We start from the raw sequence: 56,240 nt of genomic DNA on the forward strand, positions 1-56,240 counted from the left end.
GCCGTGGCGATAGCCGCGTTCCAGGATCGTGGTCCAGACCGACAGGCCGAAGCGCGCCGGCACGTTGATCTCATAGGCCAGATCGCCGGTGAAGCTGATTCGGAAGACGCGCGCCGGCGCGCCGGCGACCGTCCCTTCCCGGAAGGTCAGGAACGGGAAGGTCGCCGGATCGACGTCGATGTCGTCGGTGAGCTCCGCCATCAGCGCCTTCGCATTCGGCCCTGTGATCGTGCAGACCGCCCACTGCTCGGTGACCGAGGTGCAGTAGACGCGGCGGTCCGGCCATTCGGTCTGCAGCCACTCCTCCAGCCAGCCCATGACGCGCGCGGCGCCGCCGGTGGTGGTGGTCATGTGGAAGTGATCTTCGGCGAGCCGCGTGGTGACGCCGTCGTCGAAGACCATGCCGTGCTCGTTCAGCATCAGCCCGTAGCGCGCGGAGCCGACCTTCAGCTGATCCCACTTGTTGGTGTAGATCATGTTGAGGAACCAGGCGGCGTCCGGCCCCTGGATGTCGATCTTCCCCAGCGTAGAGGCGTCGAGGAGCCCGCAGGTCTCGCGCGCCTGACGGCATTCGCGCTGGACCGCCTCCTCCATGTCCTCGCCGTCCTTCGGAAAGTACCAGGGGCGCTTCCAGTCCCCGACGTCCTCGAACACCGCGCCGTTGGCGACATGGGCGGGGTGCATCGGCGTCGTGCGCTCCTGCAGGAACAGCGCGCGTCGGTTTTGCCCCGTCACCGCGCCGAAGGGGGTGGGAACGTAGGGCGGGCGGAAGGTGGTGGTGCCGACCTCCGGGATCTGCGCGCCGCGGATCTCCGCCATCACGGCGAGAGCGTTGACGTTGGACGTCTTGCCCTGGTCGGTGCCCATGCCGGTCGTGGTGTAGCGCTTCAGATGCTCGACCGAGATGTAGCCTTCTCGTGCGGCAAGATGGATGTCGGCCGCGGTCACGTCGTTCTGGTGGTCGTGGAAGTGCTTCTTGCCGTGGCCGAGGGGCTTGTCGGAGGGCACGATCCAGACCTGACGGGCGGGGCCCTCCTCCTCGATCTCGACGGCCGGCGCTTCCGGCGCGGCGCCGTCGCCGAAGCCCGCGTCCTTGGCCGCCGCGGCCCCTGCCGCCAACCCTTCGGCGAGGCAGCCCGCCAGATCGAAGGTCCCGTTCCCGGCGCCGACGCTGCGGGTCGGCTGCTGGCAGAAATGTGGGACGAAGCACTGCTTGTCGTCGTCCCATTTCAGTTTGCCTCTGGCCTGGCTGAAGAGATGCACCGTCGGGTTCCAGCCGCCGCCGACCGCGATGCAGTCGCAGCCGAGCGAGTAGGGCGCGCCCTTCAGGCTCTTGCCGTCCTCCGACAGCTCGGCCACGTCGCAGCCGTGCAGCGCCTTGGTTCCGCGCGTGCCGGTGATCCCGCAGCCGGCGTGGATTTCGATGCCGGCCGCGCGCGCCTTGTCGATCAGCGGGCCTTTCGGGTCGGGGCGCAAATCGACGATCTCGACCTTCGCGCCGGCGGCCTTGGCGTCCAGCGCGGTCTTGTAGGCGCTGTCATGGCCTGTGAAGACCACGATCTCGCGCCCCGGCAGCACGCCGTAGCGGTTGATGTAGGTGCGCGCGGCGGAGGCCAGCATCACGCCCGGCCGGTCGTTGTCGGCGAACAGCAGCGGTCGCTCGATCGAACCCTGCGCCAGGATCGTCTGGCGGGCGCGGATCTTCCAGAAGCGCTGGCGCGGGACGCCGTCGTCGACCTGAGGGCCCAGATGGTCCGTCACCCGCTCGCAGGCGGTCAGGAAATTGTGGTCGTAATAGGCGGTGACCGTCGTGCGCGGGAGGAGGGTGACCTCCTCCATCGCCTGAAGCTCCGCCACCGTCTTCTCGATCCAGGCGTCGGCCGGCTCGCCGTCGACCTCGAGCACATCGGACAGCAGCGAGCCGCCGAATTCCGGGCCCTCGTCGGCCAGGATCACGCGCGCGCCGGCGCGGCCCGCGGCCAGCGCGGCGGCGAGGCCGGCCGGGCCGCCGCCCGCGATCAGCACGTCGCAATGCTCGAAATGCTGGGCGTAGCTGTCGGGGTCCCACTCCATCGGGCTTTCGCCCATGCCGGCGGCCTTGCGGATCACCTTCTCGTAGACCGGCTCCCACAGCTTCCGCGGCCACATGAAGGTCTTGTAGTAGAAGCCGGCCGGGAAGAAGCGCGAGAGCTTGGAGTTGATCGCGCCGATGTCGAACTCCACCGACGGCCAGCAGTTTTGCGGCCGGGCCGTCAGGCCTTCATAGAGCTCGGTGACCGTGGCGCGCGTGTTTGGCTCGGTCCGCGCGCCTTCTTCGAGTTGCACGACCGCGTTCGGCTCTTCGGAGCCGGCGGTCATGATCCCGCGCGGGCGATGGTACTTGAAACTGCGCCCGACGAGGCGCACGCCGTTCGCCAGCAAGGCGGAGGCGAGCGTGTCGCCCGGGTGGCCCATATAGCGCGCGCCGTTCCAGGTGAAGCTGAGCGTGCGGGAGCGGTCGATCCGCCCTTTGCCCTCGATGCGGTGGCTCTGACTCATTTCTGCTCTCCGCCCTCAGCGGTCTGACCGGCGGTCTTGGCCGTCTCGTACTGCGCGCGCGTCGTGAGGCCGTCCCAGTCTTCCGGGACCCACGGCTTCTCTTCGCCCATTGTGTAGACGTCCCAGAAGACGTCGGTCACCGTGTGGCGCACGGCGTTGAACCACTTGCCGCAGCCGTGGCTGTGGACCCAGCGCTCGAAATGCACGCCCTTGGGGTTGTCGCGGACGTAGATGTAGGCGCCCCACTCCTCGTCGGAGAGCTTGGCGGGGTCTTCCGGCCGGGCGATGTGGGCCTGGCCGCCGGCGGAGAATTCGATCTGCTCGCGCTCGCCGCACCAGGGGCATGTGATCATCAGCATCGAAAATTCCTCCCGGTCAGTGCGCGACGGCGGCGGCGGCCGCTTCGTCGATCAGCGCGCCGGTGTAGAAGCGGTCCATCGAGAAGGGGGCGGCGATGGGATGCATCTCGCCCTTGGCGATGGAGTGCGCGAAGACGTGGCCCGAGCCCGGCGTCGCCTTGAAGCCGCCGGTGCCCCAGCCGCAGTTGAAATAGAGGTTCTCCACCGGCGTCTTGGTGATGATCGGCGAGCGGTCGACGGTCACGTCGGTGATGCCGCCCCATTGGCGCATCATCCGCACGCGGCTGAAGATCGGGTAGAGCTCCACCACCGGGCCGGCGACATGCTCGATCTGATCGAAGCTGCCGCGCTGGGAGTAACTGACATACGGGTCGCCGGAGCCGCCGATCACCAACTCCCCCTTGTCGGACTGGCTGATATAGGCGTGGATCGCGTTCGACATGATGACGCAGTCGATCACCGGCTTCAGCGGCTCGGACACGAAGGCCTGCAGCGGGAAGCTCTCCAGCGGCATGCGGAAGCCCGCCATCTCGGCCATCACCGAGGTGTGGCCGGCGGTCACGACGCCGACCTTCTTGGCGCCGATATAGCCGCGGCTGGTCTCGACGCCCTTCACGACGCCGCCCTCGACCTTGAAGCCGGTCACCTCGCAGTTCTGGATGACGTCGACGCCCATCGCGTCGATCGCGCGGGCGTAGCCCCAGGCGACCGCGTCATGGCGGGCCGTGCCGCCGCGGCGCTGCAGGAGCGCGCCCATCACCGGATAGCGGCACTCCAGATTGATGAAGGGGACCATCTCCTTCACCTGCGCGGGGGAGATGAACTCGCTGTCGATGCCGTTCAGCTTGATGGCGTGGCCGCGCCGGCCGATCTCCTGCATGTCGTGGACGTTGTGCGCCAGATGCAACAGGCCGCGCTGGGAGAACATCACATTGTAGTTCAAATCCTGGCTCATGGTCTCCCAGAGCTTGACCGCGTGATCGTAGAGCGCGGCCGATTCGTCCCACAGATAGTTGGAGCGCACGATGGTCGTGTTGCGGCCGGTGTTGCCGCCGCCGAGCCAGCCCTTCTCGATCACGGCCACGTTGGTGATCCCGCACTCTTTGGCGAGATAGTAGGCCGTCGCCAGCCCGTGACCGCCGCCGCCGACGATGATCACGTCGTATTCCGGCTTAGGATCGGGGCTGCGCCAGGCCTTCTGCCAGTTTTCGTGATAGCTGAGCGCGTTGCGGATCAGCGAGAAGATCGAGTATTTCGTCATCGCGAGAGCGCCACCTGTCGGTCGGGCGCGCCGGTCGGCGGAAGCGTCTCCGCAATTCAGTCGATCGGCGGCGCCGGAGCGGGGCGGGACGCGCGGGCGCGCCCCTCCCATCGGAGCGCGCGTTATAGGACGGGCCGGCCGCTGCGCCTTTATGCGCGGCGACAGATACTCTATCCAGCGCGACATTCGCCCATGTCGCGTCGGCGAGAAGATCAGAAAGAAATCCGCGGGAATCTTGGGGATAGGACCTGTCGCGTCTGCGCAAGCGACCGCAGAGGCACGCGCCCGGCCGCCGCATTTGAAGCGTTTGACAAAGGCGCACGCCCGTCGCATAGAGCCGTGTCGCTTCACGGCTAAAGGCGGCGTGGCGGCGGGGAGGCGTTTAGGCTAACCTCGTCAAGGGGATAGATCGATCAACGACGCCCCGGCCATGTCGCGACCTGACAAAAAGCGACCGGCTTGGTCTGACTGGCGGACGGCGTTCCGTCAGGTCTAGTGGACGGCGGGGTTGGTCGGTATGGTCGAACGGATGTTCAAGAGCGTCGGCGGCGGTCCGGACCGTCTGACGTTGGTTCTCATTCCCAATTTCTCGATGATCGCCTTCACCAGCGTGGTGGAGCCTTTGCGGCTCGCCAACTATGTGAGCGGCAAGACGCTATATGAGTGGGAGATCGCCAGCCGCGACGGCCAGTCGGTGGTCGCCTCCAACGGCATCTCGATCGCGGCGACCAAATCGGTGGCAGACTACGATCGGACGCCGCCCAACGTCATCCTGTGCTCCGGCGTCGACGCGCACGTCTACAAGGACAACGCCGTGTTCGGCTGGCTGCGTCGCTGGGCGCGCGAGGGCGCGCATATCGGCGCGATCTGCACCGGGGCGCATGTGCTGGCGCACGCCGGCCTGCTGACCGGCTATCGCTGCACCTTGCATTGGGAGAATCTCGACAGCTTCCTGGAGGAGTTCCCCGATCTCGACGTGCGCGCCGAACTCTACGAGATCGACCGCGACCGGTTCACCTGCGCGGGCGGCGTCGCCGCGCTCGACATGATGTTGAGCGAGATCGGCGCGGCGCACGGGCCCGAGCTCGCCTCCGCCGTCTCCGAACAGTTCATGCATGAGCGCATGCGCGAGGGCTCCGACGATCAACGCCTGCCGCTGCAGGCGCGCCTGCGCATCAGCCATCCCAAGCTGATCCGCGCCATCGCCGAGATGGAGAAGAATACGGAGGAAGCCCTCTCGCGCGACGACATCGCCGAGCGCGTGGGCCTGTCGCGCCGGCAGTTGGAGCGGCTGTTCCGCCGCTACCTGAACACCAGCCCGGCGCGCTATTACCTCAAGCTCCGCCTCAATCGGGCGCGCACGCTCTTGACCCAGACGACGATGCCGGTGACCGAGGTCGCCTTCGCCAGCGGCTTCACGTCGGCCTCGCACTTCTCGAAATGCTATCGCGACATGTTCGGCCGCACCCCGCGCGCCGAGCGCCGCGGCCCCGGCGTCAGCCCGGAAGTCCGCGCCGCCGGCGAGGCCGACGTCTATGGCGACGTCGCGGAGGAGGCGGAGTAGGGGGCGCTTTCGCCCCAGCGGGCGTCCCCGCGAAGGCGGGGACCTTTCTCGATCCGCTCCTCCGCCTCAGCGGGCCTCTTGAGGCCCCGCCTTCGCGGGAGCGCAAGCCGCGCAAACGCGCCCGCGCAGGCCAGCCCCGTCACCCCAACGCCCGATCCAGATCCGCGATCAGATCCTCCGCCGTCTCCAGCCCGACCGAGAGGCGGATCACCCCGTCGGTGATGCCGAGGCGCGCGCGTTCTTCAGGGGCGAGGCGCTGGTGCGTCGTGGTGGCGGGATGGGTGACGAGGCACTTGGCGTCGCCCAGATTGTTCGAGATGTCGATCAGGCGCAGCCGGTTGAGCGCGCGGAAGGCGGCCTCTTTTCCCCCTGCGACCTCGAACGTGACGAGCGTCCCGAAACCCGACATCTGATGGCGCGCCAGATCGTGCTGCGGGAAGCTTTTCAGCCCCGGATGCCAGACCCGCGTCACCCCGCGCCCCCGCGTCTCCAGGAAACGGGCGATGCGCATGGCGCTTTCGCATTGCCGCTCGACCCTGAGCGGCAGCGTCTCCAGCCCCTTCAGCAGCACCCAGGCGTTGAAGGGCGACAAGGCCGGGCCGGTGTGCCGATAGAAGGGGGTGAAGGTCTCCTCGATGAAACTCTTCGAGCCGAGCACCGCGCCGCCCAGGCAGCGGCCCTGGCCGTCGATATGCTTGGTCGCGGAATAGACGACGACGTCCGCGCCCAGCGTCAGCGGGCGCTGCAGCAGCGGGGTCGCGAAGACGTTGTCGACGACGACGCAGGCCCCCACCGCATGCGCCATCTCGGCTACGGCCGGCAGGTCGACCAGCTCCAGCATCGGGTTCGACGGCGTCTCCAGGAAGACCGCCTTCGCGCCCTTCGCCAGCGCCGCGCGCCAGGCCTCCAGATCCGCGCCGTCGACCAGCTCGCAGGTCACGCCGAAGCGCGGCAGGATTTCCGAGACGACGACCCGGCAGCTGCCGAACAGCGCCCGCGTGGCGACCAGCCGGTCGCCGGCGGAGAGCTGGCAGGCGAGCGCGGCGAAGACGGCCGCCATTCCGCTGGCCGTCGCGCGGCAGGCTTGCGCCCCCTCCAGCTGGGCGAGGCGCTCCTGCAGGATCGAGACGGTCGGATTGCCGTAGCGCGAATAGATATAGGCGTCGTTCTCGCCCTTGAAGGCGGCCTCCGCCTGCTCGGCCGTCTCATAGACGTAGCCGGAGGTGAGGGCGAGCGGCTCCGCCGTCTCGCGGTGCGGCCCGCGCGCGTAGCCGCCGCGCACCAGCAGGGTGTCGCGGCTCCAGCTCTCAGGATCCCGGCCCTCGGCGCCCCGTCCCTCCGGACCGTCGCCCGGTTCCAACTCGACGCTGTCGGTCATCTCCGCTGCGGCCTCACCCCTGAATCCAGGGCAGGCCTGCGACCTTCCAGCCGCCGACGACGCCGCGGTGATGGCGCGCGTCCTTGTCGCCCTCGAAGCCCTCGGCGATGTTGTAGCAGCGTGCGTAGCCGGCCTCCGTCAGCGCGACCGCCGCCGCGCGCGAGCGCACGCCCGACCGGCACAGGAACAAGACCGGCGCCTCCGGATCGGGGGCCGCCTGCTCGGCCTGGGCCGCGAAGTCGGGGTTGGGGGAGCCGTCGGGGAAGCGTTGCCACTCGATGAACTGCGCCCGCCGGCCGAGCGGGGAGAGGTCCGGCACGCCGACATACTGCCACTCCGCCATCGTGCGCACGTCGATCAGAACCGCATTCGGCTCTTTCTCAAGCAGCGCCCACGCCTCGCCCGGGGCCAGATCGCCCGCATAATCCGCCATGTCGCTCACCTCCCGATCATAAGGTCGGCAGGGTGGTACGATAATTCTACACAAAAGAAAAGGGAAAAGCCGCGGGCGCGTTAGTGGGTCACGTTGTGGAGGATCTGAAGCGCTACAATCAGCAGGCCGCCCACCCGGAGCACGGTCATCCACCCGCTGTAGTTCTCCAACGCCTTCTGGTAAGCGCCGTGGGCGGCGTTGAGCTCCACCCGCCGCATCTCCTCCCCGCCGACGGCGTCCCCTCGACTAATTCGTCGACGTCTCAAGCGGTAGTCGATCAAGAGATAGGTCTCTCGAATTGTCGGCACTGCGGCCATGGCGAGCCCTACCAAGAGAAGGAGATCCGGCGTCGTGACCTCCAGCTCCGGAAAGAAGGCGGAATCCGACGGGGCAGGGCCGGCGGCTTCGCCTTGAGCCCCGGCGGCTTCGCCATGGGGGGCGCTCTCCGTCATGGTCAATCATCGTGCGCCAGGGCGCGATTTGCGACGACGGGTTGGGTGATGCCCAGCACGACCCCTTCGCCAAACTTCATATCTTCTGCGCTGTATCGCGCGGCGAGGCCCGCCAGGGCGGACTGCAGGATCTCAACAACCGTCTCGCCGTGCTCCAGCCGATCCCTGATGATCTCGGCCAGTTTCTCGTCCGGGGGGTGCCCCGAGAAATAATTCGATCCGACCAACGGCGTGAACATCCGCATGGAGGCCGGATTATCCTCGACGATCAGATGGTTCCCCGCAATGAGGAAGGTGTCCGGGTCGACGTTCAGACAAACGCTCATCCGTGCGGTCTGCTTCTCACTGACCTTGCGGCGGGCGAGCTGCGCCCTTCTAAGCGCCATCGCCTCTTTCCAGAAGTTCGGGAGCGTGGTCTCCACCTCCAACGGCACCGCCTCCTCGGCAGCCGCCATCTCGTGGACCCTGGCCGCGTCCGCCGAGGCCGCCGGGGGAGAGACCGCCGCCTCTTCCTCCGACGGCGTCGCGGACGCCGGCTCGATCACAAGCGGCACGCCCAAGGCGTCGGCGATGCGGCACAACACCGCCGCGGTAGGCCCGTGGCGACCGCTTCCGCGCTCTATACCGCTGACGGCGGATTGCTTGAGGCCCGCCCTCTCCGCAAGTTGCGCCTGCGTGAGGCCGAGCGCTTTGCGCTGCTCCTGGACGCGCCGGCCGACTCGCATGGCGTATGAGGTCGTCGGCGCGGCGGCGGCGATCTCAGGCTGCTCTGCTTCGAGCCGTTGCAGGACGGTCTCGAAAGACGTCGACAGCTTGTGGTCCGCGCCGAAATTCCAGCGCTTGGTCATCCAGCCTTCAGGCTTCGAACTCATGGGGTGCTCCTCAGTAACCAAAGGAACGCGCCTTGCGCGCTTAGCCGTCCAGAGACGCCTCAAGCGCCGCAAGTCGCGGTTCGATAACGTCGCAAAGCAGGTCGACGCCGGAGACGGCGTCTTCATCCAGCCCGACATGAAGAACCAGGACCGTCATGACCGGGGCGTCGTCCTCGCCGCCGGGCAGCAGCGTCCAGACGACCTCGAGGTCGTCCATGCGCCATTTGTACAGCGGCGCGCCGCCGGTGACGGCGTGGCTCCAACACCAGAAGCTTCTGCGGTTCTCCATCGGATCAGGAGACGGCCTCTCCTTCGGAACATTGATCCTCAACTCCCTCCAGACCAGGTCTAGAAGCGGCGCGGCCGAAACCCGAGAGGGCGAGCGCGCCGCTTCGTTCAACCGCATCAGGACGGAGATGTACTGCGCCCCGACCGACGCGTCTTCCGGCCCCGTCTCGGACGATGACGCCGAGTCCGGACCATAGAACAGAAACTTCCACAGCGTCATGATATAATGAACTCGCTATATTTATCAACCATGTCAGGAATTTCCCCCATTTGAACACTTTTCAGGAGAATTTTAGAGTGTGCGCAATTCATCGAACTCGCCGGCCGTCACTCCGCCGAGAGATAGCCGTCGCCGGCGCGTTCGGCCCGCCCGGTGACGACGAGCGTGCGCAGCACGTCCTCGACCTTGCGCTGGACGCGCCGGCCCTGGCGGAAGCGGCTCGCCACCTCCTCGGGCAGCAGGATGCCGTCGCTGGCGGTCAGCACGCCGCGGATCGCGCGCACCTGGTCGGGCAGATCCGAGGGCAGGCTCGGCTTCTGCGCCTTGGCCTCGGCCGCGACCAGCTCGGCCTCCATCTGGTCGGTCTGCTGCGAAGCGGGCGCCTTGGGGGCCTGGAAGGCGGGGCGCAGCCAGCGGATTTTTCCGCGCCGCTCCTCCGCCGCGCGGGCGGCGTTCAGGTCCACGAGGCGCTGCAGAATCTCCGCCTCCGACAGTTCCAGCGGCCAGCCGTAGGCGTCGGCCACCGCCGCGTCTAGATCGTCATGCAGCGACTGCAGCACGCCGACGAGGCCGGCGTCGTAGACGTCCCGCTCCGCCTCGCCCAGCGTCTCGCCCGCCCGGACCTTCTCCAGCACGTTATAGAGCTTGGTCATGGTCAGCTGCTTGCGCCGATCCAGCACCTGCTTGCGATGCGCGTCCAGCTTCTCCCCCAGATCGCGAATGCGCTCGCGCACCGGCGGCGCGGGGTCGGGGAAGGGGAAGGGGTCGAAGCAGCGGGTCTTGTTGTAGCGTGGATCGTTGCCCACCCCCAGCCGCCCGCCCGCCGCCAACGCCCAGGCCACATGGATGCGCGAGGAGAGGACGCCGAGATGGAAGGCGTCTTCCAAGGCGATGCAGACCAGCATGTTGTCGGGCGCGACCTGCGCATCGAAGAATTGGAAGAAGCGATGCTTAGAGGTTTCGACGGTTGCAATAAATCTGATCAGGCTCGCCATTGCTTTGCGCAATTCGCTTCGCGGCTTGCCAAACTGGTGCCAGCGCCTCGCGTATTCGGTGGCGTCTTTGGTTGCACCAGTTCTTGCCTGTCTGTCGGGGCGCACACGATCATGGAGCCACTGATAAACCTCAGGAAATCTTTCCTGGGTCTGATCTTGCGTTAAACCGAACAGATCAATCACCATCACGCCGCGAGGGCGGCTAGTCAGATCCCGCCCGTTCCGGTAGGGCCTGATGTGCCGCTCCAACCCCGGCGTCGAGCCGAGGCCGAGGCCCTTCGCCTCCTGCGGCGTCACGATGAAGCCGGCGCCGTGCAGCTTCACGCCGGGGGAGCAGAGCCATTCGTTGGCCAGCAGCGGCGTCGCCGCGGTCGTATTGGCCCCCACCGTCAAATTCGACCAGATCTTGCCCTCGGTCGCGTCCAGCATCACCGTCGGCGCGTCGGTGTTGAGGTCGGCCTCATGGATGACGCGGCGCAGGACGCCGTCATGCTCGCCGGCCGCGCCGACGGTCATGGCGATGCGCACGGCCGCGCGGTCCGCCGCCTTCATCCAGGGATGGTCCGGCACGGCGAAAAGGAGAGAGAGCGGCTTCTTCGCGCCCAGGTGCCGTTCGATCACCTTGCGGGAGAACTTCTGGGTGATCGAGTTGGTGGTGATGAAGCCGAAGCGCCGCGCCTTGCCGGCCCGCGCCGTCTCCGCCGCCTTGTCCCAGAAATGCATCACCAGATCGGCGCCGCCCGGCATGTGCGGGCGCGCCTTCCACAAGGCCTCCGCATAGCCGTCGCCGAGCTCGGCGCGCAGATCCTTGCCCCCGATGAACGGCGGATTGCCGACGATGAAGTCCGCCTCCGGCCAGCGGGCGGCCTTGGGGTTCTTGTAGCGTTTCAGTTCGATCCGCGCGGCGTCGTCCGGCACCTCCTCGCCGGTGACGGGGTGGAGCTTCATGGTGCGGCCGTCCCAGCGGCTGACGGGTCGGCCCTGGCCGTCGCGCTGCAATTCCTCTCCGTCGTGGGCGAGGAGCGCGTCGCGGCATTCGATGTTGGCGAAGTTCTTGAGGATCGGCTCCTTCACTTCCGCGCCGCGCCCGCGGGTGCGGAAGTGCCATTGCAGATAGCCGATCCAGAGGACCAGCTCCGCGATCGCGGCGGCGCGGGGGTTTAGCTCGATGCCCAAAAACTGATGCGGGTCGACCGTCATGCGGTCGAGGTCGAAATTGTCCTGCCCGCCCAGGTCCGAGAGCGCCTCAAGCACCTCCCCCTCCAGCCGCTTCATCAACTCCATCGCGACATAGAGGAAGTTGCCGGTCCCGCAGGCGGGGTCGAGGACCCGGATCTCGCAGAGCTTCCGGTGGAAGGCGGCGACCGCCTCCCGGGCGCGCTTGATCTCGCCGTCGTCGCGGTATTGCTGGGCGGCGGCGTGGACGTCGGTCCACTCGTCGCTCAGCGGCTCGATCAGGGTGGCGACCACCAGCCGCTCCACATAGGCGCGCGGCGTGTAGTGGGCGCCGAGCGCGTGGCGCTCCTGCGGGTCGAGGGCGCGCTCAAGCAGCGTTCCGAAGATCGCCGGCTCCACGTCCTTCCAGTCGCGGCGGGCCGCGATGGTGAGCCATTTCAGCTCGTCCGCCGTGATCGGCAGCGCGCTCGCCTCGCGGAAGAGGCCGCCGTTGAACTTCTTCACGTCCTCGCGCAGGGCCGGGGAGAAGCCGCCCTTGTTCATCGTCGACCACATCTCTTCGAGCGCCAGATGCACCCGCTCCGGCCGGTCGGCGTAGTCTTCGAGCAACTGCGTGAAGACGCCCTTGCGCAGCAGGTCGATGTCTTCGGCGAACATGGTGAAAAGGCAGCGCATCAGGAAGGTCGCGACCAGTTCGGCCACCGCGCGGCGGGCCTCCGGCCCTTCCTTCGCACGCTCCTTCAGCAGCCGGGTTTCCAGCGACTTCGAGAGCTCGGCCAGCAGCGCGGCCACGTCGCGCGTCACCTCGGCGCTGCGCCGGGCGGGGTTCAGGCTTTCCGGATCCGTCCAGACCCGGCGCAGGCGCTCCCGCACGGTCTCGTCCGCCAGGTCCTCCATATGGATGCGGAAGGCGGTGCGGTCGGGGAACTGGGCGTAGTGCTTTCCCTGCAGTGAGAAGTCGGCGTAAAGCTCGATCACGTGGCCCACGTCGACCACCACCAGGAAAGGCGGCCAGCCCTCGGCGGCGGGAAGGTTCTTGGCGTAGCGCTCGGCCTGGGCCCGGGCGTTGCGCATCATCACGTCCCACTGCGCGCCGCCGCGTCGGCCGGAGCCGGTGCGCTGCGCCGGCATGTCGATCTCCAGCTGGCGGACTTCACGCAGCTGGTCGACGCGCTTCGCGCTCTGCTTGGCCTCCAGGACGAAGCAGCCGCGCTTATAGAGGTCGATGAAGTTTCGGCTGTCTGGCCCGTCGAGCCTGCGGTTCGGCACCGCGCGCTCGAACACGTAGGCGTTGCGGGACTCGTCGGCGCTCGCGGCCTCCGGCTTCGGCGCGCCGATCAGCGCGCACAGCTCCGTCAGGAAGAGCTGGTAGTTCGACCGCTCGCCCCCGTCGCTCGCCGCCCACTTGTCGATGAACGCCCGCGCCGCCGCGTCGGTATCGGCCCCCGACATCTACCCCCTGCTCACCCTGCGTGCGGGCCTGTCGCCCTGCAGCTTGAGGTAAGTCTAGGCGGCGAAGACTCGTCATGCGAGTCTTTTTGAAAACACACCTATTTTGCGGCGCGCTGCTCCCGCGCTCCGTCGGCTCAATTCAATAATGCGGCGGTTTCTGGTGGACCGGCGTTCCGGCGCGGTCCAGCGCGTCGGCGACGTCGCCGAGCGTGCGGTCGGCCTCGTCGAGGCGGGCCTTGAGGCGCTCGATCTCGCGGGCCTGGCGGGCGGCGACGTCGGAGAGGTCGTCGACCATGCGCTCGAAATGGGCGAGGCGGATCTCGAGATCTTCGAGCTTCGAGGCGTCGCTCACGGCCCGAAGACCTCCTTGAGCAATTCGGTCGTCCGCGCGGTCGGGTTCGCGCGGATCGCCGCCTCCTCGCGCGCGAGGAAGAGGAAGAGAGCGTCCGTCGCCTCGCTCGTCGCGTGCGCCGTCAGGTCGCCCGTGACGTCGGGAACGAGAGGGAGCGTCCGGTAACGCCCGAGCATTCGGTCGAGCGCCGTCAGCGCGCCGACCTGCTCCAGCTCCGCGCGGATGATCGGCTTCAGCGTCGCCTCGATCTCGCCGCCGGCGGTGCGCCGGAAATACTGCGTCGCGGCGTCGTCCGGGCCGTCCAGGATTCCGCGGGCGTCCTCCAGCGTCATCTGCCGGATCGAGGAGGCGAGGATCTGGCCCGCCTCCGGCATCGCGGCCTCGGCCCCGCGATTGAGCCGGCGCTCCACCTCGTCGCCGTAGCCGCCGAGGCCCACGCCTTCCAGCAACTCCTGCGCGCGGCGCAGGTCGTCGGGCAGGGGGATGTGCACTTCCGGATCGTCGAGGAAGCCGCCGTCGGCGCCCAGATCGGCGACGACCCGATCCGCGCCGACCGACAGCGCCTCTTTCAGGCCGTCGATGATGCGCGCCTCGGACAGGCCGGCGTCCCCGCCGCCTTCAGAAGAGGACGAGCCCTGCAGCGTCTTCAGCGCGTCGCCCGCCCGGTCGAGCCAGCTTTGCGCGGCGGCGGGTCCGGCGGTCGCGAGCGCGGCGCTCGCGATCGGGACGGCGGCGAGGAGGGCGGCGGCGAGGAGGCGAGCTGGCTTCATCATGCCGATAGGGTGACGCCGTCCGCCCGGTTTCGCAAGCGGGGCGGGGGCGGGCGCCGACAGGCGGCCCCGCGCCGTCCGCCCGCGCGGCGGGCGTGTAAAATGTACATTAAATTCCGAACGATAAAGGTTGTCGCGGCGCACCGCCGGGCGTTGACTGGAGGCCGGTTCGGGGCCGTTCGGCCCCAATGACGACGCATAGGAGGACGTCATGACGCGCAGTCCCTCTCTTCCCCGTCGCAAGCGCGCCCTGCTCGCCTCGGCGGCGCTCGGTCTCGCGCTTGCGGCCGCTCCGTTCGCGATCGGCGGGTCTTTGTCGATCGACGATGCGAGCGCGTTTGCGCAAGGCGGCGGCAACGGCGGCGGCGGCAACGGCGGCGGCGGCGGCAACGGCGGCGGCGGCGGCAACGGCGGCGGCAACGGCGGCGGCGGCAACGGCGGCGGCAACGGCGGCGGCGGCAACGGCGGCGGCGGCAACGGCGGCGGCGGCAACGGCGGCGGCAACGGCGGCGGCGGCGGGAACGCCGGCGGCGGCAATGCGGGCGGCGCGGCGGCGTCCGGCGAAGCGCCGGGCGCGGCGACCTCCGCCGCCGCCACCTCCTCCGACACCAGCGGCCTCGCCAAGGCCGAGGCGGTCACCGATACGACTCCCGGTCTTGCGAAGGGCCTCTCCAAGGACGGCGAGGACGGCGAGGACGGCGAGGACGGCGAGGACGGCGAGGACGGCGAGGACGGCGATACGGCCGAGGACGACGGCGCCGAGGACGGCGACACCGCCGAGGACGGAGACACGGCCGACGCCGGCGACACCGGCGACACCGGCGACACGGAGGCCGGCGATACGACGAGCGGCGGCGAAGACGGTCTCGAAGGCTAAGCGGTGATCCGAGGGGGTCTGTTCGCGGCGCTGTCCGTCCTCGTGCTGGCGGGCTGCGCCGCGGTCTCCGGCATGCTGCCGGAGGAGGGCGCCGACAGCGGCGCCCCCTACGGCGCGGCGGCCTTCTCGCCGAGCTCGCGGGATTGGGCCCTGGCCACCGACGAGGCCTCGCCCGCCGCCGCGGCCGACACGGCGACGGCCGAGTGCGGCGGCGGCGATTGCGCGGTGATCGTCAGATTCGATCGCGGCCTGCGCTCGGCGCTCGCCCTCGACGTGACGGAAGCCGAACCGGGTCCCTTCGTCGCGGTGTCGAGCGCGACCGAGCGCGGGCGCGCCCAGGCGATGGAAAGCTGCGACGCCGCCGGCGGCGAAGACTGCATGGCGACGCCGGCCGTGTGCAACTGACGCCCGGCTAGCCGCCCCGCCCCTCGGAACGCGCCTCCACCTCGATCGCATCGACGCCGATAAAGCTGTTCAGGCGCGTCAGGCTGATCGTCGCGCGCCCGTCATGCAGGCTGAGCGTCTCGCTCACCGCGAGTTCGTAGACGACCCGGCGACCGTCGATCCGAGGCGTGCGGTCGCTGGTGACGACGCCCGGTCTGGGATCGTCGAGCAGGTGAAAGGTGATCCGCATGGCCTCTTCCGCGACCAGCGTCCGGGTCCAGCCCCGATCGTAGCGGTGGCCGAGATAGGTCCAATAAACGCCGAGCCCCTGCGCCGCGGCGGCGTCGCCCACGTCGTCGCTCGCGCCGTCGAGCGCGCCCAGCATCAGGCGCTCGCGCCCGTCAAGCGACAGCGGGCGGCGCCATTCGAAGGGCGCGCCCTGCTCGACCACGGCGAGATCGGGAAAACGGCGGAAGACCGAATGGAAGCGGGCGCGCTCGGAGAGCGGGCGCCAGACGCTTTCGGCCGGGACCCCGGCGCGCTGCAGGCGCTTCGCCTCCGCTTCGCCCAACAGCCGGCCGTGACGCTTGGGGGCGAGGCCGGTGTGCGGATCGAGCAGCGCCGGACCGCGGCCGGGCAGGTCGGCCCGCACGATCGTGTGCGCTTCGCCGGCCGCGCCGATGAGGTTCATCTGCGCGGCCGGCACGCCGTTCACCCGCAGCACATAAGCGAGCGAGCGCGCGGCGGCGTCGCAATGACCGGTCAGGTGGATCGCCTCGATCGCGCCCGGGGCGACGCGGAGCGGCTCCGGCAGAAGGCGATTCGAGAGAAAGGGACGAAGGCGCAGCAGCAGCGGTTGCGAGGCGCCGTCGGAAGGGGCTGAGTAGGTTTCGAAGATGCGGGCCGTCAAGGCCTGCGCGGCGCGTTCGGGCGCGCCGGAGAGGTCGAGGTCGGCCGCGAATTCGCGGGCGGCCTCCCGCCCTCGCGCCTCAAGCGCCGCGACGCCCGCCGCCCAGAGAAGCGGCGCGGCGAACGCCAACGCCGCCGCGGTCAAGAGGATCTTGCGCATCGCCCGGCCCTCCGTCTCACCGCCGCGCGCTGAGCGGCGCGGCGTCGTCTCCGGCAAGCTCATGCTCTACGAAGACACGAACGCGCCCTACAGCGCCGATCTCTTCCGCCACAAGTTCGCGGAGGTGCGCGCCCGCGTGGCCGAGAAATGGCCCGCCTTCGATCCCGACTGGAAGGATCCGGACGCCGAGCCGATCCCCACGGCCGCGCTCGAATTTCGCTTCCTGCGCCACACCGCCGTCACCAAGATGACCGAAGCCGGCGTCGACGCGCTCGCGATCGCCAAGGTCACCGGCCACAAGCCGACGACGATCCCCCAGATCGCCGAGCACTACCAGATCGACGCGCTCTCCGTCACCGCCGGCGCTCTCGAAAAACGCGCCGCTTTCGAAGCCGCCGCCGACGCGGCCGGGGACGCCTCGATCGACACGAAAAAGCCGGAGAGCTCGAAAGTCTGACGTCAGACTTTCAAAAGTCTGACAGCGGCTTCCGAGCCCTCCGGCTCAAGGGCCTAACCCCTCGAAAAACTTGGTGGGCCGTAAAGGACTCGAACCTTTGACCCGCTGATTAAGAGTCAGCTGCTCTACCAACTGAGCTAACGGCCCGCGGGGCGTCGGGGCGAGCTGCCGTCGCCGCCGACGCGGGCGGGTATATAGACGCCTCGATCGGGCTTGCCAACCCTTGAGATGCGAGCCGGCGGCGGCTCGTCAGCCGTGGTCCGACCAGCGCCGGCCGATGCGCACGTCGCGGTGGACGTAGACGTTCATCAGCAGGCCGAAACCGATCATCACGGTCAGCATCGCGGTGCCGCCGTAGGAGATCAGCGGAAGCGGCACGCCGACCACCGGGATCACCCCCATCACCATCGCGATGTTGATGAAAACGTAGAGCGAGAAGGTCGTCGTCACCCCCATGCCGACGAGGCGCGCGAACTGGCTGCGCGCGCGCACGGCGATGGCGAAGCCGTAGATCATGATCGCCGCGTAGAGCGCCATCAGCGCGAGCCCGCCGACCAGTCCGAACTCCTCCGCCAGCATGGTGAAGATGAAGTCGGTCTGCTTTTCGGGCAGGAAGTTGAGGTGGCTCTGCGTCCCGCGGATGAAGCCCTTGCCGGTCATTCCGCCCGAGCCCATCGCGATCTTCGACTGCAGAATATGGTAGCCGCTGCCGAGCGGATCCTGCTCCGGATCGAGGAAGGTGAGCACACGCTTCTTCTGATACTCGTGCAGGAAGTTCCAGGCGATCGGGATGGAGCCGAGCGCGCCCGCCCCCGCCACCACGAACTTCCAGAGCCGCACGCCCGCCAGGAAAAACAGCACGGCCGAGCCCGCCGCCAGCATCAGCGCCGTGCCCAGATCCGGCTGCCGCAGGATGAGGACCACAGGCGCGCCGACCATCAACGCCGGGGTGATCAGATAGGAGAGCCGCCCGATGTCCTCGAAATTCAGGGTGTGGAAATAGCGCGCCAGCGCCAACACCAGCGCGATCTTCATGATTTCCGAGGGCTGCAGTTGGAAGAAGCGCAGATCGATCCAGCGTTGCGCCCCCATGCCGATGGTCCCGGCGACCTCCACCGCCACCAGCAGGATCAGGGCCGCCGCGTAGATCGCATAGGCGTAGCGCATCCAGAACCGGATATCGATCAGCGCGACCGCCAGCATGACGGCGACCCCCATGCCGAAGCGCACCGCGTGGCGCGACGCCCACGGATCCCAAGAGCCGTTCGCCGCCGAATAGAGCATCGCCAACCCGACCCCGGTCGCCGCGGCCACCAGCAGGAACAGGCCCCAGTTGAGCTGCCAGATCTTTTGGCCGAGCGTCAGCTCCGGCGCCCGCAACTCCCCATGCCGCACGCGCATCAGCCCGCCCCCTCGGTTCGCACCGGCGCCGCGGCGGCGCCGGAGCCGGATCCGTCCTGTCCGCCGGCGTCCGAAACCGCCTGGCCTTCGATGCGCAAGACTTCCTCCAGCACGTCGCGCGCGATCGGCGCGGCCGCGGACGAGCCGCCGCCGCCGTGCTCCACGATGACCGAGACCACGTAGCGCGGATCGTGCGCCGGGGCGTAGCCGGCGAACAACGCGTGGTCGCGCAGCCGCCAGGCGATCTCGTCATCGTCTCGCATGCCGGCGTCGCGTTCCGCCTGGGTGATGCGTCGGACCTGGGCGGTGCCGGTCTTGCCGCCCATCGTCACATCGGTGTCGCGCAGTTTCGAGGCGCGGGCCGTCCCTTTGTCGCCGTTGACCACCTTGTCCATCGCCTCGCGGATGATCGCAAGATGACTTTTCGGCACCCCGACGTCGGGGAAGGGGTCGGGACGGCGCTCCTGGATCGTCGCGCCGTCGATATCGTGGAGCGCAAGGTGCGGGCGCACCGCCTTGCCGCCGTTGACCATGCGCGCCGTGGAGACCGCAAGCTGCAGCGGCGTCGTCAACACATAGCCCTGGCCGATGCCGATCACCAAGGATTCCCCCTGGTGCCAGGGCTGGCCCAGCGTCGCGCGCTTCCAGGCGCGGGTCGGGATCAGCCCGCCCCGCTCGCCCGACAGATCGATGCCGGTCGGCTCGCCCATGCCGAAGCGTTTCGCCATCTCCGCGATCCGGTCGACGCCGATGCGTCGCGCCACGTCGTAGAACCAGACGTCGCAGCTCTCCTCAATCGCGCTGACCATGTCCATCTTGCCGTGGCCCCAGCGCTTCCAGCAGTGGAAGCGCCGATCGCCAAGCTGCATGTGCCCGGGGCAGAAGACCGAGTGGTCGCGTCCGATGCCGTGCTCCAACGCCGCCAGCGCCACCGCCATCTTGAAGACGGAGCCGGGCGAGTACTGGCCGGCGATCGCCTTGTTGGTGAGCGGATGATAGGGGTTGTTGACGAGTTCGCGCCATTCCTCGGTCCGCAGCCCCTCGCTGAAGGCGTTGGGATCGTAGGACGGGATCGAGACCAAAGCGAGGATCGCGCCCGTGTGGACGTCCATGACGACGACGGAGGCCGCCTTCTCCTGTTTCAGCCGCTCGCCGATGAAGTCCTGCAGGCGCATGTCGAGCGTCAGGCGCACCTCGTGGCCGGGCTGGCCCTCCTGGCGGCGCAGTTCGCGGATGACCCGACCCAGCGCGTTGACCTCCACCTGGCTGGTGCCGGCCGAGCCGCGCAGCGCCAGATCGTACTCCTTCTCGATGCCGTTCTTGCCGATCCGAAAGCCCGGCAGCTCCAGGAGCGGATCGTCGCTCGCGGCGAGCTCCTTTTCCGAGACGGCCGCGACATATCCGATCACATGCGCCATGTTGGGGCCGTAGGGGTAATGGCGCGTTTGCCCGACGTCGATGTTGACGCCCGGCAGTTCGGGCGTGTTGACGCCCAGTCGGCTCACCTCCTCCCATGAGAGGTTCTCACGCACCGTGATGGGCACGAAGGCGCGCCGGCGGCTGGTTTCGCGCAGCACGCGCTTCACGTCATGCTCCGACAGATCGATCAGGCGCGAGAGCTTCAGCAGCGTCGCCTCCACTCCGTCGGCGTTGTTCGCTTGTTCCGGGACCAGCACGAGGCGGTAGTTCTGGATGTTGATCGCCAGATAGTCGCCCTTGCGGTCGGTGATGAAGCCGCGCGGCGGGGGCAGGAGACGGAAGTTGATGCGGTTCTCCTCCGCCAGCATCTTGTAGCGCTCGCTCTCCACGACCTGCAGGTAGTAGAGCCGCGCGCCCAGGCCGCCAAGCAACGCCATCTGCCCGCCGACCAGGAGCGCCGCCCGGCGGTTGAACAGTTTCGATCGTGTCTTCTCCGGCTTCATCGCGGCGCGCTCAACGCTTTGGGCTCAATGGTCGGGCTGCGGCAGGATCCGGTGGGCGGCGATGAAGCACGCCGCAACCGCCGGATAAATCACCGCCGTCAGCATCAGGGAGAACAGCGCCGGACGCGGGTCGATCGGCGCGCCCTTCAGCGCCGACATCAACAGCCACTCAACCGCGATCACGCCGGCGGCCACCAACATGAAACCCCACCAGACGACGCCGAAGCTCTTGCCGTGGAAGAAGCGCCGCTGCGAGACCACCAGCCCGTAGGCCACCAGCAGCGTAAAGGCGTGCACGCCGATCGGCGCGCCGGACAGCACGTCCTCGATCAGCCCCATCGCGAAGACGACGATCGCCGGCAACAGGTCGGGCCGGTATATCGCCCAGTAATAGACGCTCATCAACACCAGCGCCGGCGCGATATGGCTCCAGCCGGGGATCTTCGTCGGCGCCACGGACAGCAGGATGAGGGCGAGCGTCATCAACCCCGGCGCCAGGGAGCGCGCGAAGTTGTCGAGCTTGGCCCACGGACCGCCGCTTTTCACCGTCTGCATCATCGTCCGTCTCCGGCCGCCTCAAAGGCGGCGGCCGATATCTCGCGCGGCCCGCCGCCGGGGACCGCGCGCGTCGCCGATCATCCGCCCGTCGCGGTCGGTGCGGGCGCGGAAGCCTCCGGCGCGGACGCCGGCGGGGCGGGGACCGTCGGCCGCGTCTGCAACGACGGGTCTATCGTCTGGCGGCGCGCGGCCTCTTGCTCGCGCGCAGCCTCCGCGGCGCGGGCGGCGGCGCGCTCCGCCGCGGCTGCAGCCTCGATCTCGACCGGGCCGTCCTCCAGGATGCCGCCCAGGCCGAAATCCATCAACTCCACGAACTCCAGCCGATCCGGATCGGCGAAAGGCGCGACGCGCACGCCGGTCTCGCCCACCGCCACGACGCGTCCGACCGGCACGCCGGGCGGGAACGCCCCGCCGTGCCCGGAGGTGACGACCCGCTGGCCGACCTCGAGGTCTGAGTTGGCTGATAGATAGATCAATCGCGGACGCTGGGTGTTGTCGCCGGCCAGGATCGCGCGAACCCGCGTCTCTTCAATCACGACGGGGATGCGGCTGTTAAGGTCGGTGATCAGCAGCACTCGCGACGAGCGCTCGCCGACTTCGGCCACCCGGCCGATCAGCCCGTCGCCCGAGACGGCGGCTTGTCCCTTGCGCACGCCCCGATCGTCGCCGACATTCAGCAGCAGCGCGCGCACGAAACTTCCGCCGAAACCGATGACCCGTCCGGTGATGTAACGCTGGGCGTCGTCGCGCTGGAAGTTCAGCAGATCGCGCAGTTGCGCGTTCTCATGCTGCAAGGTGCGGGCGACGGCACGCCATTGCAGCAGCCGCTCGTTCTCCAGCCGCAGCCGCTCGTTCTCGGCGCGAATGGCGATCAGGTCGCGTCCTTCCTGCACGACGCTCTCCGCCGCCGTCATGGGCCGCGAGATGACGTCGAGGATCGGGGCGGCCGCGTCGGTGACGGCCGCGCGGGCGCGATCGAAGATCTGCGGATCGGTCTTGCCCCAAAGCATGAGGCCGACGGCGCTGGCCAGCAGCAAGAGGAACGCGGAGCGCTGCGCGAGCGTGCGCAGCGGCTGGGCGAATCGCAAGGCGTGACCGGACCTGTCGTTCACTGCCTTCTCTTGTCCTCCGACCGGGTTAGAGTCCCGAAGGGCCCGACCGCGCCGCCGCGCCTGCGAGCCCCCTCACGCGATCAGTACATGCTGATCAGAACGTTCTTCAGCGTGCGCATCTCTTCAAGGCATCGCCCGGTGCCGAGCGCGACGCAGCTGAGCGCGTCGTCGGCGATCGAGACCGGCAGGCCTGTGTTGTGCCGCAGCACGTAGTCGAGATTGCGGAGCATGCCGCCGCCGCCGGTCAGCACGATGCCTTTGTCGACGATGTCGGCGGCGAGTTCCGGCGGCGTCTGCTCGAGCGCGACCTTCACGGCTTCGATGATGGCGCCCACGGGCTCGGCCAAACTTTCGGCGATCTGGCGCTCGGTGATGACGAGCTCCTTGGGCACGCCGTTCATCAGATCGCGGCCCTTGATCTCCATCGACATGCCGTCGCCCTCGTCGGGCGGGCAGGCGGAGCCGATCTGCTTCTTGATCCGCTCGGCCGAGCCTTCGCCGACGAGCAGGTTATGGTTGCGGCGGATGTAGGCGATGATCGCCTCGTCCATCTTGTCGCCGCCGACGCGCACGGAGCGCGAATAGACGATGCCGCCGAGCGAGAGCACGGCCACCTCGGTCGTGCCGCCGCCGATGTCGACCACCATGGAGCCGGTCGGCTCGGTCACGGGCAGCTGCGCGCCGATCGCGGCCGCCATCGGCTCCTCGATCAGGAAGACGCGGCGCGCGCCCGCGCTCTCGGCGGATTCCTGGATGGCGCGACGCTCCACCGCGGTCGAGCCGGAGGGCACGCAGACGATCACCTGCGGGCTCGCGAAGCTGCGGCGGTTGTGCACCTTGCGGATGAAGTGCTTGATCATCTCCTCCGCCACCTCGAAGTCGGCGATGACGCCGTCACGCAGCGGGCGGATGGCCTGAATGTTGCCGGGCGTGCGGCCGAGCATCATCTTCGCCTCGTCGCCGACGGCGAGGACCTGCTTCTTGCCCTTGACCTCGACGATGGCGACGACCGAGGGCTCGTTCAGAACGATGCCGCGGCCCTTGACGTAGACGAGCGTGTTGGCCGTGCCGAGATCGATCGCCATGTCGGCGGAGAGAAACCCGAGAAGACGCGAGAACATGGTTGGCGTTCAGCCTCCGAAATCACTGATCACACGGACCGCGCGACCTGCCGCCGCCGGCCCCGAACGCCCCTTTCGACCCAAAAGAGCCGCTCCCGAACACACCGCAATGCCGCGCGGGCGAGCCGTCGCCCGTCGCGCCGCCGGCGTCCTTAGCAAGTCTGACCCCCACGGCCGCCCCGACGACAAAGCCGCTACGAGACGCCCTGCGATCGTCGCGCCCGCCGGATCCGCGCGCACCCCTCTATACCGCGCGAATTATTGACGAACACTTAACCGCAAAGAATTTCCTCGACCCGCGTCGAAGTAATGCACCCGAAAAAAGGCCGGACCGGGGCGGCGTTCGGCGCGGTATCTCAGGAAACGCTCGCAGCCCTGGATGTACGCCGATTCAGCCCTTGGAGCAACGGTTTTCTCCTTGGTTTCCGGCGGGTTTTCGGGGCGCGACCGGCGCGTGTCGGACGCTCCGAGCGGCGCTCGATCCCGTGTCGCGCAGTCGTTCGGCAATACTGTCGAACGCTTGGCGGCGCGACGCTCGGCGCTAGAGCGGCGGCTAGCGACGGCCGGCTGTTCGGGGCTACAGAAAAAGGGGCGCCTCCTGCGGGAAGCGCCCCTTCGTCGCGTCGGCGAACCGGCCGGGTTGGGCTCAGTTCTTGGCCTTGTCGACCAGCTTGTTCTCGCCGATCCAGGGCATCATGGCGCGCAGCTTCTCGCCGACCTCCTCGATCGGGTGCTCGGCGTTGCGCCGCCGGGTCGCCTTGAAGCTGGTCTGATTGACCTTGTTCTCCAGCATCCAGTCGCGGGTGAAACGGCCGGACTGGATGTCCTCCAGCACACGGCGCATCTCGGCCTTGGTCTCGTCGGTGATGATGCGCGGCCCGGTCTTGTACTCGCCGTACTCGGCCGTGTTGGAGATCGAGTAGTTCATGTTGGCGATGCCGCCCTCGTAGATCAGGTCCACGATCAGCTTCACCTCGTGCAGGCACTCGAAATAGGCCATCTCCGGCGCGTAGCCGGCCTCGACCAGCGTCTCGAAGCCGCCGCGGATAAGCTCCACCAGGCCGCCGCAGAGCACCACCTGCTCGCCGAACAGGTCGGTCTCGACCTCCTCCTGGAAGCTGGTCTCGATGACGCCGGCGCGCCCGCCGCCGTTGGCGCAGGCGTAGGAGAGCGCGATGTCGTGCGCGTTGCCCGACGGATCCTGATGGATCGCGATCAGCGTCGGCACGCCGCCGCCGCGCAGATACTCGCTGCGCACGGTGTGGCCCGGGCCCTTCGGCGCGACCATGAAGACGTCCAGGTCGGCGCGCGGCTCGATCAGGTTGAAGTGGATGTTGAGGCCGTGGGCGAAGGCGATGGCGGCGCCTTCCTGCATGTTGGCGGCCAGCTCATCCTTGTAGATGTCGCCCTGCAGTTCGTCCGGCGTCAGCATCATCACGACGTCGGCCCACTTCGCGCCTTCGGTCGGGGTCATGCAGGTGAAGCCCGCCTCTTCCGCCTTCTTGCGGGTGGCCGAGCCTTCGCGCAGCGCGACGCGCACGTCCTTGACCCCGCTGTCGCGCAGGTTGGCGGCGTGGGCGTGGCCCTGGCTGCCGTAGCCGACGATCAGCACTTTCTTCGACTTGATCAGATTGACGTCCGCATCGCGGTCGTAATACACGCGCATATCGGCGCTCCCCTTCCTTTTCGCAGCGATTTTCCAGCAGGACGGCGGTCCGCCTCGGTTCCGCCAAAGCCGGCGCGGTTTTAGCGATCATGCGCGCCGCGGGCAATGCTTGAAATCATCTTTCCCGTCGGCCCCGCCGGCACAAGTGCGGCGCCGGGCGGGACAAGGCGGGTTGGCGGCCTCAGGCGCGGAAGATCGGGCCGTCATCGTCCCGACTGCGCGGGAGGGGCTGGGCGGGAGAGCGCGTTCGGGTCATGAGCGGCGCCTCGACCGGTCGGCGCCCGAAGCGGACCAGCGCCTTGGCGGTCGCGTCGGCGGTCTTCGGGCCGAAGACGCCGTCTTCCTTCAAACGCTGCGGGCGCGGGGCGGCGCGCTCGGCCGCTTGGGCGTAGAAGCGGGCGGGCTCGCGCTGCGCCTTCGGCGCGGGCGCGTCGCGCTCGACCAGGCGGTTGACGCCCTGCTGCAGCCGGCGCACCGCCTCCTGCGGGCCTCGGGTCCGCTCGGCGGCGTCCAGCGCCTCGGCCAGCTTGTCGGCGGCGCTCTCCAGATCCTCGCCCTCGACGGTGGCGATCGGCGCCGGCGCCGGTCGCACGGGGCGCTTCGCCGGCGGTTGGATCGTGCGGCCGGTCGCGTCGGTCTTGGCCGCGTCGGTCCCGAAGATCGTCGCGTAGAAGCCGGCCGGGGCGTCGTTCGCCCGCTGATGGTCCGGATGGGCGGGGTTGGCGTAGGCCGGATCGCGCATGACAGCGCCCCGTTCGCCCTCGGTCCAGTCGGCCGGGTTCTTCAGCAATATCCGGTCGAGCGAGGGGATCGCCTTCATCAGATCGCGCACGCGTCGGCCCAGGCTCTCGGGATCGGCGGAGCCGCGCGTCCCGTCGTCGGGCGCGCTCGGCTTCGGCGGCGGCTCTTTCGGCTCCGCCCAGCCGCGCGTTCCGTCGTCGACGCGCTTGGCGGCGTAGTCGGGCGCGGGGTCGGGCGGGTCGAGGCGTCGGGCGGCGGCGTCGGCGCCGGGGCGGCCATAAGCATCGTCACGACATCGCGTATCTGGTCGCGGGTGATCCCGGTTCGCTCGTTGGGATCGGTCAGGTCGTTGGCGTAGCCGGGATGCTTCGCGGGGCTGTAGTCCTTCGGAAACGCTTTGGCGGGGTCGAGCCCGGCGGCCTCGATCACATGCCGGATGGTGGAGTTGCTGTTCTGCATCGGGGCGGCGTCGTAATCGAACTCGCGCGCCTCGACCTGCTCCGCCGCCGCGGTCATTTGCCGCCAGACGATCTCCGGGTCCATGCCGTCGAGGTCGAGCTGACGGGCGCGGCGGCTTTGCGGAGAGGCGCCGTCTTTGTACTTGTCTTTCGAGTCGGCCAGCGGCTTATCGGCTTCAGTCTTGATCTGACCGAACGGCGGGAGTCTGTGCTCGGGTCCGCCATTGATAACCTGCTCGCCGCCCTTTCCGTCTCGGTAGACGAGGTAGAGATGGCGCCGGCCGCTCTCTTCGTCGCCGGTCACGGGCTTCGTTTCAATGTAGATGCCTTTTTTCATCATGACGTGTATCCTTCCTTATGCGCGCAGTGAGGGTGTTCGCGCCGCCGGGCGCGCGTGCCGCCGGCGCGGTTCGGCCAGCGGGACGCCGGCTGACCTAGCTGTCAAAGGGACGAACGAATGGGCGCGAAGCGCTGGGCGCTGATGCTCGTCTGCGCGGTTCTCTACGCGGCGCCGCTTCTTATCTGTCCCGGCATGGTTCCCGGGCGTTTCCTTGCGCTCTGCAGCCCGTTGACAGAGCCGCAGGCCGCGGTTCTGTTCGGATTGTATGGGTCCTTCTGCGTTTTTCTTTTCACGCTTTCAGCCTTTCGAACGACACCCGATCCGGCGACCCGTCGTCGGATCGCAGGGGTGGTGGCGGCTGCGTTCTTCCTCCTCGTCCTCGTGATGTTTTGGCCCAACGCAGTCTGGGAGACGGATTGGGAATTCACGGGTGCAGTTGCAGAGGCGCATGCCGCGACCTTTTTGTGCGTCTTGCTCCTGTGGACGGCTTTGCACCGGAAAATAGCCCGATCGCCGCGCGTCTGGCGGCGCCTGGATCCCAATGAGATCGTCGCGATGGGCGACCGGCGCCGGGCCGTCTTCTGGCATCCGGCGCTCGCCTTCCTCCTTCACGTGCTCGCTGCGAGGAGTCACTTGGTTTGGATCACTGGGCTGTGACGCGCGCAAGCGCGCTCGTCATTCTCCATCCTTCTTTCCTCCGCCCTGGCGCTGCACGAAAATGCGGCCGTCCGGGTGGGACGACCGCTCGCAAGGGCAGGGTTCGGCGCTTCTCAGGCGCGGAAGAAAGATGGTGCGGACCGCTTTCGTGACCATCGATCACGGGCTTGGTCTCGATATAGATGCCTTTCTTCAGCATGGTGTATATCCTTTCTTGTTCGCGCAGTAGGGGTGTCCGCGCCGAGGCGTGCGCAAGCCGTCGGCGCGGTTCGGCCGGCGGAAAGCCGGCTGATCCGGATTTGAAAGGGACGAACGAATGGGCGCGAAACGCTAGGGGCTGATACTTGTTTTCGCCGTTCTCTATCTCGGGCCGCTATACATGTGCCCACGGATGGTTCCGCGAAGCCTCCATGTGCTCTGCAGCCCGTCTACGGAACTGGGCGCCGCAGTCTTGTACGGACTTTACGGCGCTCTTTGCGTCTTCCTTTTCACGCTTGCGGCCTTCCGAACGACGCGCGATCCGGCGGCTCGTTATCGAATCGCCGGCGTGATTGCGTGCACTTTCTTCCTCCTAGTGCTCCTGATGACGTGGCCGATCGTCTGGTGGGGGACTGGTTGGAAACTCGAGCCCATGGTCCTGGATACGCATGGCGCGACGCTTTTGGGCGTCTTGATTCTGTGGGCGGCCTTCCACCGGAAAATCGCGCGCGCGGCGCGCCTCTGGCGACGCTTCGACCCGGGCGAAACTGTCGCGATGGGCGACCGGCGGCGGGCGATCTTCTGGCGTCCGGCGTTCGCTTTCATCCTTCATATGATGGCGGCGATGACCGACTTGATTTGGATCACTGGGCTTTGACGCCTGGCGCGCGCTCGTCATTCTCCGTTCTCCGTCTCTCAACCCGAACGCCCACGAAAAAAGCGGCCGTCCGGGTGGGACGGCCGCTTTCGGGCTGCGGGCGCAGCTGTGGTGTGTGTCGCGGGCGCAATCTTGGCGCGAGAACGGGCGCGCTGTCAACTTATAACATTTTTGGCCCCCTCTGAAGGATAAAAAACCTAGTCCTTGTCGCCGTAGAGCGCCCGGAGCTTCGGCGCGTATTCCCGCTTGATGGCGTGTCGGCGGATTTTCATCGACGGCGTCAGCATGGCGTTGTCGACCGAGAAGGGCTCTTCGGCCAGCGTGAAGCGGCGCACCTTCTCGATGACGGAGAGCTGCTTGTTGCTCTCGCTCACGGCCGCGTCGATCGCCTTCAGCAGATCGGGGTCGTCATGCAGCGCCTCGAGCGTCGATCCCTGCTTGCCCTGCTCCTTCGCCCAGGTCTTCAGCCATTCCGGGTCGGGGACGATGAGGGCGACCAGATGCGGGCGCTGGTCGCCGAAAACCATGGCCTGGAGGATCTCGGGACGTAGGGTCAGCACCCCCTCCACCCGCTGGGGCGAGATGTTGTCGCCGCCGGAATTGACGATGATGTCCTTCTTGCGGTCGGTGATCTTCAGGAAGCCGTCTTCGTCCAACTCGCCGACGTCGCCGGTGTGCAGCCAGCCGTCCTTCACGGTCTCGGCCGTCTTCTCCGGCTGGCCCCAGTAGCCCAGCATGACCAGTTCGCCGCGCACCAGGATCTCGCCGTCCTCGGCGATCTTGACCTCGACGCCGCGCAGCGGCGGGCCGACGGTCATCAGCTTGTTCTTGTGCGGCAGGTTGACCGAGACGACGGGCGCGCTCTCCGTCTGGCCGTAGCCTTGCAGCACCTCCATTCCCAACGCGATGAAGAACTTGCCGACGTCGTAGTTGAGCGGCGCCCCGCCCGAGACGAAGGCCTTGAGCCGGCCGCCGAAGCGATCGCGCACCTTCTTGCGCACCAGCTTGGTCAAGAGCGGGTCGAGCAGCTTCTCCCCGAGCGACAGCGCCTCGGGGGCGTCGTATTTCTTGCCGCCGATCTCGACCGCCTTGTGCAGCAGCTTTTCCTTGGCGCCCCCGGCCTGGGCCGCGCCGTGCAGGATCCGCCCGCGGATCGATTCATAAAGCCGCGGCACGGCCGTCATGATGGTCGGACGCACCTCCGCGATATTGCCGATCAGCTTGTCGAGCCCCTCGGCGAAATAGACCTGCGCGCCGATCGCCATGGGCACGAACTGGCCCACCGTGTGCTCGTAGGAATGGCTCAGCGGAAGGAAGGAGAGAAACACCTCCTCCCCTTCGGTCAAGCCGGGCAGGAGACGCAGGAAGTCGTCCGCGCCCATCACGTTGCACAGCATGTTGCCGTGGCTCAGCATCACGCCCGCGGGCGCGCCGCCGGTGCCCGAGGTGTAGATGATGCAGGCCATGTCCTCCCGCGCGGGGCTGAGCGCGTCCTTCTCCGCCTGCGCGCGGGCCTGCGCGCCGCGGTTCCGTTCGATCAGGTCGTCGTACTGATGGACGGTGATCGTCTCCGGCGCGTCGGGCAGCGGCTCCATCGCGATTACGGTCGAGATCCCCGCCTCGACGCAGGCCGGCAGCAGGCGCTTGGCCAGCTGATTGGTCGAGACGATCGCAAGCCGCGCGCCGGAATCCGTCAGCACGTGCAGATGGTTCTCGACCGTGTTGGTGGTGTAGGCGGGAACCGTCACGCCGCCGGCGATCATGATCCCCAGATCGCACAGCGTCCATTCAGGCCGGTTTTCCGCGACCAGCGCAACGCGCTCGCCCGACGCGACGCCGATCTCCTGCAGGCCGGCGGCGAAGGCGGCGGCCTCGTCGGCGGCTTCCTCCCAACTGCGCGCCGTCCAGACGCCGTTCGTTTTGGCGACCAGATAGGGCCTGTCGCCATAGGCCTTCACCTGCCGAAAGAACAGCTCCGGCAGCGTGCGGAGCGCCGAATAATCGAGCATGGCGGCTGCGTCTCCCCCTCGTCGTCTTTCCCTGTCCGGCCGTACGGCGCTGGGGCGATTTTCCGCCTCTCCTCCGGCGCGCCGATCGGCTTCTCGTCGCGGACGCTCGGGTCATTGCCCGGACCGCCCGCGTCTCCTATATGGCGTCGAGCCCATAAAGGAGACAAGCCATCATGCCCGATTCCGCGCGCGAAACCGCCTTCGTCGACGAAAACGGCCTGCCGATCTGGAATCTCGACGACCTTTACCCCGGGGTCGACAGCCGGCAGCTGAGCGCCGATTTCGAAAGCGCGGAAGACGAGGCCGCCCGCTTCGCCGAGGCGCACGCCGGCAAGGTCGCCGATCTCGACGGCGACGCGCTCGCCGGGGCGATCGCGGAATATGAGCGGATCGAGGAGATCCTGGGTCGCATCATGAGCTACGCGCAGCTGCGCCACGCCTCCAACGTCTCCGACCCGAAGGTGGGGCAGTTCTACCAGAACTGTCAGGAGCGGGTGACCGACATCTCCTCCACGCTCTTGTTTTTCGAGCTGGAGCTGCGGCGGATCGACGAGGCGGATCTGGAGGCGAAACGCACGGCGAGCGAGGCGCTGGCCCATTACGGCCCCTGGCTGCGCGACGTGCGCGCCTTCGCCGACCATCAGCTCGACGACGATCTGGAGAAGCTGCTGCACGAGAAGCAGGTGGCGGGCCGGGCCGCCTGGATCCGCCTGTTCGACGAGACGCTGGCGGGGCTGCGCTTTCCGTACCGGGGCGAACGGCTGACCAACACCGAGATCCTGCACAAGATGAGCGACCGCGACGCCGCCGTGCGACGCGACGCCGCCAAATCCTTGGGCGAGACGCTGGGCGAGAACATTCAGCTGTTCAGCCTGATCACCAACACGCTCGCCAAGGAAAAGGAGATCGAGGACCGCTGGCGCGGCTTCGCGCGCCCGGTCTCCAGCCGCAACCTCGCCAATCTGGTCGAGGACGAGGTGGTCGACGCGCTGGTCGACGCGGTGAAGGACTCCTACCCGACGCTGTCGCACCGCTACTATCGCCTGAAGGCGAAGTGGATGGGCGAGAAGACGCTGGATTATTGGGACCGTCTGGCCCCGCCGCCCGCCGACGACGACCGCGAGATCGCCTGGGACGAGGCGGCCGAGACCGTGTTGTCGGCCTATCGGCGCTTCGATCCGGCGATGGCGGAGGTGGGCGCTCGCTTCTTCGAGGGCGGCTGGATCGACGCGCCGCCGCGCCCGGGCAAGTCGGGCGGCGCCTTCGCCCACCCGACGGTGCCGAGCGCGCACCCTTACTTGCTGCTGAACTTCAAGGGCAAGACGCGCGACGTGATGACCTTGGCGCATGAGCTGGGCCACGGCGTCCATCAGGTGCTGGCGGCCGAGCAGGGGCTCTTGATGGCGGACACGCCGCTGACCCTGGCCGAGACGGCGAGCGTCTTCGGCGAGATGCTGACCTTCCAGTCGATGCTGGCGAACACGACCGACCCGAAGGCGCGGCGCGCGCTGCTGGCCAACAAGATCGAGGACATGATCAACACGGTCGTGCGCCAGATCGCCTTCTACGAGTTCGAGCGCCGGGTCCATGAAGAGCGCCGCTCCGGCGAGGTGACGGCCGAGCGGATCGGCGAGATCTGGATGGACTGCTCACAGGAGAGCCTGGGCGACGTTTTCCGCTTCGGTCCGGAATACGCCAATTTCTGGGCCTACATCCCGCACTTCATCCATTCGCCCTTCTACGTCTACGCCTACGCGTTCGGCGATTGTCTGGTCAATTCGCTCTACGCCCTCTATGAAGACGGGCATCCGGAGTTCCAGAAGAAGTATCTGGCCATGCTCCAAGCCGGGGGGACGATGCGGCACAAGGAGCTCCTGGCCCCCTTCGGCCTCGACGCCTCAGATCCCGCCTTCTGGCGCAAAGGGCTCGGCGTGCTGGAGCGCTTCATCGACGAGTTCGAGGCGACGTTCTGAGAAAGCCGGTTCGCCGCCGGCCGCATTTGAGGGGGAGGCGCATCGATGCCTGAAGGGTCCCAGCCGCTGGCGCTGGAGGTTTTGCGCGCGCGTCCGCCGGAAGGCGTCGCGGCCCGCAAGACGCCGGTGCTGATGCTGCACGGGGCCTTCGCCGGCGCCTGGTGCTTCGGCGAGACTTGGCTTCAGCGCTTCGCCGAGGCGGGCTACGAGGCCTCCGCCTTCTCCTTCCGCGGGCACGGCGACAGCGCCGGGCGCGATCGGTTGGATCGGTTCGGGGTCGAGGATTACGTCCGCGACCTCGACGCGATGATCAAGGATCAGCCGGCGCCGCCGATCCTGGTCGCGCATTCGATGGGCGGCTTCGTCGCGATGCGGTATCTGGAGCGCGCCTTCGCCCGGGGCGCCGCGCCGCCGGTCGCCGGTCTGTCGCTGCTGGCCAGCGTGCCGCCGGCGGGGCTTTGGGGGCCGAGCCTCAGCCTGATGACCTTCCAGCCGACGCTGTTCTTCGAACTGGCCATGATCCAAGGCGGCCAGCCGAGTTGGATGAGCCTCGACAGCGTCAACCGCGCCCTGTTTACGCCGGAGACGCCGAAGGAGGCCGCGCACGCCTATTACGCGCGCCTGACCACGGAGAGCCGCCGCGCGGTGCTCGACATGCAGGGCGGCGTGCGCATCGACGCGTCCAGGATCGCGGGCCGTCTGCCGATTCAGGTGCTGGGCGCCGACCACGACGTCCTGATCCCGCCCGCATTCGTGCGCGCGACGGGCCGCAGTCTGGGCGTGACCGCGGAGATCCTGTCCGGGGTCGGGCACGGCATGATGCTGGGGCGCACGTCGGAGAAGCCGGCGCGCCGGGTGCTGGAGTGGTTGGCGCGCGTGGCGTCCTGACTCGGCGCGAGATGTCTTCCGCCCCTTGAAAGCGGGTGAGCGGAACGGGCGCTTTCCCCTTTGAACCGTCCCCCGCCGCCCTACGTATTGAAGGGCGTGACGCGGCGTTCATCCCAACAGGAATCGATCCCTTCATGTCGGACGAGAAGAGCTTCTACGGACAGGCGAAACGCTACGCCAAAGTGGGCACCGCCATGGCCGGGATCGGCGGGCGGCTGGCGGCGTCGCGCTATCTCGGGCGCAAGCTCGACAATTCGAAATACGCCGAGGAGCTGACTCAGGCGCTGGGCGGCCTGAAGGGGCCGGTGATGAAGGTGGCGCAGATCCTCGCCACCATCCCCGACGCGATCCCTCAGGAATACGCCGACGAGCTGCGCCAGCTGCAGACCAACGCGCCGCCGATGGGCTACCCCTTCGTGCGCCGACGCATGCGCTCGGAGCTGGGCGAGAAGTGGGTCGAACGCTTCAAGCATTTCGACCGCGATGCGGCGCACGCCGCCTCGTTGGGGCAGGTTCACCGGGCCACCCTGGACGATGACGAGACGGTCGCCTGCAAGCTGCAATATCCCGACATGGCCTCCGCCGTGGAGAGCGACCTGAAGCAGCTGAAGCTGGTCTTCTCGATATACAAGCGCTACGACAACGCGATCTCGACGCAGAAGATCTACGAGGAGCTCTCCGAGCGGCTGCGCGAGGAGCTGGATTACGCCCGCGAAGCGCGCGCCATCGCGCTCTACGACTACATGCTGCGCGACGAGCCGGCCGTAACGGTGCCCGAGACCGTTCCCGATCTCTGCACAAAGCGGCTTTTGACCATGAAGTGGCTCAGCGGCAAGCCGTTGATGGACTTCCGCGAGGCCGATCTGGAGACCCGCAACACGCTCGCCGCCTCGATGTTCAAGGCGTGGTACACGCCTTTCTATTACTACGGCGTGATCCACGGCGACCCGCATATGGGCAATTATTCGGTGCGCGACGACCTCGGCGTCAATCTGCTGGATTTCGGCTGCATTCGGGTCTTCCCGCCGAGTTTCGTCGAAGGGGTGATCGAACTCTACCGCGCCTTGCGCGACGACGACGACGATCACGCCGTGTACGCGTACGAACGCTGGGGTTTCGAGAATCTCGACAAGGAGACCCTCGACGTCCTCAACATCTGGGCGCGTTTTCTCTACAAGCCCCTGATGGAGGACAAGGTCCAGAAGATCCAGGATCAGGACAGCGGGCGCTACGGGGCCGAGGTGGCCGGCAAGGTGCACAAGGAGTTGAAACGCATCGGCGGGGTCGAGCCGCCGAGGGAGTTCGTGCTGATGGATCGCGCGGCGATCGGGCTGGGCTCGGTCTTCATGCATCTGAAGGCGGAGATCAACTGGCACCGCACCTTCCACGACCTGATCGGCGAGTTCGACGTCGACAAGCTGGCCGAGCGCCAGCGCGACGCGCTGGCCCGCGCGAAGTTGGACGGCTGACGCGTACGCAGACGTACGCCCCTTTTTCGCCGCATCCTCGCTTTCTTTTCGCCCGACCCTTGGCAGGGCCGGGGGAAGGCCCTACTTTGAGCCGAGCTATTCCGTCCGCCGAAGGGGATCGGCGGACGCGTTTGTAAGGTGAGTTGGGAGGGGGATGCGGAGCGCGGCGCGATCGCGCGTCCACTCGCCTCCGCCCGTTGCGACTGGGGATTAAGAACCGAAACGAGCTGACAAGGGACGGGCGCCGACAACAGGCTCCGAGTAAGGACATCCATGAAGATCGCCATTCTGAAGGAGCGGCAGGCGCATGAGAAGCGCGTCGCCGGCTCCCCCGACAGCGTAAAGAAGTTCGTCGATCTCGGCTGCGAGGTCGTCGTCGAGGCCGGCGCAGGCGACGAGGCCGCGCTGCATGACGACGCCTTCAAGGAGGCCGGCGCGACGATCGCCAAGGACGCGGCCTCGGCCGTCAAGGGCGCGGACGTCGTGCTGAAAATCCAGCGCCCCATGGAGGACGAGCTCGCGCTGTTCGCCAAAGGCCAGACGTTGATCTGCCAGGCGAACGCCCTGACCGAGCCCGCCCTCGTCAAGCAGACGGCCGAAAAGGGCGTGCGCCTTTTCGCGATGGAGCTGCTGCCGCGCATCACCCGCGCGCAGTCGATGGACATCCTCTCAAGCCAGGCGAATATGGCCGGCTACAAGGCCGTGCTCGACGCGCTGGAGTTCTTCCCGCGCGCGATGCCGATGATGTCGACGGCCGCCGGCCGGGTTAATCCGGCGAACGTCTTCGTGATGGGCGTCGGCGTCGCCGGGCTGCAGGCGATCGCGACCGCCAAGCGCTTGGGCGCGGTGGTCTTCGCGACCGACGTGCGCCCCGACACCAAAGAGCAGGTCGAGAGCCTGGGCGGCAAGTTCGTCGCCGTCGAGAACGAGGAGTTCGAACAGGCCCAGGCGGACGGCGGCTACGCCAAAGAGATGTCGGACGATTACAAGCGCCAGCAGGCCGAGTTGATCGCCGAGCAGATCCAGAAGATGGACATCGTGATCACGACGGCGCAGATCCCGGGCCGCAAGGCCCCGGTGCTGGTGACCGAGGATCACGTGAAGTCGATGAAGCCGGGCGCGGTGATCGTCGATCTGGCGGCGGAGAGCGGCGGCAACTGCCCGCTCACCGAATTCGGCAAGGTGGTCGAGAAGCACGGCGTCACGCTGGTCGGCCATCCCAACGTCCCGAGCCGTCTGGCGGAGGCGACCAGCCAGCTGTTCGCCCGAAACCTGGTCAACTTCCTGACCCCGTTGATCGACAAGGAGACGAAGAAGCTCTCTCTCGACAAGGAGGATCAGATCGTCGCCGGCACCTTGGTGTGCGAGGACGGCGCGATCCTGCATGAACGGGTGAAGGACGTCGCCGGGCCGGGGAAGAAGGCGACGGGCAAGAAGGCGGCGGCGAAGAAGGCGTCGGCCAAGAAGTCCGGCGCCAAGAAAGGCGGGGCGAAGAAGGCCGCCTCCAAGAAGGCGGCGGCGAAGAAGGCCGAGGCCAAGCAGGCCGACGCTGCGCCCGCGGCCGAGACCACCGATACGCCGAGCGGCGCCGACGGCGGCGACGCTCCCAAGCAGGAGGGCTGAGGCGATGGACAAGCAGCAGCTTTTAGAGCAGGCGCAGAGCCTGCAGGAACAGGCCCGCGCGCTCGCCGAGAAGGCCGGCGCGTTGGCGGAACAGGCGGCCGCGCTTTCCGGTCCGGCCGCAGAAGCCGCGGCGGCGACCGGCGGCACCCCCTTCATCGTGCTGTTCACCGCCTTCGTGCTGGCCTGTTTCGTGGGCTACTACGTCGTCTGGTCGGTCACCCCGGCGCTGCATTCGCCGCTGATGGGCGTCACCAACGCGATTTCGTCGGTGATCATCGTCGGCGCGCTGATCGCCGCCGGCCCGGCCGACATGAACATTTCCAAAATCTTCGGCTTCCTGGCGATCGTGCTCGCCAGCGTGAACATCTTCGGCGGCTTCCTGGTGACCAACCGGATGCTGGGGATGTTCAAGAAGAAGCAGAAGTAACGGCGGACAGGAATAAGGAGACGAACCCATGCAATGGGCTGGATTCGCATATCTGATCGCCGCCGTCTGCTTCATCATGGCGCTGCGCGGTCTGAGCCACCCCGAGAGCGCCCGGATGGGCAACCGATACGGCATGATCGGCATGGCGATCGCGGTGATCACCACCATCGCGATGCCGAACGTCGTCAGCTACGAATGGATCATCCTGGGCATCGTGATCGGCGGCGCCGTCGGCGCGGTGATCGCTCAGAAAATCGTCATGACGGCGCTGCCCCAGCTGGTGGCGGCCTTCCACAGTCTGGTCGGTCTGGCGGCGGTCTTCGTCGCGGCGGCCGCCTTCTACAGCCCTGAGGCCTACAACATCGGCACGGCCGGCGACATCGCCGTCGCCTCGTTGATTGAAATGGCGCTGGGCACGGCGATCGGCGCGATCACCTTCACCGGCTCGATCGTCGCCTTCGGCAAGTTGCAGGGGATCTTCGGCTCCAAGCCGCTGGTCTTCTCCGGCCAGCATCTTTTGAACGCCGGCCTCGGCATCCTGCTGGTGGTTCTGATCGCGTGGTTCTGCGCCACCGAACAGGCGTGGCTGTTCTGGGCCATCGTCCTGCTGAGCTTCGCCATCGGCTTGCTGCTGATCCTGCCGATCGGCGGCGCGGACATGCCGGTCGTCGTCTCGATGCTGAACAGCTATTCCGGTTGGGCCGCCTGCGGCATCGGCTTCACGCTGGCCAACACGGCGCTGATCATCACCGGGGCGCTGGTCGGCGCGTCGGGCGCGATCCTCAGCTACATCATGTGCAAGGGGATGAACCGCTCGATCTTCAACGTCATCCTCGGCGGTTTCGGCGGCGAAAGCGCCGCGACCGGCGGCGGGGGCGACGACGATCGGCCGGTCAAATCCGGCGGGCCGGAAGATGCGGCCTTCATGATGAAGCAGGCCGAGAGCGTCATCATCGTGCCGGGCTACGGCATGGCGGTCGCCCAGGCGCAGCACGCGCTGCGCGAAATGGCGGAACTGCTGAAGGCGAACGGCGCGCAGGTGCGCTACGCCATTCACCCGGTCGCAGGCCGCATGCCCGGGCACATGAACGTGCTGCTGGCGGAGGCGAACGTCGATTACGACGACGTGCTCGAGCTGGAGGAGATCAATCGCGATTTCTCCAGCACCGACGTGGTCTTCGTCATCGGCGCGAACGACGTGACAAATCCGGCGGCCAAGACCGACAAGACCTCGCCGATTTACGGCATGCCGATCCTCAACGTCGAGGACGCCGAGCAGGTGTTGTTCGTGAAGCGCTCGATGGCGTCCGGCTACGCCGGCGTCCAGAACGAGCTGTTCTTCCGCGACAACACCACCATGCTGTTCGGCGACGCCAAGAAGATGTGCGAGGACATCGTCAAGGCGCTGGGCGGCTGACGTCGCTCTGTCGACGCTGCGAAACGCGAACGGGCGGGTCCGAGAGGCCCGCCCGTTTTCATTCGGCCGGCGTCATTGTCGGCCTTGGGTCGCCTTCCCACCTTTTCCATAGAGACCGGGAAGGAAAGGAGGCGACCCATGTCTGGATATGTGACCCACCTGCTCGCCCGATTGCCGGAGTACGAGTCCCGGATAAAAGAGGCGCTTGAGACTGTGAGCGGCTTCGAGGCCGTCGCGCGCGCGCACCATGAGGTGTGCGACGAGCTGAGCGCCGGCGTCGACGAGCCGGGCGAGCTCGAGCGTCTGCACCAGCGGCGCAAGAACCTGGAAGAGGAAATCGTGCGCACTCTGGAAGCGGGCGGGCGCGTATGACGCGGCGCCAACAAGCGCCGAGGTTCGGCGGGAGGCGTTGGGCGCCCCCCTGATATAGGGCGTCTGATCCGCCGGGCTTTCCCGCCCTACGCCCGCGCGCGCGGCGATGTGGCGGCGAGCTTGACGTTGCGCCATAATGCACCTTGGGCGCGATGAAATGCGGGGGTGCGCGCGGTGATGGGAGTTTGCGACAGCCGCCTCGGCGGGATTCTCGACTCGTTCGGCGCCTTCGACGTGTCGACGTCTTCCGAGACGCCCGGCGTCTTCACAGTGGAGCGCCGCATCAAGGTGTCGGTGGACTACGCGACCGCCGAACGGCAAGCCCCGCCGGCCAATGCGGTGCGCTTTCGGCTGATCAAGCCCAAGCATCTTCGCAAGGTCCACGACCAGACGCGCCAGCGGGCTCTGCGCGCTCCCGACAAAGCGACGCGCGCCGTCGCGCCTCAATGGTTTCAGGCGGCCTTTGGAGAAACGGAGGCGTACCGGAACTCGGCCCCGCTAGCCTACCGAACCCAGCGTCGCCGGGTCGTCGACCGGGTCGAAAAGAAGCTGTGCGCTAAATGTGGGGCATCGGGCAAGGTCGAGCAGAAGACCATACACACCGACTACAAACGCTGCCTCTCCTGCGGCGGGCAAGGCGTGCACTGGAGGCGGCGGTATGTGCCGCAGCCCGGCACGACGGGAGGATACTACACGCAAGACCCCGTTATGTGCACCGCATGCGGCGCATCGGGCCTCATTCCGCAAAGACGTACCGTCACGCAGACGGTCTCTTGTCCGAAGTGCCGCGGCTCAGGCCAGATCGAACACACGCACTACAAATGGGTCAAGCTCACCATCCTCTACAGCGTGCGAACGCGGGTCCGGGCGACGGACCGGCTGCGCGCCGACCGCCGGCTTCAGCGGTTCAGCAAACGCGTTTGGGGCGCAAGCGAGGCGCCGGACCGGCTCGCGCGCTTCGCAAGCGGGTCGGAGTTGCAGCAAAAGACACGTCGCGCCAGCCTTATCCTGAGATATCGGGCGGAGGTTCCGATTCACACGACCGTCGTATCGGAAAATGCGAGGCCTCTCGGCCGCCTCACCTCGATCGGCACGCCAGCGGCGGCGCTCACCGTCGCGGATGCGCCCTTCTTGGATAGACGATTGGCGGCGAAGACGCGGGAGTTGAAGCGGCTTTCGGCCGAGGCGGTGCTGATGGAGGCGCAGCGCAACCGGCTCGTCGCGAGCCTTTGCGAACTCGCGCGGAGCGGACGCCGACCGGATCCCGACTCCTTCCTTCGGCTCTTCTCGCAGAAGCAATTGAACAAGACGGTGCAGACGATCTCGAAGCGCCTGCGCCCGAAGGGCGGGGTGCTCCGACGTCTTTTCCGCCGCAAGCGCTAGCCGAGGGCCGGCCCTTTCCATAAGCGTCGCGCGGCGCCACTGTGGGCGAAGTCTCAGGCGGCGAAGGGCGATGATCTATGGACGGAGGCCCTATCGAACCAGGCGCGATAATCCCGCTCGCCGTGGCTCTGGCGCTGGGTTTGCTGATTGGGTTGGAGCGCGGTTGGTCGCGGCGCGGTCTTGAAGAAGGCGCGCGCGTCGCCGGCGTGCGCACCTACGGGCTGATCGGTCTGTTGGGAGGTTTCGCAGGCCTCGTCTCAGAAAAGCCGGCCTTGGTGTTCGCCGCCGTCGGCTTTCTCGCGCTGACGGCCGTATTGAGCGTGGCCTATTGGCAGTCAATCCGGCGGACGGACGATGTCGGCGTCACCAGCCTTGCGGCGGCGTTGCTGACTTTCGTCTTCGGCGCGGCGGCGACGCTCGGCTACATGACGGAGGCGTCGGCTGCGGCCGTCACGACGGCCTTCCTCCTTGGCTCCAAGACGCAGATACACGGCTGGGTGAAGGCGCTGGAGGAGACTGAGCTGCGCGCCGGCCTGAAGCTGCTGTTGATCTCCGTCGTCATCCTGCCGGTGCTGCCGGATCAGGGCTACGGGCCGTGGCGGGCGCTGAACCCGTATCAGATCTGGTGGATGGTGGTGCTGATCGCCGCCGTCTCCTTCGCCGGTTATTTCGCGATGCGCTTGGCGGGGCCGGGCAAGGGCGCGGCCTTGACGGGGCTGTTCGCGGGTCTCGCCTCCTCGACCGCGCTGACTTTGCACTTCTCGCGCCTTGCGCGTTCGGACGGCGCGCGGGCGAAGCTTTACGCCGCCGGCGTCCTGATCGCCTGCGGCACCATGTTTCCGCGCATGGCGGCGGTGACCTTCGTGCTCAACCGCGATCTGCTGCTGACCCTCTGGCCCGCGGCGGCGGCGATGGCGGCGATGGTCTACGGCGGCGCGTTGCTGCTCTTTCTCAACATTCGGCGCACGCAGCAGGAGACAGGCGAAGCCGCGCCGCTCAGCAATCCGCTGCAGCTGAAGGCGGCGATCGGCTTCGGCGCCGTGCTGGCCGTCGTGATGCTGGCGGCCGAAGGCTTGGAGCGGGCGTTCGGCGGCGCCGGCGTCGCGGCCCTCGCCGCGGTCTCCGGCGTCACGGACGTGGATGCGATCACGCTGACGCTCGCCAGCCGCGCGCAGGACGATCTGGCGCTGGCGCTCTCCGCCTTCGGGATCATCTTGGCCGGCTCGGTCAACAGCTTGGTGAAGGCCGGCATGGCGCTCGCGGTCGGGGGCGCGCGCTTCGGTCTGCTGGCGGCGGGGCCGTTGGCGCTGGCGGCTTTGGTCGGATTGGGCGTCGTCTGGACGCTGACGGGCGGCGCCGGGTTCTGAGGCGGCGGCTGAGCGGCTCACGCCTCCGGGGCGCGGTCCTCGCGCGGCGAATGGCCGAAGAACTCGCGATAGCATTTGGCGAAGTGCGAGGCCGAAACGAAGCCGCAGGCAAGCGCCACGTCCAGCACCGACATCGTCGTCTGGCGCAGCAGGATGCGCGCGCGCTGCATGCGCAGGCTGAAATAATATTTTCGCGGCGTGGCGTTGAGATATTTGCGGAACAGCCGCTCCAACTGCCGGGTTGAGAGGCCGACGGACTCGGCGATCTCCTCGCGTTCGACCGGGGCCTCCAGGTTCTCCTCCATCTTCTCGATCGCGGCCAACAGCTTCGGATGGCTGACCCCGACGCGGAAGCGCAGCGCCATGCGTTGATGTTCGTTCTGTTCGCGAATCTGCTTGTGGATGAACCATTCTGAGACGGCGGCGGCCAGTTCGTGGCCGTGCTGCGCCGAGACCAGATGCAGCATCAGGTCGATCGCCGCCGTCCCGCCGGAACAGGTAAAAATCGGTCCGTCGATCTCGAACAGCTCGTCGGTGACGTCCAGGTGCGGATAATCCTCGCGGAAACCGTCCATATACTCCCAATGGATCGTGCAGCGCCGGTTATCCAGCAGGCCCGCGTGCGCCAGCACGTATGGCGCGGTGGAGACCGCGCCCAGATGCGATCCCATCCGGCTGATGCGGCGCAGATAGCCGATGATCCGAGGGTCCTTGACGCGCTCGGTGCCCGCGCCGCCCACCGCGATCACGCCGTCGTAGCGCATCTCTTCCGCCAGCGAGCGCTCCGGCATCACCGCGATGCCGTTCGACGCCGCCACCGGCGCGCCGTCGGACGACAACAGCGTCCAGCGGTAAAGTTCTTTGCCGGACAAGGTGTTTGCGGCGCGCAGCGGCTCGATCGCGGAGCTGAAGGCCATGAGCGAGAAGTTCGGCAACAGCAGATAGCCGAAGTGCTGCGGCAGCTTGTCGGGCGGGCCTTCGAACATGCGCGACGGCGCTTTCCTTCCTGGCTCCGACAGGGATGTCGGAAATCGGACAGTCGGGCGAGCTTACATGAATCGGGGGAAGGGGGAAGGGGGAAGGGAGAAAAGAGCCCTCTCCCCTCTGAAGGGGGGAGGGGGAAAACGAGCCCTCCCCCTACGGCTCTTCGCCCTGCAGCGCCTCCTTGCGAAGCGCGATGTAGGCGTCGATCGCCTCCAGCCGGCCCTCGTCCATCTCCGGCGGCTCGTAGTCGGCCAGCACCCTTTGCCAAAGCTCCGTCGCCCGCTCCGTCGCGGTCTTGGCCCCGTCCAGCGCCCAGTTCTCCTGGGTGCGCCAGTCGGAGAGGAAGGGCGCGTAGAACGCCGTCTCGTAACGCGCCATCGTATGCTCGGTTCCGAAGAAATGGCCTCCAGGCGCGACCGATTTGATGGCGTCCAGGCCGATCTCCGAGGCGCTGGCGTCGATCGGCTGAAAGAAGGAGATCACATGCTGCAGGATCTCCGCATCGACGATCAGCTTCTCGAAGCTGGCGACCAGCCCGCCTTCCAGCCAGCCGGCGCCGTGGTAGATAAGATTGCCGTGGCCCATGCAGGCGCCCCACAGGGCCATCATGGTCTCCCAGGTGGATTGCGCGTCGACGGTGTTGGACGCGTTGCAGTCGCTTGTGCGGTACGGCAGGCCGTAGCGGCGGGCCAACTGGCCGCCGGCGAGATTGGCCTTGGCGTTTTCCGGCGTGCCGAAGGCGGGCGCGCCGGTCTTCATGTCGACGTTGGAGGTGAAGCCGCCATAGACCATCGGCGCGCCCGGGCGCGTCAATTGGACGAGCGTCAGGCCGAGCAACGCCTCGGCGTTCTGTTGCGTCAGGGCGGCCGCCAGCGTGACCGGCGTCATCGCCCCCATCAGGGTGAAGGGGGTGATGATCGTCGCCTGGTTGGCGCGCGCGCAGGCCATCAACCCCTCGGTCATCGCGTCGTCCAGCTTGCGCGGGCTGTTCACGTTGATGTTGACGATGACGGACGGGTCGCTCTCCAGCTGTTCGGCCGTCAGTCCGCGCGCGCGGGCGACCAGTTCGATCGCATCCTGCACGCGGCCTGCGCCGATGCCGATCGCATGGAAGATCCGGTCGGTGTAGACGAGGTTTGCGCGCGCGATGTCGAGATGCCGGCTGTTCGCCGGCAGTTCGATCGGCGGGGCCGGCTGCGAGCCCAGGAAATGGATGCAGGGAAAGCTCTGCGCCAGGCTTATCAGCTTGATGTAGTCCGGCAGATTGCCCGCGCGCCGGCCGTTGATCCGGTCGTGCAGGTTGGGGGCGCCGGAGACGAGGCCGAAATGCAGGCGCCCGCCGCCGACCTCCAGCGCGTGCGCCGGCTCGCGCGGGGTAAGGCGGAAGCGGCTCGGCGCCTTCGCGATCTGCTCCATCACCAGCGCGCGGTCGGGACGCACGACGCCGGTCGATCGGTCGACTGTCGCGCCCGCCTTCTCGAACAGGTCCAGGGCGGCGGCGCTCATCACCTCGATCCCGTCCTCCTCGAGGAGGGTGAGGGACGCGTCGTGGATCGCCTCCAGTTGGTCGGCGCTCAGCGGCGCCATCGGGGGGTAGGGATTGTCGACCGGGGCCCAGGGAAGCGGGGTCAGGCCTGGATCGCGGCTTCGGCGCGCGCGTGAGCGACTGCGCCGGTGGCCTTCGGGCATGGGAGCGTCTCCATCCAACAGGCGCCGGTTTTGCGCGCAGCCGCCGGATCGACCAGGCGCGCTGCGCGGACGCGCGCGCCCGGGCCCAAGCGCTGTCGCGTCGTCTCTCAGAATGACGGGTGCGCGCGCCGCGAATGGTCCAGACGCGACGGGAATCGCTCAATTTCGCCGGTTCAACCCGGCTCAGGATGTTTAAGACGGCTTTCCCGCACGGCGATGTAGGTCGCGGCCGCGAAGATCGCCGCGCCGCCGATCCAGGTGAAGAGATCCGGGACCTCTTGGAACAGCACATAGCCGAGAATCGCCGCCCAGATCAGCTTGAAGAAGTCGATCGGCATGACGACGGCCGTCTCCCCGAGCCGCAGGCTTTCCGACAGCGCCCATTGCGCGCCTGCGCCGAACGCGCCGATCCCGACGAGCCAGAGGAGCGCCCCGCCGCTCGGCCATTGCCACACGAACAGCGCGGGAATGAGCGACATCGGCGCCATCATGATCCCCATATAAAGCGTGATCGTCATCGAGCTTTCGGTGCGCGAGAGAACCTTGATGATCAGCAGCGCCACGGCCCAGATCACGGTCGAGATCACGACGTAGAGATGGCCGATATCGAACGACCCCAAGCCCGGCCGGATCACCGTGACCGCGCCCGCGAAGCCGACCGCGATGGCCGCCCAACGCCGCCAGCCGACGCTGTCCTTCAGAAAGATCACGCCGAGCAGCGTGACGAAGATCGGCGCCAGAAAGCTCAACGCCGAGACGTCGGCCAGCGGCGTTATGCTGAGCGCCGTGAAGTAGATCAGCATCGCGACCAGATTGATCGCCGCCCGCGCGCCGAGCAGCCACGGCCGATCGGTGCGCAGCGGCGCCAGCCCCAGTTTCAACAGCAAGGGCAACATCACCAGGACGGCGAAGAAGTTCCGGAAGAAGGCGATCTCGAACGGGTGCAACTCATGGCTCACCTGCCGGATCGCGGCGTGCATGCTGGCGAAGCCGACGGCCGCGCAGAACATCCAGCCCATGCCTTTCAGATTGCCGGCGCGCAGCAGACGCGCGGCCTCGAGGCTGGCGGAATCGTCGCTCATTCAAGGCCCGCGCGCTTGCGCCGCGCGCGCACCTGGCCGACCGCACGCAGCCCGCTCATATAGGCGCCGTGCGCCGAGGCGAAGCGCTCCGGATGGGTGGCCTCGCCGGCCAGGAACAGACGCTCCTGCGCCGGTTCGCGCAGGCGCGGGCGGCGGTGCGCCTCGCCCGGCCTGGCGGCGCTGTAGGCGCCCTGGATATGCGGGTCGCCGGTCCATTGGCTGCAGGTCCAGGCGGCGATTTCGTTCTCGAAGTCGGCGCCGAACGCCTCCTTCAAGGCGTCGCGGAAGACGGCGAAAACGGCCTTCTCGCCGGCCGCGCCCAAGGCCTTCGCCAGATCGCCGGACAGATAGCCGGTAAGCTCCGGGCGCCCGAACTCGTGGATCATGATCCCGATCTGGTCGCCGGCCTTTGTGAACAGGTGGCCCGCGGTCTGATCCGGGATCCCGTCGATCTTCCGGCGCAGCGCGACGCCGATCCGCTCGGCGTGGCCCAACGGACAGGCCTCGATCGCGGCCTCGAGGTCGGCCGGCAGGCCGGGCGCGATCTCGATCGCGCCGGACGCCAGCACGGTGGTGGAGACGGTGAGGATCACGTCCTCGGCTTCGATCGCGCCGTCGGCCGCCGTCTCGACCCGCATCCGCGCGCCGGTCCCGTCGATCTTCGCGACCGGGGTGGAGAGGCGGGCCGGGACGTCGGCGAAGGCGGCCGCGACAAGCGCGCCGTATCCGTCGCATACGGGCCAATTCTCGCCGGTGTCCCGGTTTGCCGCGTAGTCGGCGGTCGACAGACGCTCAGGCGGTACGCCCATCAAGGCGCTGCACCAGCCGCGGAAGATCGGATACCAGGGCGACGACGCGTCCAGCACCGTCGCCCCGGCGACGTCGCGCCCCGCGGCGCCCGCCTCCGCGAATGCGGCGAAGGCGGCGGCGTTGTAGTCGGCGGCCGCGGCGCGCTCGGCCTCCCCCTTGATGTCGCCGCCGACCGCCAGCCAACGCGGCATGCGGCCGGGGTGAACGGTGTTGCGGATCCGCCGGCCGGTCGCCAGCGCGATCGCCGCGAAAGGGTTCTCGCTGGCGTCGTGCAGCCAATGACAGCCGATGTCGAAGGGCCCGCTGGGCAGGCTCGCCGCGTCGGTCAGGGCGCGCCCGCCGATCCGGTCCTTCGCCTCCAACAGAACGACGTCCAGACCGCCCGCTTGCGCCGCCGCCGCGGCCGCCAGGCCGGCGGCCCCCGCGCCGACCACCACCAGATCCGCTTCCCGTTTCCCGCTCACGCACCCTCCGCCGGATTTGTGATCACAATTGGGTGGGGAGGGTAGCGTGCGCGAGGGGGCGTGTCAGGCCCCGGCGCGTTGAAGCAGTTGTTCCTGGCGGGCGCGGGGGTTCGACAGCGTTCCACCGCGCGCCTTGGCCCTGACCAAGGTCAGGGTCCAGGGAAACGGACTCCGCCCGGGGCGGGACGCCCTGGGTCCTGACTTTCGTCAGGACGCGGATAATCCGGACCGGAGCCCTCGCCCTCTCACGCGGTCGGATCCGGGCCCGCCTGCACCAGCTGCTTGCCGAAATTCCGGCTGGTCAGCAGGTTCACGAAGGCCTGGGGCATATGTTTGATCCCATCCAACCGGTCGGTCTTGAACTTCAGACGCCCGTCGGCCGCCATCGCGGCCAGCGCCCGGCGCGCCTCGTCCCAGCGCGCCATATGATCGAAGATCAGGAAGCCTTCCATGCGGGCGCGGGCGACCAGGATGCGGCGCAGGTGCCGTTCGCCCATGTCGGGCTGGTCGAAGGTCCCCGCGTTGGAGACCATGCCGCAGATGACGATCCGCGCCCCCAGCGCCAGATTCTTCATGGCGGCGTCGTGGATCGGGCCGGCGGTGTTGTCGAAGAAGACGTCGATCCCGTCGGGACAGGCCTCTTTCACCGCGTCCGCCAGGTCATCCGCGCGTTCGCGGTAGTTCACGCCGGCGTCGAAGCCGATCTCCTCGCACCAGGCGAGCTTGTCGGCGCTGCTGGCGACGGCGACGGCGCGCGCGCCGGCGTCCTTGGCGATCTGACCGACCACTTGCCCAACCGCGCCCGAGGCCGCGGAGACCAGCACCGTCTCCCCCGGCTTCGCCCGGCCGATGTCCTGCATCGCGAGCCACGCCGTCACCCCAGGCATGCCGAGATAGCTGAGATAGGCGTGGATCGGCCCGAGCGAAGGATCGACCCGGCGCAGGCCGTTCGGACCCGTCGTTTCAGGGTCGAGGACCGCCCATTCGCGCCAGCCGAAACCCATCGTCTCGATCAGATCGCCGGGCTTCCAATCCGGGTGGTCGCTTTCCACGATCTCGGCGACCGCACCGCCGTGCATCACCTCGCCCAATTGCACGCCGGCGGCGTAGTTGGCGGCTTTGGAGATGCGCCCGCGCATATAGGGATCGACCGAGAGATAGATCGCACGGGCCAGCACCTGGCCCGCCCCTGGCGTCGGGCGGGGCGCTTCCTCCAGGCGCCAATTCCCCGCCTCGGGCATGCCGTCGGGGTAGGAATCCAGCACCCAGCTGCGGTTCGTCTCGGTCATTCTCGCTCCTCCGATGATTCAGTGGGTTTGCGCGCGGCGTCGCCTCCGCCGCCAAGATCTCTTGAGGAGTCCCCGCGAAAGCGGGGACCTTCCAATGCACGCACCAACGACGGCGCGCGGGTCGCGAAGGCCTACCGCTTTCGCGGGGGCGCCCAAAGGGGCGAGCCCCCTCAACTCTTAAAAAAGCCCTCCGCCGCGCCGCGGGCGTCGCGCTTGTCGGCGATCTTGGCCTTGGCGCGGTCGATCTCGGTCTGCAGTTCGCCGATATAATCCTCCAGCGCCTCGATCGACATCTGGTCGAGATCGCGCGGGATCAGACCCTGCGGCTTCTTGGGTTGGTCGTCCTCGAAGATCGCCATGGCGCGTCGCCTCCTTAACGTCGCGGGCGGGGCCGCGGCTTGCAGCGCCGGCCCGAGCCTTCTTATATAGCCGCCCGACAGCCAATCAGAAACCGCACCCAGAAACCAGACGAGGACGCCATGGCCGCGACGAACGATCTGCCGCACACAATGCACGCCGTCGAGATCTCCGAGCCGGGCGGACCGGAGGTCCTGAAGCCGACCGAGGCCGCCACGCCGACGCCGAAGCCGGGCGAGGCGCTGATCAAGGTCGCGGCCGCCGGCGTCAATCGGCCCGACTGCATGCAGCGCGCCGGCGCCTACCCGCCCCCGCCGGACGCGAGCCCGCTGCCCGGCCTGGAGGTCGCCGGCGAAGTCGCGGCGCTGGGCGAGGGCGTGCGCGGCCTCGCCGTCGGCGACAAGGTGACGGCGCTAACCCCCGGCGGCGGCTACGCCGAATACTGCACGGCGCCGGCCGGGCACTGCCTGCCGATCCCGGCGGGGTACGACATGGTGCAGGCCGCCGCCTTGCCGGAGAATTTCTTCACCGTCTGGTACAACGTCTTCATGCGCGCGACGCTTACCGCGGGCGAGCGCTTCCTGGTTCACGGCGGCTCCAGCGGCATCGGGCTGACCGCCATCCAGCTCGCCAAGCGCTTCGGCGCCAGCGTCTACACCACCGCCGGCTCGGAAGAGAAGCTCGCCGCCTGCCGCGAGGCCGGCGCCGACCGCGCGATCAACTACAAGAGCGAGGATTGGGCCGCGGTCCTCAAGACCGACACCCAGGGCGAGGGCGTCGACGTGATCCTCGACATGGTCGGCGGGGATTACATCCAGAAAGGGATAGACGCGTTGCGCCGCGACGGGCGCTACTGCTTCATCGCCTTCCTGGGCGGGCCGAAGGCGGAGGTCAATTTCGGCCCCGTGCTCCGCAATCGGCTGTGCGTCATGGGCTCCACCCTGCGCCCCCAGACGATCGCGGAGAAGGAGGCGATCGCGCTCGAGCTGAAGGCCCACGTCTGGCCGCTGATCGAGGCGGGTAAGGTCCGCCCGACGATCCACAAGACCTTCCCGCTGGCGCAAGCGGCGGACGCCCACGCCCTGATGGAGAGCTCGACCCACATCGGCAAGATCATGCTGACGGTGTGAGGCGGACGGCGCCCCTTACTGCGAAGTCCAGCCCCCGTCGGCCACCATCGGCACGCCGGTGATCTGATCGGCGGCCGGCGAGCAGAGGAAGAGCAGGATGCCGGCCAGCTGCTCGGGCGTGGTGAACTTCTTCGAGGGCTGTTTTTCGGACAGGAGCGCGATCGCCTCGTCCTCGACGGAGACGCCTTTCTCCTCGGCCCGCGCGCGGATCTGAGCTTCCACCAGCGGCGTGCGCACCCAGCCCGGATTGATCGCGTTGCAGGTTATCGGCTCCTCCGCCGTCTCGATGGCGGTCGCTTTCGTCAGCCCCATGATGCCGTGCTTGGCCGCGACGTAGGCCGACTTGTTGACGCTGGCGACCAGCCCGTGGGCGGAGGCCGTGTTGACGATGCGCCCCCAGCCCGCTTTGCGCAGGTGCGGCAGCGCCGCCTTGATCGCATGAAAGGCGGCGGAGAGGTTGATCGCGATGATCGCGTCCCACTTCTCCTCCGGAAACGCGTCGATCGGGGCCACATGCTGAATGCCGGCGTTGTTGACCAGAATGTTCAAGCCGCCGAACGCCTCGACCGTTTTGGCGACCGCGTCGCGAATCTCGGCGGGCTTGGACATGTCGGCCGGGTGATAGCCGATCTCCGCGCCTGTCTCGGCGGCGAGATCCGCGCGGATCTTCTCGCACTCGCCCGGGTCGCCCAGACCGTTCAACATCACCGAGCATCCCTCGCCCGCCAGCGCGCGCGCCATGGCGAGACCGATTCCGCTGGTGGAGCCCGTTACCAGCGCCGCCCGGCCTTTGAGACTGTCGCCCATCGTCGTTCGTCCTCTTGTCCTGAATTGGCGTGAAAGCGGCGCAAAGGTCGGGCGCCGGTCCGCTTGCGTCAAGCGCGCGCGGCTGTTTCGCGGCCGCGTCCGATCGGCTATAGCGGGGGCGGCAGTCGTCCCGCCGCATCGAAAGGGTCCCCGGTCATGGCCGTCGCCTCGCGCATCAAGGTCGCCGTCGCCCAGGTCGCCACCGACCTGAACCATGTCGCGCGCAATCTGGAGCGCCACCGCGCTTTCATCGAAGACGCGAAGGCTGAAGGCGCCGCCTTGCTGATGTTCCCGGAACTCTCGCTGACCGGTTATCAGGTGGCCGATCACGCGGTCGACGTGGCGATGGCGAAGGACGATCCGCGGCTTCTCTCGCTCGCCGAAGCGGCGGGCGAGATGACGGTGGTCGTCGGCTTCGTGGAAGAGGGGTACGCCGCCCAGTTCTACAACGCCGCCGCCGTGCTGCGCCGCGGGCGCGTCGACTTCATCCACCGCAAGATCAACCTGCCCTCCTACGGCCGGATGGAGGAGGACAAGTATTTCGCGGAAGGCCGCTATGTCGAGGTCTTCACGCTGGAGCGCCCGTGGGACGCGAGCCTGCTGATCTGCGCGGACCTTTGGAATCCGGGCCTGGTCCATCTCTCGGCGCTGCACGGCGCGACGCTGATGCTCTCGCCGATCGCGTCCGCCAACGAGGTGGTGGGCGGCGATTTCTCCAATCCCGACGGCTGGGACGTGACGCTGCGCTTCTACGCCATGATGTACGGCATGCCGGTCGTGATGGCGAACATCGCGGGCCGCGAGGGCGGCCTGCACTTCTGGGGCGGCAGCCGCATCCTCGACCCGCACGGCAGCCCGTTGGCGCAAGCCAAGGGGGATGAGGAGGTTCTGCTGACCGCCGAGCTCGACTACGACGCCGTGCGCCGCGCGCGCTTCGCCCTGCCGACCGTGCGCGACAGCAATCTCGACCTGATCCACCGCGAGGTCGACCGGCTGGTCAACCGCGTGGGCGTGCCCGTCGGCGTGCGGCGGACGGTGTGAAGAAAACACAGGAGAGACGCCGATGACCGTTCAAATCTATCACAACCCGCGCTGCTCCAAGTCGCGGCAGGCGCTGCAGCTTCTGCAGGAAAAGGGGATCGAGCCGCAGGTGACGCTTTACCTGGAGACGCCGCCCGACGCCGCGACGCTCACCGATCTGATCGGCAAGCTGGGGCTCGCCAGCGCGCGTGAGCTCATGCGCACCAAAGAGAGCGCCTATAAGGACGGCGGCCTCAAGGACGTCGCCGACGAAGGGGCGTTGATCCAGGCGATGGTCGAGCATCCGATCCTGATAGAGCGGCCGATCGTGGTCGCGAACGGCAAGGCGCGCCTGGGGCGGCCGCCCGAAGCGGTGCTGGAGATCGTCTGAGCGATGAGCGAGCCCCGCGTCCTGCATGAGCAGACGGATCACGTCGTCACCCTCACCCTCAACCGGCCGGAGGAGCTGAACGCCTTTTCCGAGCCGGCGATGATCGAGGCCTTCCTCGAGGCGCTGGAGCGCATCCGTTCCGACCGCTCGGCGCGCGCGGTCGTGCTGACCGGCGCCGGCAAGGCCTTTTCCGCCGGCGGGAACGTCAAGCACATGCGCGACAAGACCGACATGTTCGCCGGCTCGGCCGCCGACATCGAGCGCGCTTACGCCGAGGGGATTCACCGCGTGCCGCCGCTGATGGACGCGCTGGAGGTTCCGGTGATCGCGGCCGTCAACGGCGCGGCCTTCGGGGCGGCTTTGGATCTGGTCTGCTTGTGCGACATTCGCCTCGCCGCGCCGGAGGCGAGCTTCGGCGCGCCCTTCGTGCGCATCGGCATCGCGCCGGGCGACGGCGCGGCGTGGTTTCTGGCCCGCGCGGTGGGCGAGCAGGCGGCGGCCGAGATGCTGTTCACCGGCGAGCCGATCGACGCCGAGAAGGCCGCGGCGATCGGCCTCGTCTCCCGCCTCGTCGCGCGCGACCGGCTGCTGGGCGAGGCGCAGGCGCTCGCCGCCAAGATAGCGGCCAACGCGCCGCAGGCGGTGCGGCTCACCAAGCGGCTGCTGCGCGCCCAGCGCTTCCAGTCGCTGCCCGCCCACCTCCAGCAATGCGCCGCCTATCAGGCGATCCTGCACGGCACGGAAGACCACGCCGAGGCGCTGGCCGCCTTCTTCGAGAAACGCCCGGCGGTCTTCCAGGATCGGTAGGACGCCCGCATTCGCAGCGCGCCCCCTTGGGCGGCCCGATCGGACCCGGCCATGCCGGCGTTGTTTGACGGTCGATGAAAAAGACGCGCGCTTCGAGATATCGGCTCTTTCCGTCGCTTCGGCCGCGATGACAATCCGTCCTTCAGAGAATGCGCGTCCCGCCCCGATGTCGTCTTACAGGTAAAACAAGTCGCGGGCGGCAAGTCCGCAAGGCCGCTATGGGCTAGCGTGCGCACGCGATCGGGGGCGGCCCCGGCGACGCGACGGCGCAGTGCAACGGCTTCCGACCCGGCGATCCCGGGCGTTCGGGGGGGAAAGGCGAGAGATGAGCAAATCCGATATCGAAATCGCGCGCGAGGCGACGATGAAGCCGATCACCGAGATTGGCGACAAGATCGGCGTCCCGCGGGAAGAGCTGATGCAGTACGGGCCGAACAAGGCCAAGATCTCCTACGATTTCCTGCAGTCGATTCAGGACCGTAAGAGCGGCAAGCTCGTCCTCGTCACCGCGATCAGCCCGACGCCGGCCGGCGAAGGGAAGACGACCACGACCGTCGGTCTCGGCGACGGCCTGAACCGCATCGGCAATAACGCGATCATCTGCCTGCGCGAGCCCTCGCTCGGCCCCTGCTTCGGGGTGAAGGGCGGCGCGGCGGGCGGCGGCTACGCCCAGGTCGTGCCGATGGAGGACATCAACCTCCACTTCACCGGCGACTTCCACGCCATCGGCACGGCGCACAATCTGCTTTCGGCGCTGATCGACAATCACATCTATTGGGGCAACGAGCTCGGCTTCGACGAGCGCCGGGTCACCTGGCGGCGCGTCCTGGACATGAACGACCGCGCGCTGCGCGACATCGTCTCCTCGCTCGGCGGCGTCGCCAACGGCTTCCCGCGTCAGACCGGATTCGACATCACGGTCGCCTCGGAGGTCATGGCGATCTTCTGCCTCGCGGACGGCCTGAAGGACCTCGAGGCGCGCCTCGGCTCGATCGTCGTCGGCTACACCCGCGACAAGAAGGCGATCTACGCCCGCGACCTGAAGGCCGAGGGGCCGATGACCGTGCTGCTGAAGGACGCGCTGATGCCGAACCTGGTGCAGACGTTGGAGAACAACCCGGCGTTCATTCACGGCGGCCCCTTCGCCAACATCGCACACGGCTGCAACACCGTCTCGGCCACCAAGACGGCGCTGAAGCTCGCCGACTACACGGTGACCGAGGCCGGCTTCGGCGCCGATCTGGGCGCCGAGAAGTTCTTCGACATCAAGTGCCGCAAGGCCGGGATCAGCCCCGACGCGGTGGTGATCGTGGCCACCGTCCGGGCGCTCAAGATGCACGGCGGCGTGCCGAAGGATCAGCTCGGCGAGGAGAATGTCGACGCGGTCAAGAAGGGCCTCGAGAACCTCGGACGCCACATCCGCAACGTCGGCAAGTTCGGCGTGCCGGCCGTGGTCGCCGTCAATAAGTTCATCAAGGACACCGACGCCGAACATCAGGCGATCCAGGAATACGTCACGCAGTACGGCGTCGAGGCGATCGTCTGCGAGCATTGGGGCAAGGGTTCGGAAGGCACTGAAGCGCTGGCGAACAAGGTCGTCGCGCTGGCCGAAGGCGGCGAGGCGCAGTTCCGCACCCTGTATGACGACGGCATGGGCCTGTTCGACAAGATCAACACCATCGCCCGCGAGATCTACGGCGCCGACGAGGCGATCGCGGACAAGAAGGTGCGCGACCAACTGCGCCAGTGGGAGCAGGACGGCTTCGGCGATCTGCCGGTCTGCATGGCAAAGACGCAGTACAGCTTCTCGACCGACCCGACATTGCGCGGCGCGCCCACGGGCCACGCGGTCCCGGTGCGCGAAGTGCGTCTGTCGGCCGGGGCCGGCTTCATCGTCGCCATCTGCGGCGAGATCATGACCATGCCCGGCCTGCCCCGCGTGCCCAGCGCCAACCACATCAAGCTGAACCAGGAGGGCCATATCGAGGGCCTGTTCTAAGCGGCGGCGCCCGCGCGTCGACCCAGGAGAACCCCGGCGCGCCCCGCGCCGGGGTTTTTTCTTGGACGCGGGCGTCGACGTCTTAACCCTTTCTTAGGAAGGGACGTCTTATTCTGCGAGCGTCAATCGAGGCCCGTCGCCCCGACGGGATCTCGCGGACCCCCTCCGCGAGCGATCTCTTTGACCCCCTGTTCAACTTCGAGCCGCCTTCGGGCGGCTCGTTTTTTTCGCCCGCCCGTCCAAGTCGCGGGCCGAAGTCCGTTGACGCCCTATCGGGGCGCCGCTATCGTTCGAGCCGTCAACGCAAGTTGAACAGGGGGAACAGGGAACCGGGGGCGAACTCGGTCCGATGTTCGACAGGGTCGCCGAAGGCGCTGAAAAGCCGCGGCGGCCCTGTTTCGTTTGCCGCCCCTTCGACGTCCCTGGGAGGGTCCGATCCGATGGCGAAGTCGCCGTTCCTCAACTTCGACACCCGCACGTTGCACGCCGGCCAGCAACCCGATCCGACGACGGGCGCGCGCGCCGTGCCGATCTACCAGACGACGTCCTACATGTTCGAGGACGTCGACCACGCCGCCGCCCTGTTCAATCTCGAGCGGCCGGGCCACATCTATTCGCGCATCTCGAACCCGACCGTCGCGGTCTTGGAGGAGCGCATGGCGAGCCTGGAGGGCGGCGTCGGCGCGGTCGCGACGGCCAGCGGCCACGCCGCCGTCTTCCTCGCGGTCGCGACGCTGATGGGACAGGGCGGACACATCGTCGCCAGCCGCGCGCTCTATGGCGGCTCGATCAATCTGTTCCTGCACACGCTGCCGCGGTTCGGCATCACGGCGACGCTGGTCGACCCGCGCAAGCCGGAGGAGTTCGAGGCGGCGATCCGCCCCGAAACCCGCCTCGTCTTTTCGGAGCTGATCGGCAACCCCAATTTGGACATTCTGGATGTCGAGGCGGTGGCGGACGTGGCGCACCGCAACGGCCTGCCGCTGATGATCGACGGCACCTTCAACACGCCTTATCTGTGCCGGCCCTTCGACTACGGCGCCGATCTGATGATGCATTCGCTGACCAAATGGTGCGGCGGGCACGGCATCGTCATGGGCGGGGCGCTGATCGACGCGGGCTCCTTCGACTGGTGGGCCGAGCCCGAGAAGTGGCCGACCCTGACCGAGCCCTACGCCGCCTATCACGGGATCACCTTCGCCGAGGAGTACGGCCCCGCCGGCTTCATCATGCGCGCGCGGGCCGAGGGCGTCCGCGATTTCGGCGCGGTGCTGCCGGCGCAAAGCGCCTTCTACCTTCTGCAAGGGATCGAGACGCTGCCGCTGCGCATGGAGCGCCACGTCGCCAACGCGCAGAAGGCGGCGGAGTTCCTGGCCGGCCATGAGGCGGTGGAGTGGGTGACCTATCCCGGATTGGAGAGCCATCCCGACCACGCGCTGGCGGAAAAGTACCTGCCGAAAGGGCCGGGTTCGATGCTGGCCTTCGGGGTCAAGGGCGGGCGCGCCGCCGGCGCCGCGTTCATCCAGTCGGTCGAGTTGTTCAGCCACCTGGCCAATGTGGGCGACGCCAAGTCGCTGGTCCTCCATCCGGCCTCCACGACGCATCAGCAGATGACCAAGGAGCAGCTGGAGGCGGCGGGTATCGGCGAAGATCTGATTCGCGTCTCCGTCGGGTTGGAGGATCCGGACGACCTGCTGGCCGATCTGGATCAGGCCTTGAGGCGCGCGCTCAAGGCTGGCGCGTCTCCCAAGGCGGCGGAGTGAACGGGTCCATGAAGCTGTCGATCCAAGGATACGAAGTCTTCGCCAACACCGGGGGGCGCGAGTTCGATCCGGCCGCCCCGGTTTGCCTCTTCGTGCACGGCGCCGGCGGCGATCATTCGGTCTGGGGGCTGCAGACCCGCTACATCGCCCATCACGGCGCCGGCGTGGTTGCGATCGACTTGCCCGGCCACGGCCGTACCGGCGGTGAGGCGCTGGGCTCGATCGAGGATCTGGCGGACTTCCTGATCGCCGCGCTCGATGCGCTGGCGCTGCAGCGCCCGGTGCTGATCGGCCATTCGATGGGGGCGCTCGCGTGCCTCGAGGCCGCCTCGCGCCTGGGCGGCCGGCTGGCGGGGCTGGCCTTGTGCGGCGTGGCGGCGAAGATGCCTGTCCACCCGAAGCTGCTGGACGCGGCGCTCAACCAGCGCCGCGCGGCGGCCGAGATGATCGCCAGCTGGGGCCACGGCGGCCCCGCCCATATCGGCGGCAATCCGGCGCACGGGATCTCGGCGGTGCGGAGCGCGATCAAGCTGATCGAACGCACGCCGGCCGCCGTGCTGCACGCCGATCTCGCAGCCTGCGACGCGTATCAGGGCGCGCTGGACGCGGCCGCCAAGGTCGCTTGCCCGACGCAGTTCGTCCTCGGGCGCCTCGACAAGATGACGCCGGCGAAGGCGGCTCAGCCGCTTGTCGAGGCGATCGCAGGGGCCGAGGCGACCATCCTGCCTGCAAGCGGACATATGATGATGGCCGAAGCGCCGAACGAGACGCGCGAGGCCTTGATGCATCTGATGCGGCGCCTGGGCGCCGGGGAGCGAGCGGCGTGAGCGACTTGCGCGACGACAAGATCGGGCGGGGCGACTACCCGCATTTCCTCTCCATCCCGACACGCTGGATGGATCAGGACCCCTACGGCCACGTCAACAACGTGCAGTACTATTCCTACTTCGACACCGTAGTGAACGAGCATCTGATCCGCTTCGCCGGCCTC

General features: G+C 67.9%; 50 protein-coding genes, 1 tRNA gene and 1 pseudogene (2 of these 52 only partly in view). 23 read left to right on the forward strand and 29 right to left on the reverse strand.

Annotated elements, in window-relative coordinates; translation table 11 throughout:
* The 3 genes in view from RIB45_RS10560 to RIB45_RS10570 are tightly spaced (at most 16 nt apart) and all read right to left on the reverse strand, a layout consistent with a single transcriptional unit that may run on beyond the window.
* Positions 1-2,538, reverse strand: the 5' portion of a protein-coding gene (locus tag RIB45_RS10560) for a sarcosine oxidase subunit alpha family protein (protein ID WP_350050231.1). It extends 477 nt beyond the left edge of the window; only the first 2,538 of its 3,015 coding nucleotides appear in the window; it begins with the start codon at positions 2,536-2,538; the stop codon falls past the left edge of the window.
* On the reverse strand, positions 2,535-2,897 hold the full coding sequence (locus RIB45_RS10565) for a sarcosine oxidase subunit delta (RefSeq protein ID WP_350050232.1): 363 nt from the start codon (positions 2,895-2,897) through the stop codon (positions 2,535-2,537). Before RIB45_RS10565 ends, RIB45_RS10560 begins: the two co-directional genes overlap by 4 nt.
* 16 nt (positions 2,898-2,913) lie before the next feature.
* Complete coding sequence (locus RIB45_RS10570; protein WP_350050233.1) at positions 2,914-4,158, reverse strand: sarcosine oxidase subunit beta family protein; 1,245 nt, start codon at positions 4,156-4,158, stop codon at positions 2,914-2,916.
* Between the two features lie 517 nt (positions 4,159-4,675).
* On the opposite strand from RIB45_RS10570, the gene RIB45_RS10575 reads away from it, so the two are divergent.
* Entirely contained in the window at positions 4,676-5,722 is a 1,047-nt protein-coding gene (locus RIB45_RS10575; protein ID WP_350050234.1) for a GlxA family transcriptional regulator, read from the forward strand.
* A gap of 139 nt (positions 5,723-5,861) precedes the next feature.
* Here the strand turns inward: RIB45_RS10575 and metZ are convergent, their stop codons facing one another.
* The 8 genes from metZ to RIB45_RS10615 form a co-directional block, all read right to left on the reverse strand.
* A complete protein-coding gene (gene metZ / locus RIB45_RS10580; protein ID WP_350050235.1) occupies positions 5,862-7,100 on the reverse strand; it encodes an O-succinylhomoserine sulfhydrylase in 1,239 nt (412 codons plus the stop codon).
* A gap of 13 nt (positions 7,101-7,113) precedes the next feature.
* Entirely contained in the window at positions 7,114-7,533 is a 420-nt protein-coding gene (locus RIB45_RS10585; protein WP_350050236.1) for a rhodanese-like domain-containing protein, read from the reverse strand.
* A gap of 80 nt (positions 7,534-7,613) precedes the next feature.
* Complete coding sequence (locus tag RIB45_RS10590) at positions 7,614-7,985, reverse strand: hypothetical protein (protein WP_350050237.1); 372 nt, start codon at positions 7,983-7,985, stop codon at positions 7,614-7,616.
* Between the two features lie 2 nt (positions 7,986-7,987).
* Positions 7,988-8,833: a helix-turn-helix domain-containing protein gene (locus RIB45_RS10595; protein ID WP_350050238.1), complete on the reverse strand. Its 846-nt coding sequence runs from the start codon at positions 8,831-8,833 to the stop codon at positions 7,988-7,990.
* A 64-nt stretch (positions 8,834-8,897) separates the two neighbouring features.
* Positions 8,898-9,365: a hypothetical protein gene (locus tag RIB45_RS10600; RefSeq protein WP_350050239.1), complete on the reverse strand. Its 468-nt coding sequence runs from the start codon at positions 9,363-9,365 to the stop codon at positions 8,898-8,900.
* A 107-nt stretch (positions 9,366-9,472) separates the two neighbouring features.
* Positions 9,473-12,988 (reverse strand): class I SAM-dependent DNA methyltransferase, encoded by a 3,516-nt coding sequence (locus RIB45_RS10605; protein ID WP_350050240.1) that lies wholly within the window; start codon positions 12,986-12,988, stop codon positions 9,473-9,475.
* 139 nt (positions 12,989-13,127) lie between these two features.
* A complete protein-coding gene (locus RIB45_RS10610; RefSeq protein WP_350050241.1) occupies positions 13,128-13,340 on the reverse strand; it encodes a SlyX family protein in 213 nt (70 codons plus the stop codon).
* The gene (locus tag RIB45_RS10615; RefSeq protein ID WP_350050242.1) at positions 13,337-14,113 is read right to left on the reverse strand and encodes a DUF4197 domain-containing protein; all 777 of its coding nucleotides are present in this window, start codon (positions 14,111-14,113) and stop codon (positions 13,337-13,339) included. Before RIB45_RS10615 ends, RIB45_RS10610 begins: the two co-directional genes overlap by 4 nt.
* A 208-nt stretch (positions 14,114-14,321) precedes the next feature.
* Here RIB45_RS10615 and RIB45_RS10620 point away from each other — a divergent pair, with 208 nt between their 5' ends.
* Positions 14,322-14,987 carry a hypothetical protein gene (locus tag RIB45_RS10620; RefSeq protein ID WP_350050243.1) on the forward strand — a complete coding sequence of 222 codons (666 nt, stop codon included), beginning with the start codon at positions 14,322-14,324 and terminating at the stop codon, positions 14,985-14,987.
* 3 nt (positions 14,988-14,990) lie between these two features.
* Entirely contained in the window at positions 14,991-15,392 is a 402-nt protein-coding gene (locus tag RIB45_RS10625; protein WP_350050245.1) for a DUF4189 domain-containing protein, read from the forward strand.
* A gap of 7 nt (positions 15,393-15,399) precedes the next feature.
* On the opposite strand, the gene RIB45_RS10630 is transcribed toward RIB45_RS10625, so the two are convergent.
* Positions 15,400-16,440, reverse strand: a complete 1,041-nt coding sequence (locus RIB45_RS10630) for a hypothetical protein (RefSeq protein ID WP_350050246.1) — start codon at positions 16,438-16,440, stop codon at positions 15,400-15,402.
* A 61-nt stretch (positions 16,441-16,501) separates the two neighbouring features.
* Here RIB45_RS10630 and RIB45_RS10635 point away from each other — a divergent pair, with 61 nt between their 5' ends.
* Positions 16,502-16,897: a hypothetical protein gene (locus tag RIB45_RS10635; protein WP_350050247.1), complete on the forward strand. Its 396-nt coding sequence runs from the start codon at positions 16,502-16,504 to the stop codon at positions 16,895-16,897.
* Between the two features lie 71 nt (positions 16,898-16,968).
* Here RIB45_RS10635 and RIB45_RS10640 read toward each other — a convergent pair.
* From RIB45_RS10640 to RIB45_RS10680, 9 genes are all read right to left on the reverse strand, one after another.
* A tRNA-Lys gene (locus RIB45_RS10640) sits at positions 16,969-17,044 on the reverse strand.
* 102 nt (positions 17,045-17,146) lie between these two features.
* Positions 17,147-18,298 carry a rod shape-determining protein RodA gene (gene rodA, locus RIB45_RS10645; RefSeq protein WP_350050249.1) on the reverse strand — a complete coding sequence of 384 codons (1,152 nt, stop codon included), beginning with the start codon at positions 18,296-18,298 and terminating at the stop codon, positions 17,147-17,149.
* Entirely contained in the window at positions 18,298-20,220 is a 1,923-nt protein-coding gene (mrdA, locus tag RIB45_RS10650; protein WP_350050250.1) for a penicillin-binding protein 2, read from the reverse strand. Before mrdA ends, rodA begins: the two co-directional genes overlap by 1 nt.
* Positions 20,221-20,244: 24 nt before the next feature.
* On the reverse strand, positions 20,245-20,778 hold the full coding sequence (gene mreD / locus RIB45_RS10655) for a rod shape-determining protein MreD (protein ID WP_350050251.1): 534 nt from the start codon (positions 20,776-20,778) through the stop codon (positions 20,245-20,247).
* 77 nt (positions 20,779-20,855) lie between these two features.
* Positions 20,856-21,890: a rod shape-determining protein MreC gene (gene mreC / locus RIB45_RS10660; RefSeq protein ID WP_350050252.1), complete on the reverse strand. Its 1,035-nt coding sequence runs from the start codon at positions 21,888-21,890 to the stop codon at positions 20,856-20,858.
* Between the two features lie 80 nt (positions 21,891-21,970).
* Complete coding sequence (locus tag RIB45_RS10665; RefSeq protein WP_210681242.1) at positions 21,971-23,011, reverse strand: rod shape-determining protein; 1,041 nt, start codon at positions 23,009-23,011, stop codon at positions 21,971-21,973.
* Between the two features lie 646 nt (positions 23,012-23,657).
* Positions 23,658-24,677: a ketol-acid reductoisomerase gene (ilvC, locus tag RIB45_RS10670; protein ID WP_350050253.1), complete on the reverse strand. Its 1,020-nt coding sequence runs from the start codon at positions 24,675-24,677 to the stop codon at positions 23,658-23,660.
* Positions 24,678-24,858: 181 nt separating this feature from the next.
* Positions 24,859-25,509 (reverse strand): hypothetical protein, encoded by a 651-nt coding sequence (locus RIB45_RS10675; protein ID WP_350050254.1) that lies wholly within the window; start codon positions 25,507-25,509, stop codon positions 24,859-24,861.
* A complete protein-coding gene (locus tag RIB45_RS10680) occupies positions 25,497-26,216 on the reverse strand; it encodes a hypothetical protein (protein ID WP_350050255.1) in 720 nt (239 codons plus the stop codon). Before RIB45_RS10680 ends, RIB45_RS10675 begins: the two co-directional genes overlap by 13 nt.
* Before the next feature lie 117 nt (positions 26,217-26,333).
* Here RIB45_RS10680 and RIB45_RS10685 point away from each other — a divergent pair, with 117 nt between their 5' ends.
* Positions 26,334-26,873: a hypothetical protein gene (locus RIB45_RS10685; protein ID WP_350050256.1), complete on the forward strand. Its 540-nt coding sequence runs from the start codon at positions 26,334-26,336 to the stop codon at positions 26,871-26,873.
* Between the two features lie 583 nt (positions 26,874-27,456).
* On the forward strand, positions 27,457-27,729 hold the full coding sequence (locus RIB45_RS10690; protein ID WP_350050257.1) for a hypothetical protein: 273 nt from the start codon (positions 27,457-27,459) through the stop codon (positions 27,727-27,729).
* 197 nt (positions 27,730-27,926) lie between these two features.
* Here RIB45_RS10690 and RIB45_RS10695 read toward each other — a convergent pair whose 3' ends face one another.
* On the reverse strand, positions 27,927-29,738 hold the full coding sequence (locus RIB45_RS10695) for an AMP-dependent synthetase/ligase (RefSeq protein ID WP_350050258.1): 1,812 nt from the start codon (positions 29,736-29,738) through the stop codon (positions 27,927-27,929).
* Positions 29,739-29,911: 173 nt separating this feature from the next.
* Between RIB45_RS10695 and RIB45_RS10700 the strand changes: the two genes are divergently transcribed.
* The 9 genes and pseudogenes from RIB45_RS10700 (at position 29,912) to RIB45_RS10740 (ending at position 40,657) form a co-directional block, all read left to right on the forward strand.
* Positions 29,912-31,711 (forward strand): M3 family oligoendopeptidase, encoded by a 1,800-nt coding sequence (locus tag RIB45_RS10700; protein WP_350050259.1) that lies wholly within the window; start codon positions 29,912-29,914, stop codon positions 31,709-31,711.
* Positions 31,712-31,756: 45 nt separating this feature from the next.
* Entirely contained in the window at positions 31,757-32,599 is an 843-nt protein-coding gene (locus RIB45_RS10705; protein ID WP_350050260.1) for an alpha/beta hydrolase, read from the forward strand.
* 134 nt (positions 32,600-32,733) lie between these two features.
* The gene (locus RIB45_RS10710) at positions 32,734-34,068 is read left to right on the forward strand and encodes an ABC1 kinase family protein (protein ID WP_350050261.1); all 1,335 of its coding nucleotides are present in this window, start codon (positions 32,734-32,736) and stop codon (positions 34,066-34,068) included.
* A 273-nt stretch (positions 34,069-34,341) separates the two neighbouring features.
* Positions 34,342-35,547: pseudogene (locus RIB45_RS10715) on the forward strand (Re/Si-specific NAD(P)(+) transhydrogenase subunit alpha); the annotation flags it as partial.
* 148 nt (positions 35,548-35,695) lie between these two features.
* Complete coding sequence (locus RIB45_RS10720; RefSeq protein ID WP_350050263.1) at positions 35,696-36,118, forward strand: NAD(P) transhydrogenase subunit alpha part 2; 423 nt, start codon at positions 35,696-35,698, stop codon at positions 36,116-36,118.
* A gap of 28 nt (positions 36,119-36,146) precedes the next feature.
* On the forward strand, positions 36,147-37,535 hold the full coding sequence (locus tag RIB45_RS10725) for an NAD(P)(+) transhydrogenase (Re/Si-specific) subunit beta (RefSeq protein ID WP_350050264.1): 1,389 nt from the start codon (positions 36,147-36,149) through the stop codon (positions 37,533-37,535).
* Between the two features lie 138 nt (positions 37,536-37,673).
* Positions 37,674-37,907 (forward strand): hypothetical protein, encoded by a 234-nt coding sequence (locus RIB45_RS10730; RefSeq protein ID WP_350050265.1) that lies wholly within the window; start codon positions 37,674-37,676, stop codon positions 37,905-37,907.
* A gap of 177 nt (positions 37,908-38,084) precedes the next feature.
* Positions 38,085-39,290 carry a DnaJ-like cysteine-rich domain-containing protein gene (locus RIB45_RS10735; protein WP_350050266.1) on the forward strand — a complete coding sequence of 402 codons (1,206 nt, stop codon included), beginning with the start codon at positions 38,085-38,087 and terminating at the stop codon, positions 39,288-39,290.
* A gap of 77 nt (positions 39,291-39,367) precedes the next feature.
* Positions 39,368-40,657 (forward strand): MgtC/SapB family protein, encoded by a 1,290-nt coding sequence (locus RIB45_RS10740; protein ID WP_350050267.1) that lies wholly within the window; start codon positions 39,368-39,370, stop codon positions 40,655-40,657.
* Between the two features lie 17 nt (positions 40,658-40,674).
* On the opposite strand, the gene RIB45_RS10745 is transcribed toward RIB45_RS10740, so the two are convergent.
* The 6 genes from RIB45_RS10745 to RIB45_RS10770 all read right to left on the reverse strand — a co-directional run bounded on the left by RIB45_RS10745 (position 40,675) and on the right by RIB45_RS10770 (position 47,334).
* Positions 40,675-41,643, reverse strand: coding sequence for a GlxA family transcriptional regulator (locus RIB45_RS10745; protein ID WP_350050268.1), 969 nt, complete (start codon positions 41,641-41,643; stop codon positions 40,675-40,677).
* Between the two features lie 151 nt (positions 41,644-41,794).
* Entirely contained in the window at positions 41,795-43,330 is a 1,536-nt protein-coding gene (locus RIB45_RS10750; RefSeq protein WP_350050269.1) for a trimethylamine methyltransferase family protein, read from the reverse strand.
* Positions 43,331-43,503: 173 nt separating this feature from the next.
* The gene (locus RIB45_RS10755) at positions 43,504-44,412 is read right to left on the reverse strand and encodes a DMT family transporter (RefSeq protein WP_350050270.1); all 909 of its coding nucleotides are present in this window, start codon (positions 44,410-44,412) and stop codon (positions 43,504-43,506) included.
* Entirely contained in the window at positions 44,409-45,686 is a 1,278-nt protein-coding gene (locus RIB45_RS10760; protein ID WP_350050271.1) for a flavin monoamine oxidase family protein, read from the reverse strand. The genes RIB45_RS10755 and RIB45_RS10760 overlap by 4 nt, the downstream gene beginning before the upstream one ends.
* A 245-nt stretch (positions 45,687-45,931) precedes the next feature.
* Positions 45,932-46,975: an NADP-dependent oxidoreductase gene (locus tag RIB45_RS10765; protein ID WP_350050272.1), complete on the reverse strand. Its 1,044-nt coding sequence runs from the start codon at positions 46,973-46,975 to the stop codon at positions 45,932-45,934.
* Positions 46,976-47,145: 170 nt separating this feature from the next.
* Positions 47,146-47,334 (reverse strand): DUF1192 domain-containing protein, encoded by a 189-nt coding sequence (locus tag RIB45_RS10770; RefSeq protein WP_350050273.1) that lies wholly within the window; start codon positions 47,332-47,334, stop codon positions 47,146-47,148.
* 120 nt (positions 47,335-47,454) lie between these two features.
* Between RIB45_RS10770 and RIB45_RS10775 the strand changes: the two genes are divergently transcribed.
* Entirely contained in the window at positions 47,455-48,462 is a 1,008-nt protein-coding gene (locus RIB45_RS10775; RefSeq protein WP_350050274.1) for an NAD(P)H-quinone oxidoreductase, read from the forward strand.
* A gap of 15 nt (positions 48,463-48,477) precedes the next feature.
* On the opposite strand, the gene RIB45_RS10780 is transcribed toward RIB45_RS10775, so the two are convergent.
* Positions 48,478-49,269, reverse strand: coding sequence for a 3-hydroxybutyrate dehydrogenase (locus RIB45_RS10780; RefSeq protein WP_350050275.1), 792 nt, complete (start codon positions 49,267-49,269; stop codon positions 48,478-48,480).
* 156 nt (positions 49,270-49,425) lie between these two features.
* Between RIB45_RS10780 and RIB45_RS10785 the strand changes: the two genes are divergently transcribed.
* The 7 genes from RIB45_RS10785 to RIB45_RS10815 form a co-directional block, all read left to right on the forward strand.
* Positions 49,426-50,310, forward strand: a complete 885-nt coding sequence (locus tag RIB45_RS10785; protein WP_350050276.1) for a nitrilase-related carbon-nitrogen hydrolase — start codon at positions 49,426-49,428, stop codon at positions 50,308-50,310.
* A gap of 22 nt (positions 50,311-50,332) precedes the next feature.
* Entirely contained in the window at positions 50,333-50,680 is a 348-nt protein-coding gene (gene arsC / locus RIB45_RS10790) for an arsenate reductase (glutaredoxin) (RefSeq protein WP_350050277.1), read from the forward strand.
* 3 nt (positions 50,681-50,683) lie between these two features.
* A complete protein-coding gene (locus RIB45_RS10795) occupies positions 50,684-51,487 on the forward strand; it encodes an enoyl-CoA hydratase-related protein (protein ID WP_350050278.1) in 804 nt (267 codons plus the stop codon).
* Positions 51,488-51,812: 325 nt separating this feature from the next.
* On the forward strand, positions 51,813-53,486 hold the full coding sequence (locus RIB45_RS10800) for a formate--tetrahydrofolate ligase (protein ID WP_350050279.1): 1,674 nt from the start codon (positions 51,813-51,815) through the stop codon (positions 53,484-53,486).
* 440 nt (positions 53,487-53,926) lie between these two features.
* On the forward strand, positions 53,927-55,249 hold the full coding sequence (locus tag RIB45_RS10805) for an O-acetylhomoserine aminocarboxypropyltransferase (RefSeq protein ID WP_350050280.1): 1,323 nt from the start codon (positions 53,927-53,929) through the stop codon (positions 55,247-55,249).
* A gap of 8 nt (positions 55,250-55,257) precedes the next feature.
* Positions 55,258-56,076, forward strand: a complete 819-nt coding sequence (locus tag RIB45_RS10810; RefSeq protein ID WP_350050281.1) for an alpha/beta fold hydrolase — start codon at positions 55,258-55,260, stop codon at positions 56,074-56,076.
* Positions 56,073-56,240, forward strand: partial view of an acyl-CoA thioesterase gene (locus tag RIB45_RS10815; protein ID WP_350050282.1) — the 5' end (the start) only. 279 nt of this gene lie beyond the right edge of the window; 168 of the gene's 447 nt are visible here — the first part of the coding sequence; the start codon lies at positions 56,073-56,075; its stop codon lies beyond the right edge, outside the window. The genes RIB45_RS10810 and RIB45_RS10815 overlap by 4 nt, the downstream gene beginning before the upstream one ends.

This window comes from Marivibrio sp. (assembly GCF_040218065.1).
GTDB lineage: Bacteria > Pseudomonadota > Alphaproteobacteria > UBA8366 > Aestuariispiraceae > Marivibrio.

Bases quoted from the DNA above. Each gene is read 5' to 3' on its own strand.
- RIB45_RS10585 (WP_350050236.1), bottom strand. From the start codon at position 7,533: ATGGCGGATTATGCGGGCGATCTGGCCCCGGGCGAGGCGTGGGCGCTG.
- RIB45_RS10685 (WP_350050256.1), top strand. From the start codon at position 26,334: ATGGGCGCGAAGCGCTGGGCGCTGATGCTCGTCTGCGCGGTTCTCTAC.
- RIB45_RS10630 (WP_350050246.1), bottom strand. From the start codon at position 16,440: ATGCGCAAGATCCTCTTGACCGCGGCGGCGTTGGCGTTCGCCGCGCCG.
- mreD (WP_350050251.1), bottom strand. From the start codon at position 20,778: ATGATGCAGACGGTGAAAAGCGGCGGTCCGTGGGCCAAGCTCGACAAC.
- RIB45_RS10695 (WP_350050258.1), bottom strand. From the start codon at position 29,738: ATGCTCGATTATTCGGCGCTCCGCACGCTGCCGGAGCTGTTCTTTCGG.
- RIB45_RS10720 (WP_350050263.1), top strand. From the start codon at position 35,696: ATGGACAAGCAGCAGCTTTTAGAGCAGGCGCAGAGCCTGCAGGAACAG.
- RIB45_RS10755 (WP_350050270.1), bottom strand. From the start codon at position 44,412: ATGAGCGACGATTCCGCCAGCCTCGAGGCCGCGCGTCTGCTGCGCGCC.
- RIB45_RS10615 (WP_350050242.1), bottom strand. From the start codon at position 14,113: ATGATGAAGCCAGCTCGCCTCCTCGCCGCCGCCCTCCTCGCCGCCGTC.
- RIB45_RS10780 (WP_350050275.1), bottom strand. From the start codon at position 49,269: ATGGGCGACAGTCTCAAAGGCCGGGCGGCGCTGGTAACGGGCTCCACC.
- ilvC (WP_350050253.1), bottom strand. From the start codon at position 24,677: ATGCGCGTGTATTACGACCGCGATGCGGACGTCAATCTGATCAAGTCG.
- RIB45_RS10705 (WP_350050260.1), top strand. From the start codon at position 31,757: ATGCCTGAAGGGTCCCAGCCGCTGGCGCTGGAGGTTTTGCGCGCGCGT.
- RIB45_RS10690 (WP_350050257.1), top strand. From the start codon at position 27,457: ATGACGTGGCCGATCGTCTGGTGGGGGACTGGTTGGAAACTCGAGCCC.
- RIB45_RS10570 (WP_350050233.1), bottom strand. From the start codon at position 4,158: ATGACGAAATACTCGATCTTCTCGCTGATCCGCAACGCGCTCAGCTAT.
- RIB45_RS10805 (WP_350050280.1), top strand. From the start codon at position 53,927: ATGGCGAAGTCGCCGTTCCTCAACTTCGACACCCGCACGTTGCACGCC.
- RIB45_RS10620 (WP_350050243.1), top strand. From the start codon at position 14,322: ATGACGCGCAGTCCCTCTCTTCCCCGTCGCAAGCGCGCCCTGCTCGCC.
- RIB45_RS10725 (WP_350050264.1), top strand. From the start codon at position 36,147: ATGCAATGGGCTGGATTCGCATATCTGATCGCCGCCGTCTGCTTCATC.
- RIB45_RS10770 (WP_350050273.1), bottom strand. From the start codon at position 47,334: ATGGCGATCTTCGAGGACGACCAACCCAAGAAGCCGCAGGGTCTGATC.
- RIB45_RS10795 (WP_350050278.1), top strand. From the start codon at position 50,684: ATGAGCGAGCCCCGCGTCCTGCATGAGCAGACGGATCACGTCGTCACC.
- RIB45_RS10750 (WP_350050269.1), bottom strand. From the start codon at position 43,330: ATGCCCGAAGGCCACCGGCGCAGTCGCTCACGCGCGCGCCGAAGCCGC.
- RIB45_RS10595 (WP_350050238.1), bottom strand. From the start codon at position 8,833: ATGACCAAGCGCTGGAATTTCGGCGCGGACCACAAGCTGTCGACGTCT.
- RIB45_RS10635 (WP_350050247.1), top strand. From the start codon at position 16,502: ATGCTCTACGAAGACACGAACGCGCCCTACAGCGCCGATCTCTTCCGC.
- RIB45_RS10775 (WP_350050274.1), top strand. From the start codon at position 47,455: ATGGCCGCGACGAACGATCTGCCGCACACAATGCACGCCGTCGAGATC.
- rodA (WP_350050249.1), bottom strand. From the start codon at position 18,298: ATGCGCGTGCGGCATGGGGAGTTGCGGGCGCCGGAGCTGACGCTCGGC.
- RIB45_RS10730 (WP_350050265.1), top strand. From the start codon at position 37,674: ATGTCTGGATATGTGACCCACCTGCTCGCCCGATTGCCGGAGTACGAG.
- RIB45_RS10590 (WP_350050237.1), bottom strand. From the start codon at position 7,985: ATGACGGAGAGCGCCCCCCATGGCGAAGCCGCCGGGGCTCAAGGCGAA.
- RIB45_RS10740 (WP_350050267.1), top strand. From the start codon at position 39,368: ATGGACGGAGGCCCTATCGAACCAGGCGCGATAATCCCGCTCGCCGTG.
- metZ (WP_350050235.1), bottom strand. From the start codon at position 7,100: ATGACCGACAGCGTCGAGTTGGAACCGGGCGACGGTCCGGAGGGACGG.
- RIB45_RS10700 (WP_350050259.1), top strand. From the start codon at position 29,912: ATGCCCGATTCCGCGCGCGAAACCGCCTTCGTCGACGAAAACGGCCTG.
- RIB45_RS10575 (WP_350050234.1), top strand. From the start codon at position 4,676: ATGGTCGAACGGATGTTCAAGAGCGTCGGCGGCGGTCCGGACCGTCTG.
- RIB45_RS10765 (WP_350050272.1), bottom strand. From the start codon at position 46,975: ATGACCGAGACGAACCGCAGCTGGGTGCTGGATTCCTACCCCGACGGC.
- RIB45_RS10785 (WP_350050276.1), top strand. From the start codon at position 49,426: ATGGCCGTCGCCTCGCGCATCAAGGTCGCCGTCGCCCAGGTCGCCACC.
- RIB45_RS10745 (WP_350050268.1), bottom strand. From the start codon at position 41,643: ATGTTCGAAGGCCCGCCCGACAAGCTGCCGCAGCACTTCGGCTATCTG.
- RIB45_RS10605 (WP_350050240.1), bottom strand. From the start codon at position 12,988: ATGTCGGGGGCCGATACCGACGCGGCGGCGCGGGCGTTCATCGACAAG.
- arsC (WP_350050277.1), top strand. From the start codon at position 50,333: ATGACCGTTCAAATCTATCACAACCCGCGCTGCTCCAAGTCGCGGCAG.
- RIB45_RS10680 (WP_350050255.1), bottom strand. From the start codon at position 26,216: ATGATGAAAAAAGGCATCTACATTGAAACGAAGCCCGTGACCGGCGAC.
- RIB45_RS10665 (WP_210681242.1), bottom strand. From the start codon at position 23,011: ATGTTCTCGCGTCTTCTCGGGTTTCTCTCCGCCGACATGGCGATCGAT.
- RIB45_RS10600 (WP_350050239.1), bottom strand. From the start codon at position 9,365: ATGACGCTGTGGAAGTTTCTGTTCTATGGTCCGGACTCGGCGTCATCG.
- mrdA (WP_350050250.1), bottom strand. From the start codon at position 20,220: ATGAAGCCGGAGAAGACACGATCGAAACTGTTCAACCGCCGGGCGGCG.
- RIB45_RS10800 (WP_350050279.1), top strand. From the start codon at position 51,813: ATGAGCAAATCCGATATCGAAATCGCGCGCGAGGCGACGATGAAGCCG.
- RIB45_RS10735 (WP_350050266.1), top strand. From the start codon at position 38,085: ATGGGAGTTTGCGACAGCCGCCTCGGCGGGATTCTCGACTCGTTCGGC.
- RIB45_RS10710 (WP_350050261.1), top strand. From the start codon at position 32,734: ATGTCGGACGAGAAGAGCTTCTACGGACAGGCGAAACGCTACGCCAAA.
- RIB45_RS10810 (WP_350050281.1), top strand. From the start codon at position 55,258: ATGAAGCTGTCGATCCAAGGATACGAAGTCTTCGCCAACACCGGGGGG.
- RIB45_RS10565 (WP_350050232.1), bottom strand. From the start codon at position 2,897: ATGCTGATGATCACATGCCCCTGGTGCGGCGAGCGCGAGCAGATCGAA.